General features: G+C 41.9%; 31 protein-coding genes, 1 pseudogene and 1 riboswitch. Of the genes and pseudogenes, 14 read left to right on the top strand and 18 right to left on the bottom strand.

Features of this window, described 5'->3' with window-relative positions; genetic code table 11:
- Positions 1-265: 265 nt before the first annotated feature.
- The 4 genes from BACFIN_RS15710 to BACFIN_RS15725 all read right to left on the bottom strand — a co-directional run bounded on the left by BACFIN_RS15710 (position 266) and on the right by BACFIN_RS15725 (position 5,112).
- A complete protein-coding gene (locus BACFIN_RS15710) occupies positions 266-1,105 on the bottom strand; it encodes a histidinol-phosphatase (protein WP_032839202.1) in 840 nt (279 codons plus the stop codon).
- Positions 1,106-1,173: 68 nt separating this feature from the next.
- On the bottom strand, positions 1,174-3,042 hold the full coding sequence (locus BACFIN_RS15715; protein WP_007749712.1) for an ABC-F family ATP-binding cassette domain-containing protein: 1,869 nt from the start codon (positions 3,040-3,042) through the stop codon (positions 1,174-1,176).
- Positions 3,043-3,074: 32 nt separating this feature from the next.
- Positions 3,075-3,881, bottom strand: coding sequence for a DUF3805 domain-containing protein (locus tag BACFIN_RS15720; RefSeq protein ID WP_007749711.1), 807 nt, complete (start codon positions 3,879-3,881; stop codon positions 3,075-3,077).
- Positions 3,882-3,918: 37 nt separating this feature from the next.
- The gene (locus BACFIN_RS15725; protein WP_007749709.1) at positions 3,919-5,112 is read right to left on the bottom strand and encodes a hypothetical protein; all 1,194 of its coding nucleotides are present in this window, start codon (positions 5,110-5,112) and stop codon (positions 3,919-3,921) included.
- Positions 5,113-5,349: 237 nt separating this feature from the next.
- Here BACFIN_RS15725 and BACFIN_RS15730 point away from each other — a divergent pair, with 237 nt between their 5' ends.
- From BACFIN_RS15730 to BACFIN_RS15750, 5 genes are all read left to right on the top strand, one after another.
- The gene (locus BACFIN_RS15730) at positions 5,350-6,036 is read left to right on the top strand and encodes a response regulator transcription factor (RefSeq protein ID WP_007749698.1); all 687 of its coding nucleotides are present in this window, start codon (positions 5,350-5,352) and stop codon (positions 6,034-6,036) included.
- Positions 6,037-6,048: 12 nt separating this feature from the next.
- Entirely contained in the window at positions 6,049-7,830 is a 1,782-nt protein-coding gene (locus BACFIN_RS15735) for an ATP-binding protein (protein ID WP_007749695.1), read from the top strand.
- 86 nt (positions 7,831-7,916) lie between these two features.
- Positions 7,917-8,120: riboswitch (cobalamin riboswitch) on the top strand.
- A 170-nt stretch (positions 8,121-8,290) separates the two neighbouring features.
- Entirely contained in the window at positions 8,291-10,330 is a 2,040-nt protein-coding gene (locus tag BACFIN_RS15740) for a TonB-dependent receptor plug domain-containing protein (protein ID WP_007749687.1), read from the top strand.
- A 2-nt stretch (positions 10,331-10,332) separates the two neighbouring features.
- Positions 10,333-12,351 (top strand): YncE family protein, encoded by a 2,019-nt coding sequence (locus BACFIN_RS15745; protein ID WP_007749684.1) that lies wholly within the window; start codon positions 10,333-10,335, stop codon positions 12,349-12,351.
- Positions 12,352-12,385: 34 nt separating this feature from the next.
- Positions 12,386-13,696: a DUF5074 domain-containing protein gene (locus BACFIN_RS15750; RefSeq protein WP_007749683.1), complete on the top strand. Its 1,311-nt coding sequence runs from the start codon at positions 12,386-12,388 to the stop codon at positions 13,694-13,696.
- Positions 13,697-13,907: 211 nt separating this feature from the next.
- Here the strand turns inward: BACFIN_RS15750 and BACFIN_RS15755 are convergent, their stop codons facing one another.
- From BACFIN_RS15755 to mutY, 4 genes are all read right to left on the bottom strand, one after another.
- On the bottom strand, positions 13,908-14,540 hold the full coding sequence (locus BACFIN_RS15755) for a 4'-phosphopantetheinyl transferase family protein (RefSeq protein ID WP_007749682.1): 633 nt from the start codon (positions 14,538-14,540) through the stop codon (positions 13,908-13,910).
- A gap of 1 nt (position 14,541) precedes the next feature.
- Complete coding sequence (locus BACFIN_RS15760) at positions 14,542-15,894, bottom strand: gliding motility-associated protein GldE (RefSeq protein WP_007749681.1); 1,353 nt, start codon at positions 15,892-15,894, stop codon at positions 14,542-14,544.
- Positions 15,895-15,971: 77 nt separating this feature from the next.
- Entirely contained in the window at positions 15,972-16,439 is a 468-nt protein-coding gene (locus BACFIN_RS15765; protein ID WP_007749679.1) for a single-stranded DNA-binding protein, read from the bottom strand.
- An 87-nt stretch (positions 16,440-16,526) separates the two neighbouring features.
- Complete coding sequence (gene mutY, locus BACFIN_RS15770; protein ID WP_032839199.1) at positions 16,527-17,588, bottom strand: A/G-specific adenine glycosylase; 1,062 nt, start codon at positions 17,586-17,588, stop codon at positions 16,527-16,529.
- A 173-nt stretch (positions 17,589-17,761) separates the two neighbouring features.
- Here mutY and BACFIN_RS15775 point away from each other — a divergent pair, with 173 nt between their 5' ends.
- Positions 17,762-18,037, top strand: a complete 276-nt coding sequence (locus BACFIN_RS15775; RefSeq protein WP_004300646.1) for an HU family DNA-binding protein — start codon at positions 17,762-17,764, stop codon at positions 18,035-18,037.
- A 283-nt stretch (positions 18,038-18,320) separates the two neighbouring features.
- Positions 18,321-19,895, top strand: coding sequence for an Rne/Rng family ribonuclease (locus BACFIN_RS15780; RefSeq protein ID WP_007749668.1), 1,575 nt, complete (start codon positions 18,321-18,323; stop codon positions 19,893-19,895).
- Between the two features lie 49 nt (positions 19,896-19,944).
- Here BACFIN_RS15780 and BACFIN_RS15785 read toward each other — a convergent pair whose 3' ends face one another.
- The 10 genes and pseudogenes from BACFIN_RS15785 to BACFIN_RS15825 all read right to left on the bottom strand — a co-directional run bounded on the left by BACFIN_RS15785 (position 19,945) and on the right by BACFIN_RS15825 (position 32,479).
- Entirely contained in the window at positions 19,945-20,661 is a 717-nt protein-coding gene (locus BACFIN_RS15785; RefSeq protein WP_007749665.1) for an HAD family hydrolase, read from the bottom strand.
- Positions 20,658-21,647 carry a lysylphosphatidylglycerol synthase transmembrane domain-containing protein gene (locus BACFIN_RS15790; RefSeq protein ID WP_007749663.1) on the bottom strand — a complete coding sequence of 330 codons (990 nt, stop codon included), beginning with the start codon at positions 21,645-21,647 and terminating at the stop codon, positions 20,658-20,660. Before BACFIN_RS15790 ends, BACFIN_RS15785 begins: the two co-directional genes overlap by 4 nt.
- 5 nt (positions 21,648-21,652) lie before the next feature.
- Positions 21,653-22,558, bottom strand: a complete 906-nt coding sequence (locus tag BACFIN_RS15795) for a CDP-alcohol phosphatidyltransferase family protein (RefSeq protein ID WP_007749661.1) — start codon at positions 22,556-22,558, stop codon at positions 21,653-21,655.
- Positions 22,555-23,427 (bottom strand): hypothetical protein, encoded by an 873-nt coding sequence (locus BACFIN_RS15800; RefSeq protein ID WP_007749659.1) that lies wholly within the window; start codon positions 23,425-23,427, stop codon positions 22,555-22,557. Before BACFIN_RS15800 ends, BACFIN_RS15795 begins: the two co-directional genes overlap by 4 nt.
- Entirely contained in the window at positions 23,424-24,143 is a 720-nt protein-coding gene (locus BACFIN_RS15805) for a nucleotidyltransferase family protein (RefSeq protein ID WP_007749641.1), read from the bottom strand. Before BACFIN_RS15805 ends, BACFIN_RS15800 begins: the two co-directional genes overlap by 4 nt.
- 18 nt (positions 24,144-24,161) lie before the next feature.
- Positions 24,162-25,451 carry an inositol-3-phosphate synthase gene (locus BACFIN_RS15810; RefSeq protein WP_007749638.1) on the bottom strand — a complete coding sequence of 430 codons (1,290 nt, stop codon included), beginning with the start codon at positions 25,449-25,451 and terminating at the stop codon, positions 24,162-24,164.
- 108 nt (positions 25,452-25,559) lie between these two features.
- Positions 25,560-28,112 (bottom strand): DUF5686 and carboxypeptidase-like regulatory domain-containing protein, encoded by a 2,553-nt coding sequence (locus BACFIN_RS15815; protein WP_007749636.1) that lies wholly within the window; start codon positions 28,110-28,112, stop codon positions 25,560-25,562.
- A 117-nt stretch (positions 28,113-28,229) separates the two neighbouring features.
- Entirely contained in the window at positions 28,230-30,839 is a 2,610-nt protein-coding gene (locus BACFIN_RS15820; RefSeq protein ID WP_022275557.1) for a sensor histidine kinase, read from the bottom strand.
- Between the two features lie 128 nt (positions 30,840-30,967).
- Positions 30,968-31,551 (bottom strand): annotated as a pseudogene (locus tag BACFIN_RS20515) (FAD-dependent oxidoreductase); the annotation flags it as partial.
- 22 nt (positions 31,552-31,573) lie between these two features.
- Positions 31,574-32,479, bottom strand: a complete 906-nt coding sequence (locus BACFIN_RS15825; protein WP_007749632.1) for a glucosaminidase domain-containing protein — start codon at positions 32,477-32,479, stop codon at positions 31,574-31,576.
- A 111-nt stretch (positions 32,480-32,590) separates the two neighbouring features.
- Here BACFIN_RS15825 and cdd point away from each other — a divergent pair, with 111 nt between their 5' ends.
- The 7 genes from cdd (at position 32,591) to BACFIN_RS15860 (ending at position 40,765) form a co-directional block, all read left to right on the top strand.
- Positions 32,591-33,073 carry a cytidine deaminase gene (cdd, locus tag BACFIN_RS15830; RefSeq protein WP_032839286.1) on the top strand — a complete coding sequence of 161 codons (483 nt, stop codon included), beginning with the start codon at positions 32,591-32,593 and terminating at the stop codon, positions 33,071-33,073.
- Positions 33,074-33,075: 2 nt separating this feature from the next.
- Positions 33,076-33,915, top strand: coding sequence for an AraC family transcriptional regulator (locus tag BACFIN_RS15835; RefSeq protein WP_007749608.1), 840 nt, complete (start codon positions 33,076-33,078; stop codon positions 33,913-33,915).
- A gap of 87 nt (positions 33,916-34,002) precedes the next feature.
- Positions 34,003-34,584, top strand: a complete 582-nt coding sequence (locus BACFIN_RS15840) for a DUF417 family protein (RefSeq protein WP_007749602.1) — start codon at positions 34,003-34,005, stop codon at positions 34,582-34,584.
- 98 nt (positions 34,585-34,682) lie between these two features.
- Positions 34,683-36,056: an FAD-dependent oxidoreductase gene (locus tag BACFIN_RS15845; RefSeq protein WP_007749600.1), complete on the top strand. Its 1,374-nt coding sequence runs from the start codon at positions 34,683-34,685 to the stop codon at positions 36,054-36,056.
- Between the two features lie 379 nt (positions 36,057-36,435).
- A complete protein-coding gene (locus tag BACFIN_RS15850) occupies positions 36,436-38,136 on the top strand; it encodes an ABC-F family ATP-binding cassette domain-containing protein (protein WP_007749598.1) in 1,701 nt (566 codons plus the stop codon).
- Between the two features lie 552 nt (positions 38,137-38,688).
- Positions 38,689-39,483 (top strand): NAD(+) diphosphatase, encoded by a 795-nt coding sequence (nudC, locus tag BACFIN_RS15855; RefSeq protein WP_262479222.1) that lies wholly within the window; start codon positions 38,689-38,691, stop codon positions 39,481-39,483.
- Between the two features lie 106 nt (positions 39,484-39,589).
- On the top strand, positions 39,590-40,765 hold the full coding sequence (locus tag BACFIN_RS15860; RefSeq protein WP_007749594.1) for a DUF418 domain-containing protein: 1,176 nt from the start codon (positions 39,590-39,592) through the stop codon (positions 40,763-40,765).
- Positions 40,766-41,093 lie beyond the last annotated feature (328 nt).

Below are 41,093 nucleotides of genomic sequence, written 5' to 3'. Positions count from 1 at the left end.
ATAATCTGACTAAAATAACAGGAAAAACAGGAGAGGTTTTAACTTCCCCTAAAAAAGACATGTACATAATGCATGGGTGGGAAGGAAAAAACAAGAATATGTAAACAATATTCTACAAAAAAGATAGAAGACTGGGAGAGTTGAACGAAAAAAATCAAGAGAAAAGCTCACGTAAAGCAAAGCTTTTCTCTTGATTTTTTAGAAAGAGGAACATTTACTGAATATCCCTACTTGAAACGGCTGTCCTGTTTTTGTTATATGTTATTTACAGAATTTCCTTGTCTTCCCACTTTCCGCCGTGCCACTCCACTACCGACGTGAAACCTGCCTTTTTCAAAGCAGCCAATGCTTCGGCACGTCCATTATTAATCCGTTCCGGATAATGCGCATCACTGTTCACCTGCACCCGAATACCCAATTCCTTTAGGAAAGAGAAATAACGTTCATTCGGATAGAACGTACCCAGTTCGTGATAAGACTTGGTATTGATTTCCACAATATAACCGCGCTCGGCAATCGCCGCAAAGTAATCACGAACCAACGTATCATACCATGCTTCATCCAGCAAACCCGGACGATAGCAGGAAGCGTTATAGTGCATTTTATCGGCATGACCTACGATGTCGAAACCACCCAACTCCACCATACGGAGCAGATTCTTATAATATAGGCGGACAACGAAATCAAGATCACCACCAAAATGCGCATCAACCAATTCACGAAAATGATCTGCCGGAGTATCAATATCTACCACCTTTCCTTCCGGAGAGTACAGCATGTGGACGGAACCGATGCAATAGTCAAGAGGCAATTCTTGGAAACGCGACAACGAAGGATTACTTTCCTCATTCAGATAGTCTATTTCAAGGCCGACAGCCAATTCTATCTCATCAGCATACTTTGCTTTAAGCCGGGAAAATTCGGAAAGATAATCATCCATCCGATCCCACTCCATCGTCCATGCAGTAGAGAATGGAAGCGGAGCATGAGAGGAAATGCCGTATGAAGAAAAACCTTCACTAATGGCAAAACGAATGAAATCTTCCATATTGGCTCGTCCGTCGCAATACAGACAATGGCTATGATAATTAGTCAAGTTTGTCATCTCTTCGGTTTATTCAAGGGTTATTCAAGTTATACCGGTTATTCATTTTTTCTTACTATCGACATTGCTTAGCTTTCTATCTCACTGAGTTCCAGCCAACGCATTGTTTTCTCGTCGATCAGATCATTCACTTCGGGCAAACGTTTCGATTTCTCCGTCAGTTCGTCAACAGAAAGGGTACCACTACAAAGAAGCTCCTCAATCTGCGCCTTTTCGGATTCCAGTTCGGCTATATCTTTCTCTAATTGTTCAAATTCGCGCTTCTCCTTGAAACTCATCTTACGCTTGTCGTTCAGACGGACACGGGCAGTCTTTTCCTCTTGCGGCTTTTCGGCTTCTTTCTCCTTTTGCGCTTTTACTTCTTTCCAATCACGGTAATCACTATAATTGCCGGGAAAATCGCGAATATCTCCCTGTCCGTTGAAAACCATCAAGTGGTCTACGACCTTATCCATAAAATAACGGTCGTGGGAAACCACAATCACACAACCTTTGAAGTTCTGAAGATACTCTTCAAGCACATTCAGCGTAATAATATCAAGATCGTTGGTCGGTTCATCCAGCACAAGGAAATTAGGATTGCGCATCAAGACAGTGCACAAATACAGGCGGCGGCGTTCGCCTCCACTCAGTTTATAGACATAGCTGTGCTGGGTCTCGGGAGTGAACAGGAAATGTTGCAGAAATTGCGAAGCGGTCAACTTTTTCCCATTTCCCAGCTCTATGACTTCGGCAATATCCTGTATCACGTCAATCACTTTCATTTGCTCGTCAAACTGGAGTCCGTCCTGCGAGTAATAACCGAAACGAACCGTTTCACCAATATCCACCGTACCGCTATCAGGCTGTACCTGTCCCATCAATATTTTGATGAAAGTCGATTTGCCAGTTCCGTTGTTTCCCACAATCCCCATCTTCTCATAACGGGAAAAGATATAGGAGAAATCATCCAGAATCTTTAAATCCCCGAAACTCTTGAACAAATGGTCGGCTTCGAATATCTTACTTCCTATATACGATGCTTTCACTTCCAGCTTTACGTTATCGTTGCGGAGCCGTTGTTTCGCCACTTTCTCCAATTCGTAGAAAGCCTCCTCACGGTAACGGGCTTTGTGTCCGCGCGCTTGCGGCATTCGGCGCATCCAGTCGAGTTCCGTACGGTAAAGGTTGTTGGCTCGTTCTATTTCCACACTTTTAGCGTCTATCCGTTCCTGTCGCTTTTCGAGGTAATAGCTATAATTTCCTTTATATTGATACACTTGCCGATTGTCTATTTCGATAATTTCCGAACAGACACGGTCGAGGAAATAACGGTCGTGAGTCACCATCAGCAGACTGAGATTGGTACGGCGAAGATAATCTTCGAGCCATTCGGTCATATCCAGATCCAAATGGTTGGTAGGCTCGTCAAGAATCAACAGCTCCGGTTCGGTAATCAGTGCATTTGCCAAAGCTACACGCTTCAATTGCCCACCGGAAAGCTGCTTCACCTTTTGGTCAAAGTTACGAATCTTAAGTTGCGAAAGGATTTGCTTCGCTTTCTGCTCATACTCCCACGCTTTCTCATGGTCCATACGAACCAAAAGATCCTCCAGTCCCGGATGTCCTTCCGTTTCCATACAACGCTCGTATTCTTTTATCAGTTCAACGGTACTGTTGCCATGATGGAAACAGGCTTCCAGCACGGTTAATTCTTCGGGATACTGCGGGTCCTGCTCCAGATAATCCACCCGAAGGTCGCGTCTGAAAACAATGCTTCCACTATCATAGCCCTCTTTTCCGGCGATGATATTCAGCAGCGTAGTCTTTCCGCTGCCGTTCTTTGCTATTAATCCGACACGCTGCCCCTCAGCAATGCCAAAAGATATATTTTCAAAAAGGACCAAGTCACCGAAGGACTTGGTCAGGTTATCTATCTGTAAATAAGGTACTGTCACGTAAGTAAGTGATTAGGAGTTAGCGATTAAGGTTAGTCGGCAGTGAGCGCAGACTTATAAGTTTCTATGACGTTGCAAGATTCTCCGGCCTTTATTCTGCTCCATGTCAGTTTCATCGGGTCGATAATGCCGTTCTTATATTGAAGAACCGGCGCTTCCCGGTTGCCGTCAATCAATGTCTTCCATTCCATACCGTCCACTTCATTGGCAAGGATCGTGCAGATCGTAATACCGATAGCCAGCCACTCGTCTTTTTTCTTCGGACCGATCTTACCGTTGTCAATCATCTGCTGGAGTTTTTCGAGGTCATCTTCCGTTCCTTGAAAATCTTTCTTCAATTCCTGCTTCACGGTAGATACCGTCCATTCATATCCTTCATTAATCTGATAGATTTCGGAAAGGCGGACGGGAATCAACTCGGCCGGATACTTCTGTCCTTCCTTACGTATCTCCAACGTAGCAATGACTTCTTCGGCTTCTTGCACCGTGCCACCTTTAGGTACGGTAAACGAGCATTCGAAAGCAATATCGTCAATGCCTGTAATCCATACATGGGATGTATAGTAAGTTCCTTCTTCCTGGAACATCTCTTTGCTATACGCACACTCCAACGCCCCGACCTTCACCAACGAAGCCGAATCGTTCTCTTTCAGTTCCTGCCGGATGGCTTCTTTGCCATAACCAGCTTTACCTTTGAATGCGGATATACGAAAATTACCCGACCACACATCGGGATTATAGAAGAGAAAAGAGCCTTCGCCATCCTCAAACTCGTTCCAGTCCGAAGGATAGTTCATCGAAAACCATGCTCCGGGAGAGATAAATTTCTTGCCTTGCATTCTTTTTCTACATTTGATTACTTGGCAAAAATACGAATTATTTTCCTATCGGCTGTATTTTCCGGCGTACTTCTTTGGAGATTTCTAAAAACATATAGTTCAACTTTCCGGAATGAATACCTTCTTCGTTCTCCTTATACTTTTTATTGGCATATTGCTTTGATTTCTCGAAAGTCAGCAATGACATCTCGTTCTGTGATTTGCCTACCATCGTAGAATCCAGTTGTTCATCGGGAAAGAAATCATCCAGATCGACATCACCGATCATCGTCGTTTCCAGGAAGTTCATATCGGTATGCGAATTGTCGGTATAATAGCCTACAAACATATGTCCCGGCGTACGTACCAGGATAGGATCGATATTGATGGCACGAAGCAAGGAGGCAAACAGCACGCTACCATCCACACAGTTAATCTGTGAAGATTCCAGCGCATCATCGAACGTACGGACACGCTGAGAGAACACGACATTGCTCGAAAGACTGGTATTGGAAACCGAACTGTAACGGAAATTCCGCTTCTGCAATATATTCCAAAGCGCATACACCTGCTTGTCTACGGCTTCTTTAGCCTTGCTTTGATAACCGAGAAAGCGATTCACAATGCGGGTATTCAACGCCTCACGAAGCAACTGATCGATCATTGGATTCTCTTCGTTGACGTAGGCGGCAAAGAAAATACCGGTATCATGAAACTTGGTCCCGTTCGCCACATAGCCCAACAGACATTCATTGACACTGCGCACGGAAAATGTACGCACCCGCTGTCCCAATTCTTTTCCGTTCATCTCCACTGTCACGGCAACGCTCACGGGTTCCGCCTGAAGGTTGTTCTTCAATGCTTCATAATTCCAGATTATATCCGGATAAATCGTATATTCCGTTCGTGGTTTGTTCAGAATAAACTCTGAGACGGAGCGGGAGAAGAAAGGAGTTTCAGCCACCTCAATCCTTACCCGGCTATATGCCGCCCGCGACTTTACCCGAATGGCAATGCAGGATTTCGGATTTCCCAAACTGGTGGAATCCGACGGGATAATGACTTGCGCATCGGTTGTGGCTACGGAAAGAATAGCCGAAGGAAAGATATTTCCTCCTAAATCATCAACAATCTCAAAACCGGGATTGAACGTGGTATATTTAAAGACGGACACTCCGCCAAGCAAAAGCAGCAACACAATAACCGCGCCAATCACTTCGCGTCTATGTCGTTTCAAGTCAACTTTTATCATCGTTTGTAGTATCTATTAATCAAACATCTCTATCTTTTCTCGCTAACAAAGATAACAAATAGCAAACGTTTTTTCCTCTTATAGCCCGCAAAAACTTCGATATTTTATTCTATCCGCAGGATTGGGAGGAATGTAACAAGATTGTAATATCTGTTTCATCTGACCGTAACAAAGTATCCTCATCTTTGCATCAAATAAAATAAAAACGTAACTTTGTCATATTAATACATATAGCTTATGAATGAAACCCGTATTCTAGTTGTCGACGATGAAGAAGACCTCTGCGAGATTCTGAAATTCAATCTTGAAAATGAAGGTTACGAGGTGGATACCGCAAACTCCGCCGAAGAGGCTTTGAAGCTGGATATTTGTAGTTATCAGCTAATTCTTCTCGATGTGATGATGGGGGAAATCTCCGGATTCAAAATGGCGAACATGCTGAAAAAGGACAAGAAAACAGCAAAAGTACCTATCATCTTTATCACAGCCAAAGATACTGAGAACGACACCGTGACCGGCTTCAATCTAGGCGCGGATGATTATATCTCAAAGCCATTTTCGCTGCGGGAAGTCATTGCCCGTGTAAAAGCTGTATTGAGACGCACGGCTGCAGCGGAAACAGAAAGAGTTCCCGAACGGCTTACTTACCAGACGCTCGTCATTGATATCACGAAAAAGAAGGTAAGTATCGACGAAGAAGAAGTGCCGTTGACTAAAAAAGAATTTGAAATATTGCTTCTGTTGGTACAGAATAAAGGACGGGTATTTTCACGTGAAGATATTCTGGCCCGTATCTGGAGCGACGAGGTATATGTACTCGACCGTACTATTGACGTAAATATCACCCGTCTGCGCAAGAAGATAGGAATATACGGCAAGTGCATCGTCACTCGTCTCGGATATGGATACTGTTTTGAAGCGTAATAACTACTCCCTATGAATCTGCCTGTAACTCAAAAACATTTCCTCTCTTTCAGCCGAAAGCTTTTTCTCTCGGTCATTTCACTGTTTCTGGTATTTGCCGTTTGCTTTATCGCGTATCAGTATCAACGTGAGCGGGAATATAAGGTGGAATTGCTGAACACAAAATTACAGGATTACAACAGCCGGCTCTATGAACAGTTGAGCAGGCAATCGCCGGACAGTTCAATTATCACCGGTTATATCAACAACCATATTCTGGAAGATTTACGTGTAACTCTTATTGATATAGACGGAAATGTGCTTTACGACAGTTATTCGAACCACAACGGGCAGATGGAGAACCATTTAGACCGTCCGGAAGTACAAAAGGCGCTGAAACAGGGAAATGGATATGACGTACGGCGTACTTCCGAGACGACCGGTGTCCCCTATTTTTATTCGGCTACACGTTACAAAGATTATATTGTCCGTTCGGCTCTACCTTATAATGTCAGCCTCATCAACAATCTGAAAGCCGACCCGCACTATTTATGGTTTACGGTCATTGTGACTCTGTTGCTGATGATTATTTTCTATAAGTTCACGAATAAATTGGGAACTTCCATCAACCAGCTTCGCGAGTTCGCCATGCGTGCCGACCGGAACGAGCCTATCGAAATGGCTATGCAATCAGCTTTCCCACATAACGAACTGGGGGAAATATCACAACATATCATACAAATATACAAGCGGCTGCACGAGACCAAAGAGGCACTTTACATCGAACGTGAGAAATTGATCACCCATCTCCAGATCTCACATGAAGGACTGGGAGTATTTACAAAAGACAAAAAGGAGATTCTGGTCAACAACCTCTTTACCCAATACAGTAATCTGATTTCAGACTCCAACCTGGAAACTACGGAAGAAGTCTTTGCTATCAGCGAACTGAAAGAGATCATCCACTTCATCAACAAGAACCAAAGACAGCGTTCGGGAGGAAAAGATGAAAAGAGAATGTCTATCACAATCAATAAAAACGGACGAACCTTTATCGTGGAATGTATCATCTTTCAAGATGCCAGCTTTGAGATTTCGATCAATGATGTCACTCAGGAAGAAGAACAGATAAACTTGAAACGGCAATTGACACAGAACATAGCCCACGAATTGAAAACTCCTGTCAGCAGTATTCAAGGGTATCTGGAGACGATTGTCAGCAACGAGAATATCCCACGTGAGAAAATAAATGTTTTTCTGGAACGTTGCTATGCCCAAAGTAACCGACTGAGCCGGTTGCTGCGGGATATATCCGTACTAACCCGCATGGACGAAGCTGCCAACATGATTGATATGGAACGGGTGGATATCAGCTTATTGGTGGGCAATATTATCAATGAGGTTGCGCTGGAACTGGATGAGAAGCATATCACGGTTGTCAATTCCTTAAAGAAGAGCATACAAATCAAAGGAAATTATTCGCTGATTTATTCCATATTCCGCAATCTGATGGATAATGCCATTGCATACGCCGGAACAAATATCCAAATCAATATAAACTGTTTCCGCGAAGATGAAGGTTTCTACTATTTCAGCTTTGCCGATACCGGTGTGGGTGTGTCACCCGAACATCTGAACCGACTCTTTGAACGCTTCTACCGGGTAGACAAAGGACGGTCACGGAAATTAGGCGGGACAGGATTGGGATTGGCCATTGTAAAGAATGCGGTTATCATTCACGGGGGAAGTATCTCTGCGAAAAATAATCAGGGAGGCGGACTGGAATTTGTATTTACATTGGCAAAAGAGAGATAAACCACTTAAAAAGCCATTACCGCACAAGCTGTTGAAAAATATCTGTTATTACATCCATAACTCCTTGCAAAAAACAAATAAACTACCTATCTTTGTCGCGCATTGGTTCGCAGACCTCACACGGGGAAAGCGATTAAAAGGGAATCAGGTGTAAATCCTGAACAGTCCCGCTGCTGTAAGTTCTATATTATGTTGCAAGCAACCTACTTTTAGCCACTGGAAGAAGAATTTCCGGGAAGGCGCTCGCAACAGGAACAAGTCAGAAGACCTGCCATGCAACCAATTTCATTGCTTTCGAGGAAAAAGCGTTGAATCTAATGAACCGGACAATTCCGTCTATCATTTCATTCATCATTCTGATTCAGAGAAAGTATGTTATAATAAACTCTGCCAAAAGTTTATTTATGCGTGTCCGGTCGAAGGGATTTCGCCCGGACACTTTTAAACCTAAAAAGAGGAAATGGAAAAGAGGACTTTAGCAATCTTTGCAGTAAGCTGCAACCTGTTTTTATCGACTTCACTTTTTGCACAACAGCAAAGGGTGGATACCGCACGTACCTATTACATCCCCGAAATAACCGTTTCCGATATTCATCAGACCCGTGAGGTTCGCTCTACCGCTCCATTACAGATATTTTCTAAAGACGCTTTAAAGAATCTGAATGCCCTGCAGGTTTCCGATGCCGTGAAACATTTTGCAGGAGTAACTGTGAAAGATTACGGGGGGATCGGCGGACTGAAAACGATATCCATACGAAGTCTGGGTGCGCAACATACTGCTGTAGGTTACGATGGAATCACACTGACTGACTGTCAAACGGGACAAATCGACCTTGGACGTTTCTCTCTCGATAATGTCGACCAACTGTCGTTGAGTAACGGTCAAAGCGACAACATCTTCCAGCCTGCCCGTTTCTTTGCTTCAGCAGGGATACTGAATATACAAACACTCACTCCCCGATTTGAGGACGGAAAGCACACGAATATAAGTGCGTCTTTCAAGACCGGTTCATGGGGATTGGTCAATCCCAGTCTGTTATTGGAACAACGGATCAGTCGGAAATGGACTGTATCTGCCAACGGCGAATGGATGTCATCGGACGGGCATTATCCATATACTTTATATTACGGAAATGAAGAAGGGGATCTGAGTTCACGGGAAAAGCGAAAGAACACGGATGTACAGACATTTCGTGCAGAAGCCGGGCTTTACGGAAACTTCTCCGACAAAGAACAATGGAGGCTAAAAGCCTATTATTTCCAATCTTCCCGCGGATTGCCCAATGCCACAACTTTCTATTATACTCATTCTTCACAACGTCTTTGGGACAAGAACACATTTATTCAAAGTCAATACAAGAAAGAATTTAACCGGCAATGGGTGTTCCAGACTTCTGCCAAGTGGAATTGGAGCTATCAACGTTATTTAGATCCCGACTACAAAGGTTCTACCGGAGAAATAGAGAACAGTTATTACCAGCAGGAGTATTACCTTTCGGGGTCCATGCTTTACAGGTTATTGAATAATTTGTCTTTTTCGCTTTCTTCTGACGGAAGTATCAACACGATGAATGCCAATCTAAATGACTTTGCCCATCCTACGCGCTATTCGTGGCTGACAGCTTTTGCGGGAAAATATGTAAACAATTGGCTTACTCTCTCTGCATCCGCTTTGGCAACTGTCATCTACGAGCAGGCCGATAAAGGGGGAAGTGCAGGTAATCACCGTAAACTTTCTCCGTATGTAAGTGCTTCATTCAAACCTTTCGACAAGGAAGAATTCCGCATCAGAATTTTCTATAAAGATATCTTTCGCCTGCCAAGCTTCAACGATTTATACTACGGCGAAACAGGAAACAATAAGCTGAAGCCGGAGAATGCACGGCAGTATAATATCGGTCTGACATACAGTAAGGATGTATGCCCGTTCCTGCCTTATCTCTCGGCAACTGTTGATGCGTATTACAACAAGATAACGGATAAAATCATTGCCTATCCTACCAAGAACCTTGCTGTCTGGAGTATGAGAAATCTCGGCAGTGTAGAAATCAAAGGCATTGATGTCACAGGTAACGTGTCCCTCCAGCCTTGTGAAAAGCTCCGTATCAATCTTTCGGGGAATTATACATACCAACAGGCTTTGGATGTAACCAACCCCGACCCTGCTTCCGAAGAAGGGAGAACTTACAAACATCAGATAGCTTATACCCCCCGTGTTTCCGGTTCGGGACAGGTAGGTATCGAAACGTCTTGGGTTAATTTATCTTACTCATTCCTGTTCTCAGGAAAACGATATACACAAGGAGAAAATATCACAGAGAATAGAATGGAGAGTTATAGTGACCATAGTATCTCTGTGGGGAGGGAGTTAACTATACGGAAGATTAATACTTCTATTCATATAGAAGTATTAAATATAGCCAATAACAATTATGAGATTATCAAGAACTTTCCAATGCCCGGACGTTCTGTTAGAGCAACGTTCAGTATCAAATATTAACTATGAAACAAATAACTATAAATAGAAAATATATATTGCAGACATGGTTATGGATGCTCTTACTGTTATTCATTGCCTGTGATGATATGGAGGACAAGCCATCTATCCCCAACATTGATGGCAGTAATATCTCCGAAACCGGAACTGCAGAGCTATATATATTAAGCGAAGGATTGTTTAACTTGAATAACAGTTCTTTGGCCCGTTATTCGTTCAAAAAGGGAAAGCTTACTAAAAATTACTTCAAGGACCTAAACAAACGAGGGTTGGGTGATACAGCCAATGATATGGCATTATATGGTGGCAAATTATACATTGTAGTCAATGTATCCAGTACCATTGAAGTAATAGACTTCCAAACAGGAGTTTCTATCAAACAAATCCCTATGCTGGCAGAAAACGGCAGTTCACGACAGCCACGCCATATCACGTTTCATAAAGACAAGGCATACGTATGTTCATACGATGGTACCGTTGCACGGATCGACACTACTTCCTTAGAAATAGATGCCTTGACAAGAGCCGGAAGAAACCCGGAAAATATCTGTATACAAAATGACAAACTATATGTATCCAATTCCGGTGGTTTGGATTATTCTGCAGGCTTAGGTGTAGACAATACAGTTTCCGTGATCGACATCACTTCCTTTACAGAAATAAAGAAAGTAACAGTCGGTCCCAATCCCGGATGTATTGTACCAGGACCAGACGAAACAGTTTATGTAGCTACTCATGGAAATAACATAGCAGATGGTGACTTCCACTTTGTAAAGATAGACTGCAGAACAGATGAAGTAGCACATATTTATGACGAAAAAGTCATGAATTTTGCAATCAGTGGCAATATCGCTTATTTATATAATTACAACTACAATACAGAGTCATCTTCTATCAAGGTTTTCAATCTAAAGACCGGACAGACTATACGCGACAACTTTATCACAGACGGAACTCGGATCAACACCCCTTACGGTATTAATATCAATCCATACAGTGACAATATCTACATAACGGAAGCATATAGTTACACCATAACCGGTGACATACTTTGCTTCAATCTAAACGGACAGTTGCAATTCAGAATCAACCGTGTCGGACTGAACCCTAATACCGTTGTGTTCAGCAACAAAGTATCATCAGGAGACAGCAGTGAAGAGAACTCGGATCCGAATGCCCCCTCTGCATTTGCCAATAGAGTATTGGAATACAGGCCGGCCCCCTGCCAGTTTATGAATACATCCACAACTGCTTATAAAGAAAACTATACATCTGAAGATGTGAGAAAATATGCAGAAGAGCTACTCAAAGATCCAGACCTATGTCTTCTTAGTCTTGGAGCATACGGAGGTTATATCACGGTAGGATTTGATCATACAGTACCTAACGTTCCCGGAGAATATGATTTCAAAATATATGGCAACGCGTACTATGACACATTCGGGACATTAACTGGAAAGCTTGGTGGAAGCTCAGAGCCAGGCATTGTATTAGTTTCGAAAGATGTTAATGGTAACCAATTACCTGATGATGAATGGTATGAGCTTGCCGGCAGCGAATATACGTCTTCCGCAACTATAAAAAATTATACTATTACTTATCACCGTCCCACATCAATATTGGATAAAGTTAAATGGACAGATAATCAAGGAAACGAGGGATATGTAAACAGAAATGATTTCTATACTACCAATTCATATTATCCATTATGGATAGAAGAGAACGAGATGACATTTCATGGTAGCCGTTTGAAAAATAACGCTGTGAATGAACCTCGTGAAGATATGCCAGAACATTGGGTAGGATACTGCTATCCATACGGATATGCAGACAATCACCCTAATAACACGGAAAAAAGTAAATTTCAAATAGACTGGGCAGTAGACAAAAATGGACATCCCGTTCAATTAGATGGCATTGATTTCGTTAGAATTTACACAGCTGTCAATCAAAATACAGGGTGGATGGGAGAAATTTCAACCGAAATACAAGCTATTGAAGATTTACATTTTGGGAAACAATAAACAATTATGTATAAATTATTTAATTAAAAGAAGAATGAAAAAGATGAAATTCTTAGTTAGCCAACTATATATGTTGGCATTGCTGGTATTGCCATTCATTTCATCATCATGTAGTGACGATGATGATCCAAAAGTTGAAATCACTCTAGGTATTGAAGATGGTGCAACAGTTAACGTAGGCCAAATTATTCAATTAGAAGCCCAAATAAATAATACTAATACTCAAGGCGAGATTGAGTATAATTGGGAAGTAAACGGTGAAAGTGTATCAAATGAGAGTAATTATACATTCATGGCTAACGAGAAGGGAACTTACACAATAACCCTTAATATTATCAATAATAATGATAACTTCCAAAAATCCATCAGTATCAATGCCCAAATGTATCCAAGTAGTTTTTATGTAGTAAATGAAGGAAAATATGGGACTCCCGGTAGTGTCAACAGATATCAAAAAGGAGAATGGAATTACAAAATCATTAGTGAATTAGGTAATACATCAACAGTAGGAGTAGTTAATGGAAACTATATATACATCGTATCCAAGGATTCACCCTTCCTTGTAAAAGCAGAACTTTCCAATTACTCTATTGTTGACAAAATAGAAGATGGTCTTGGTGATAACGGGCAGGGTAACAATTTTTGTATCATTAATGACCAAACCGGTATATTAACGACTACAAATGGGGCATTCAAAGTGAACCTAAATCCACTGACATTAGGAGAGAAGCTAAATGATATGGACAACGTTAAAAATGATAAAGAAGATATTTACAAAACAGAAAATTATCTCTTTATTCGTAGTCAAGAAACAGTCAAAGTATATAATATAAACGATCTTTCCTTTAACAAGCAAATTGGAACTGAAATCAAAACAGGATTCGCTCTAACTAAAGATGGTATGCTTTGGGCAGCAAATAGTAATAAACTGGTAAAAATTAATCCAAACAGTTTAGAGAGTGAAGAAATTCAATTACCCAACAACTTAAAAATCTTTATTGATACTACTTATAAACCAAGTGGATTATGTGCTTCCATTACAGAAAACGCCCTATATTTTGCTCATGCACCTAATTTCAATGGCACAGATATCTATAAATTTGATATTACTACTCAAAACGTAAATAAATTCTTCACTGCTCCAACAAATTACTCCGGATATGGTGCAGGCATACAGGTAAATCCCCAAAATGGTGACGTATACCTCATTTATACAGAAGACGGATGGGGAGCACATTATTTAAATACCTATATTTACGTAGTCGATGGAGTGACCGGAACCCAAAAAGCTATTATTGATTACACCGGTGAATATTGGTTCCCGTCAACCATAACTTTCCAATAACAAGAGTGTGATTTATAGATAAAAAGACAAATAGTCGCAAAAATAATAAAAAAGCGTTAGGCTACTTTTTGGGAAGTCTGACGCTTCTTTTTATTCTCTACCATATGTTCTTGTGGGTACAAATCGAGAATATAACAACAGAAGAATGAATTACACAAATCAGTAAATGTCCGTCAAAAGCATTAGTGAACATTTCTTATTCAGCCTGCACTCAGTTCTCCGTCCACGTCAACACAAAATCCGGCTCAATACGATAACCAACCGTATAGAGTTTCTGTTGCTGCGTTGCGAATTCCTGAACCTGAAATGTTCCCTCCACTTGAGGAATAAAATGCGCCAGACGAAGTTTACGGAAATCTGCATCGGCGTTCTCCATGCGCTTGAAGATTGTTTCTTTAGCAGACCAATACAACAACAGCCCCCAAGTCAAATCTTCCTGATAAGATTCTACCTGTTCATCAGGGCGGATATAACGGTCGGATACCCGATGAACCCGTTGCCCGTATTGTTCAATATCAATGCCAACAGAATTCAAAGAACTAAGTGCTACCGCCACATATCCTTTCGTATGAGAAATACTGATATAAAAGGAATGATCGGAAAGAAACGGTTTTCCTTCGGAAGAGTAAACAATCTCTTTGTCTTCCTGTAACATCGAATACAACAAAACACGAACAGACAACCATTCCATCTTCCGACGTTCAGAAGTAAAACGCGGTAATTCCTTTTCAGAAGATATTTTCCGTGTATTGGGCAACAAAGACAATAATACGTCCAAAGGCTCTTCCATCTTCCAGACAGCCCATTGTATGCCGTCTTCCCTATGTTGCAGGTATAACGCCATCTTATTCTTTTCCTTCCGATACTTCAGGTTCTTTTGGCAAAATCGTAAACTTCACTTTCAAGATACGGCGACTGTCCATCTCCAGTACTTCGAATTCATAATTATGATAAGTCACCTTCTCGTGTAAGGCTGGAAATTCCCCCTTTATCTCAAGCAACATACCAGCCAAAGTATCCGCATCCCCTATCACCTTCTCAAACTCATCTTCGTCTACTTTTACAATCTTATAAAAATCGGTCAATTGTGTCTTTGCTTCAAAAATCCAAGTATGGTCGTTCAATACAACGTATGTACGTTCTTCATCGTCATATTCATCATGAATCTCACCCACAATTTCTTCAATAATATCTTCCATCGTCACCAATCCGGACGTTCCTCCGAATTCATCAACCACAATGGCTATATGAATCTTATTCGCCTGAAAATCACGCAACAAGTCATCGATCATCTTCGTCTCCGGCACAAAATAGGCCAGACGAATTAACGATTGCCAACGAAAGTTATCTCCTTTGTTCACATGAGGCAAAAGATCCTTGATATACAACACTCCCTTGATATTATCCCGCGAACCGGAATAGATAGGAATACGCGAATAAGCGTTCTCAATGATACATTGCATCACCTCCTTGAAAGGTGTACGGATATCCAAATCGACCATATCCAGACGTGATGTCATCACCTCCTTCACTGTTTCTCCGCCAAAACGGATAATTCCTTCCAAGATATTATTTTCCTCAGACAGTTCCGCTTTATCTGTCAGTTCTAATGCGTGCGACAACTCGTCAACAGAGATATTATGACTCTTTTTGGCGAAATGCTTATTAAGAAAAGCTGTTGAACGTACCAAGACAGTAGCCACCGGACGAAATATCTTCTCCAGATAATAAATTCCCGGTGCGGAGAAACGGCAAAAAGCCAAAGTTTTCTGTGCAGAATAGATCTTCGGCATTATTTCACCGAACAACAATAACAGAAAAGTAAGTATTACAGTCAGTATAAGAAACTCTGCCAATGGAGAATGGAAGATAAACACATTCATGAAAAAGAAATTGCAGAGCATGATAATAGTCACGTTCACAAAGTTATTAGTGATCAGTATCGTCGCCAGAAGGCGTTCGGAATCACCAAGAAGTGCACTTATTTTTTCATCGGAAGGATGATTGCGTTCGTCAATATCATTCCGGTCCGAAGGAGAAAGCGAGAAAAAAGCTATTTCAGAAGCCGAAGCAAAACCGGAAGCAAGCAGGAGCACACCAGCCAATACTATGGCGATAATAGCAGAGATAGAAGGAGTAAGTACGGTAATACCGTCGAAAATGCCAGCTAACTGGCTTAAATAACCATCTGAGTCCAAAGATTCTATATTTTAGTTAAACAAAAGATAATGTGCCTATAAGTTTGCGAAAGCCAGTCGGCACACTACCATATTATCTAGAACGGCAAATCATCCGCCGAATTATCTTGTATTGATTGAGCCTGCGATTGCTGTGACTGTTGCGGCTGCTGTACCGAAGCGGCAACGGGTTGCTGCATGGAAGCTGTAGCACCCGCACCGGGGTTAGTTCCTTTCGGAGTCAGCATTTCCATATTATCTACATAAATCTCTGTAGTATAACGTGTAGCACCTGCCTGATCTGTGTACGAACGGGTTCTAATCTTTCCTTCCAGATACAACTTGTCACCTTTGTGTACGTATTTGTCTACAATCTCAGCCAAACGGTTGGATGCAACGATATTATGCCACTCTGTCCTGTCGGGAATCTGAGTCCCATTTGCTAACGTATAACCGCGTTCTGTTGTTGCCAACGGAAAAGTAGCTACAGCCGAGCCTGCATCGAAGTATTTTACACGTGGATCCTGACCCACGTTTCCCAACAATATCACTTTATTTACTGACATATACGTATCAAGTTTATGATTCTTAAATCCAAATCTGCTGCCAAAATTAAACAGAATAACAATAGAATGCAAGAATTGTTATAACTTTTATTTCAGATCGATATACTTCTCAATGAAAGCGTGCACCAAGCGGGAAACAGCGTATCGCTCCAATTCCTCAGCTTTTATTTTTTGGAATTTACCGAAAGAAGCAGTTCCTTCGGGCAATATCACTTCATAAAAATTAGCATAAATCACCCGATGCGACAATATATGTTTTACCTCTCTGCATACCGGACGCACCACAGGTTGCTCTCCGGGGGCAAACAACGTCTGAAATTCCGGCAAAGCCAAAAACTCTTCTTCCGGCAAAGAGGATGAAGTCTCTATTAAAGGCAGTTCAAACAAATTCTTCCAAATATCATTATCCGTCCGTTTATTAATAAAGGTATGCGCGCCCGCACGTACATAAATATAATTGAAGTAACGATTCGTTGACTTCGTCTTATGTTGCTTCACCGGAAGCACGGTAACCAGCCCTTTCGATAAAGCCGAACAGCCGACAGATAACGGACAAAACAGACAGTCGGGTGACTGCGGTGTACATTGAATCGCCCCGAAATCCATAATTCCCTGATTATACAGGGCAGGCTGTTTCTTGTCCAACATCTCGTTCGCCAATTCTGTAAACAGTTTCTTCCCTGCTGTCGAGTCAATCGGTGTTTCAATACCAAAATAGCGCGAAAGTACACGATACACATTCCCGTCCACCACCGCATAAGGCATATTATATGCAAACGAACAGATGGCAGCCGCCGTATATTCCCCTACTCCTTTCAAAGCCAGTACCTCCGGATACGTTTTCGGAAAAACACCATTCATGCTTTTTGCCGCCGCATGAAGATTGCGGGCACGGGAATAATATCCCAACCCCTGCCAATACTTCATCACCTCGTCCTCCTCCGCATCCGCCAATGTAGATACATCGGGAAAGCGTCCGATAAAACGAAGGAAATAATCATATCCTTGAACTACACGCGTCTGTTGAAGAATGACTTCCGAAATCCATATCAAATAAGGATCAGAAGAATCACGCCACGGCAAATCACGTTTATTTTCTTTATACCATTCTATAATCGTTTCCGTAAACATATTAGCATATTGGCACATCAGTATATCTTTTTTCCGACAAAAGTAACTCTTTTGGTTCTAAGAAACCTCTATGCAACCATTTTTTTTAGAAAAATGTGTAGAATATATTTTTTTAGGAGCTTAAAAAGCTATATATTTGCAGTCCAAAAAATTAGCAATAACATAGTAATAATATTTTTTTTTAAGGAAAAATGACTAAAGCAGATATTGTAAACGAGATTACAAAGAAAACTGGGATTGATAAGCAGACAGTTCTTACTACAGTAGAAGCCTTCATGGATGCCGTAAAAGATTCTTTGTCTAACGATGAAAATGTGTATTTACGTGGATTTGGTAGTTTCGTAGTGAAAAAAAGAGCACAGAAAACTGCTCGTAATATTTCAAAGAATACTACTATCATTATCCCTGAGCACAACATTCCGGCTTTCAAACCGGCTAAGACATTTACAATTTCAGTAAAGAAATAATAAACAAGAGTATTAACCCATAAAATGTGAAGCTATGCCAAGCGGAAAAAAGAAAAAAAGACATAAAATGTCTACGCACAAGCGTAAAAAAAGATTAAGAAAGAACAGACATAAAAGCAAAAAATAATTTTTAGGTCTGGATCACACAGAAATAAAGAACAAACTTGCGAAGCTAATGTCTTTCAAGTTTGTTCTTTGTTTAAGTAGTTAACTCAAAATGAACAATTTGTTAAAATAGTTGTTCGTACAAATGAGATTCAATCAATAATAAGGAAACAAAACAGTGACAAGTGAACTAGTAGTTGACGTACAGCCTAAAGAGGTTTCCATCGCTCTTCTCGAAGATAAGAGCTTGGTGGAACTTCAAAGCGAAGGAAGAAATATTTCCTTTTCTGTGGGCAATATGTATTTAGGACGTATCAAGAAATTGATGCCCGGACTGAATGCATGCTTTGTGGACGTTGGTTACGAGAAAGACGCTTTCCTCCATTATTTAGATTTGGGTCCTCAATTTAACTCACTCGAAAAGTTTGTAAAGCAGACTTTAAGCGACAAAAAGAAGCTGAACTCCATCAGCAAGGCAACCCTGCTTCCCGACCTCGACAAGGATGGGACTGTATCCAACACACTCAAGGTGGGACAAGAAGTAGTGGTGCAAATCGTAAAGGAACCGATCTCCACTAAGGGACCGCGACTGACATCCGAAATTTCGTTTGCAGGGCGCTATCTCGTACTCATCCCTTTCAATGACAAGGTTTCCGTATCACAAAAAATTAAATCGAGCGAAGAACGCGCCCGTCTGAAACAACTGCTGATGAGTATCAAGCCGAAAAACTTCGGTGTCATTGTCCGTACCGTAGCAGAAGGAAAACGCGTAGCCGAACTCGACGGAGAGCTTAGAGTCCTGATCAAACATTGGGAAGATGCAATGGTGAAAGTACAGAAAGCCACCAAGTATCCGACGTTGATTTATGAAGAAACCAGCCGCGCCGTAGGTTTGTTGCGCGACCTCTTCAACCCTTCTTTTGAGAACATCCACGTCAACGACGAGGCCGTGTACAATGAAATTAAAGATTACGTAACATTAATTGCGCCCGACCGGGCCAATATCGTAAAACTGTACAAAGGCCAACTTCCCATTTACGACAATTTTGGTATCACCAAACAGATTAAATCATCGTTTGGTAAAACAATCTCTTACAAGAGTGGTGCCTATCTGATTATTGAGCACACTGAGGCGCTTCACGTAGTAGACGTGAATAGCGGCAACCGCACCAAGAATGCCAACGGGCAGGAAGGTAACGCACTCGAAGTAAATCTTGGAGCCGCCGATGAGCTGGCACGCCAATTGAGATTAAGAGATATGGGTGGTATCATTGTCGTCGACTTCATTGACATGAATGAAGCCGAAAACCGTCAGAAGCTTTATGAACGTATGTGTGCCAATATGCAAAAAGACAGGGCACGGCATAATATTCTGCCGCTCAGCAAATTCGGGCTGATGCAGATTACACGCCAACGTGTGCGTCCGGCAATGGACGTCAACACGACCGAAACTTGTCCTACTTGCTTCGGCAAGGGCACTATCAAATCGTCCATTCTCTTTACGGACACTTTGGAGAGTAAAATTGACTACCTGGTCAACAAACTGAAGGTTAAGAAATTCTCGTTACATGTCCATCCGTATGTTGCCGCCTATATCAATCAGGGACTCGTTTCTCTGAAACGGAAATGGCAGATGAAATACGGATTCGGTATTAAGGTTATTCCAAGTCAGAAACTCGCTTTCCTACAATATGTATTCTACGATACACATGGAGAGGAAATCGATATGAAGGAAGAAATCGAAATCAAATAGACAGAGAAACGGCGCCTCGTTGCAACGAGACGCCGTTTTATTATTGAAACTATATAGAAAGCAATGCCGGAAGCTCCGATAAACGGGTAATAAAAGGTATACCGACTTCTCCTGTTCTGCCTTCCGGACAACCTTGAACAACCTGACAACCAAGAGACAATCCCGGTTGAATGTCATTTTTCATCGAGTCACCGACAACCAGCACTTCTTCATAGGCAAATCCGGCACGGTCAATTGCCCGTTTCCACAAGGAAGGATCAGGCTTACGTACACCTTCAAGCGTCGAATCTGTGATAGAGTGAAAATAAGATACAATTCCCAAATCCGTTACAATCTTCTTAAGATTTCCATAATAATTGGAAACAAGCAACAGGGTGTATGAGCGATGTAACTCATCAAGTACAGTACGGGATGCGACCACATAATCCGATGAATAATCCGTCACAAGGCGGGCTGCTTTTAAAGGCAACCCCTCCCTATTCTCCGGTGTATCCGGCAAAACGCCACGTTCTATCAGACTTTTAAACTGTAAGTCGGTCTTAAATGCCTGCGTCTCAAGCAGGGAATGTTCGGGCTTTACTAGTTGCAATTGCTCCATCATCCGCTCCGCATACACATACGAATCTCGAAAATTTTCTTTTGTCAAAGGAAGATTCAACTTCATCGTATAAAGATGAATGTAAATATCCATCCAATGCAAAAAAGGCGAGTCAAGCGTTCCGCCAAAATCAAAAGCAACCGCTTTTATCTTATCTTTATCTATCATTTTTTATTTCCTATCTTCATTAATGCAAGACCTATCACAATCCAGAATAATTCGCGAACACGGGTGATCAGTGCTGTATATACACCATAGGCTCCCGACAGGGACAAACCACCTACCGCCAAAGCAAATCCGCCTTCACGGCCTCCTAACTGCATAGGCAAGAAAAACAATAAATTGGCCAGTAAGGAAGAGAATGCCAAAATCAAAACGCAACTCACAAAACTGACATTAGTAGTAAGCACATTCAATATAAGCCATACTTCCATACAACTAACAACACGTGCGAGATATTCCAAAAACAACGCACTATAAAATGTACTTTTCTTTTGACGATGTAACAAGGCAATCTGGCTATCTATATTTTCCAGTTTCGCCTTATGAGTCTCCGAGAAACGGATAACCCATTTCTTCAGAAACGGTATTTTACTTCCCAAATGGACACAAGCCACTGCCATCCCATGACGGTATCCCTTCACAAACAGGATACTCAACAGCAAACAGAAAACCGTTACCAATCCCAGCACAATCCCCATTTCCCAACTGACAGGATAGAACACCGCATAAATTACGACAGCGCTCAACCATAAACAGAAATGCGAGAAAATGTGCATCATTACATAAAGGATGACCGACGAAGTAGCACGTTCCACTCCTACGTAGGGAGTAAGTTCCATGATACGATAAGGCTCCCCTCCCATCAGTCCCACCGGAGTAACATAGTTGATAGCAAATCCGGAGACCGTAAATTTATACAACTTAGAGAAAGTCAATGAAGATACTTTTCCCCCGCTACGCACAATAATATACCACGAAAGAGCATTAATGGCATAGATAACCAGCCACAGCAACAACACCAACGGCAGATAAATCCCCGCACGCTTCAGATTGTTCAACAACTCCTCATAAGATACATCAAAAGTGAAAAGCATGATAACAACAGCTACAATGCCAAACACAAGGAAAATGTTTCTAAAACGACTCTTCATAAATATTATAAGTTTTGGTACATTTGTCTGCACAACCGCTCGTGCTGACATATCATATATATCAGTAATCCGTTAAGTACGGTCAGTTCAAAGACAAAATAAATCCAAGGCAGATTGACCAATAACGAAATAAACAACACGATAACACGTGTATTGAATGAAAGAATATTGGTGTATTTCATTAATGGAAGACTACCTTCACGAAAACGGTTTCTAACCTCTTGCGGATATACTTCGCCATATTTCGCACGTAACGCTGCAAAAAAACGCTGGAAAGCCGGAGAGAATTGTTCCTGCGAATGCGTATAACCCGTATAAAACCAAAGGAATGTTTTCCGCACCAAGTCTTTCTTCCATGACAACGAAAGATACAACTCGCGTTGTTGCACGGAATTATCCAACTCACTGCCGTATTTCCCTTTCAAGAAGAAAAGATGCACATTCCGGTAATAATCCGCCATAGCCGCCTGCTTACTATGCGAAAATCCTGCTACCGCAGCCAATAGCCAAATCCAATACCCCCATTCCGGTGTCAGTCGTAAACAGATAGCTACATAAATAGAAATAAACCAAAAATCACCGGATACTCCATCCAGAATACGACCAATTTCAGACTTTTGCCCAGTCATACGTGCTAACTGTCCGTCAGCACTGTCATACATATTCGCCCAAACGAGCAAACACATACCTATTATATTTATCAGCAGGTCATTATAATAAAACAATATACCGGCAACTATCCCCAAAAAGATAGAAGCTATGGTGATAGCGTTAGGAGTAACTCCCAAACGACGAAACAGAAGAGCCCAACGATAACCGATAGGACGGTAGAACAACAAGTCGATCCATTCTTCCGTATCAGTAGACTTCAAGGTTGCCTCCAGCCCTTTTGCACTTACTTCATTATTCATAATCCTACGTTCTCTACTTTTCTTATGATAATTCCACCAATCGCCTTCGCCGCTTCCTGACGACAAGGAGCAAAACTAGGCCAATCGTTAAAATCAATGATACGAATCGTTCCATCCGGTGCTACGATACAGTCGCCACCATATACCGTCACATCCAGCACTTTCGCCGCATCACTGCAAAGTTGATGCAACCCCTCTTCCGAGAAAGGAATGCCAGACGGAGCACCATTAATCTCTTCAAGGCCAAATTTGCTATGATTACCCTCCTGCGGATAAAACCAATAGAAGAAATCAGTACCGGCTACTCCATAGAATTTAACCAAATCACCTTTCAAATGCTCATTAATCACCACACGTTCGATACCACGCAAAGCATATTCTGCAATGACCTCCTGCAATTCGGCAGAAGTACGTACAAACGTTACATCTTCACGATGAATGGCATGAAAGTCCGCACGTTTCAACCAACAAGGCTCAAATACAGGTTTTATCAATGCTTCGGGGACACCATCATTCGTATCCCATATCAAACTTCGAGGGTGAGAAATCTGATTTTCAAGCAGCAGAGTAGTCATTCGCTCACGTGTGCAATTCTCGATACCATGTCCGGAATTGACCGCAAAGCAATCCTCTTTTTCTTCCAACTTCTGCAACTTCCGCACAGAAGCCTTACTACGCATCATGGTAAATATATACTTCTCGCCTTTCAACGAATTAGTCAGGAATTCCTGTTCCGTATACATATTCACCTGATGACCATTTTCTTTCAAATACTGGGCAACAGCCGAAAAGATGGCGGCATCATTGCCGACATGATTGGGTGAAAAAAGAGAATATCGCTGTATTCCCGCAAAAATCAAGGATCTCATTTAATCAGTTGTTCATCTAAAAAAAGTTCGGCTTTCTTCACATCCGCCGCATGGTCTATGTCTATTACTTTTGAGAATGGGTAAGCCCGCAACTGCAAACCGGCATCAACCAGATATTGCTGGAAACCGCGCATACGGGAAACTCCTGCCTCCATCGCTAAAGGCAACTGTGCCAAAGCACGCTGATTCATACAATAAATTCCTCCCGATATATAACGCAAGCCGTCATAAGCCTCACTGGCATATCCCGTAATCCGCAAATTATCCGCTGTCTTGACATAAAGAGGACGTTCGTCGTCAATATAATCCGTAACAGCCATCAAAGCATCAGCAGATTCATCAGCACGAAAAGTACGAATATAATCAGCAAACTCTGCTTCACGAAAGATCGGGTCTACCGTTGTCAGACAGAATTTTCCTTCGCCTTGCAGATAAGGCATGAGTTCATAAAAACTATGGAAAGAATCGGGAGTGGATTTTACAATCACATTCAGAGGTATGGGTAGTTGTCGCTGTTGTTGTTCCAAAAAACAACGAACTTCGGACATTTCTTCATTAATAATGATGCAGATAGACTCTGCATCATTATCAAGGAAAATGCGAAATAATCGGCTTAATAGAGGAGTCCCCCCCACTTGTACAAGCGGTTTAGGAACCTTCACCCCTTCAGAGACAAGGCGAGAACCTTGCCCTGCGGCTATTAACGCATATTTCATTCTATTATATCTTCCTATTTAAGCCAAATAATCAGGTTCTTTTTCACCAATCATGTTACGCAATGTCTGTTTTACCATTCTCCATTGAGTGAACAAGTCGTGTTCCGGTTGGTGTTCAAAATCATGCATCGGGCTCTTGCAGAAGAATGACAACCAAGTCTGGATGCCACACATACCTGCACGCATTGCCAAATCGCTGAACAATACAAGGTCGAGCGCGATAGGAGCAGCAAGGATAGAGTCACGGCAAAGGAAATTTACCTTGATTTCCATCGGATAGCCCATCCATCCGAAGATGTCGATATTGTCCCATGCTTCTTTGTTGTCTTTGCGAGGAGGATAGTAGTTGATACGTACCTTATGATAAACATCTCCGTAAAGATCGGGGAATTTTTCAGGTTCGAAGATAGTATCGATTACAGACAGCTTGCTGACTTCTTTTGTTTTGAAGTTTTCCGGCTGATCAAGCACTTCACCATCACGATTACCCAATATATTGGTAGAGAACCAACCGCTCACACCCAACATACGAGTCTTGAACATCGGAGCCAATACAGTCTTCATCAAAGTCTGACCACTCTTGAAGTCTTTTCCTGAGATAGGCACATTCATCTTTTTAGAGAATTCCCACATAGCCGGAGTATCTACGCACAAGTTAGGAGCACCCATAATAAACGGAGCACCTTCTGCAATAGCAGCATAAGCGTAACACATACTCGGAGAAATAACTTCCGTATTATTCTCCTTCATTGCTTTTTCCAAAGCAGCGAGTGACTGATGTTCGTCAGACAACGGAACGTAGATTTCTGTGCTGGCAGCCCAAAGAACAACGATGCGGTCGCAGTTGTTAGCAGCCTTAAAGTCACGGATATCCTGACGGAGTTGTTCTACCATGTCCCAACGGGTAGCAGCATTCTTGATATAAGTACCATTCAGACGTTTAGCAAAATTGTGATCGAAAGCTGCCGACATTGGCTTGATGGCTTCCAATTCGTCTTTTACTCCGTTCAGGTCTTTTTCTTTCAAGACTTCTGCATACATAGCAGCCTCGTATGCGTTATCCGGGAAAATATCCCAACCTCCGAAAACAATGTCATTCAAATCTGTCAAAGGTACAACATCTTTGATAAGTTTTTCCTCATTGTTTTCCATGCGCATAGTAGCCAACTGTGAAATAGATCCTATCGGTTTTGCCAGTCCCTTGCGAGAGGCTAGTGTACCCGTAATCATTGTGGTAGCAACTGCTCCACCCACTCCAACTACCAACACGCCGAGACGTCCGGTAGCGGGCTTAATTTCTTGTTTCATTTCTATTCTATTAAAATTAAACTAAAATTGTTGCAAAAATAAGATTAATTAATTATTAAAACGAGCTTTATTTGTCATATAAACATGGCAATTAGCAGGATTTAACTTTTAGAAGGTCATGTGGAGACTTATCCTCAATCCTGATTTGTCAATTCCGGGTGCATCACGGTATGTAAGCCTCCACACATAGTCCAAGCGTAATACCTTGAGAATATTTTCAATACCTATCCCCGCCTCCACGTATGGTGTTTTCCCCATTGACTGTGTGTTCGCTATCGGAAAAGCGAACAAGCCATCACTCAAGGCCGGATTGTTCTTATCACTTAAATGCCCATACAACCCGCGACATGAGACAACCTCCCTCCATTTTAGCTTCTTTAACAATGGAATACGATTGAATAACCAACCGTTGAGGAAATAGGTAACATCCCATGAGAAATATTCGTCATTCATAAATTCCATCGCATTCATCAATGAATAAGATTCAGGCTGAATGGTATAAGAAAGGTTGGCATTGGGCATGATTAACAAGGGGAAAGGAACTTTGTTCCACACTTTACCCGCTTTCAGAATAATATCCGTATAGCCGAAAGCAGAAAACCAGAACCGCTTCTGGATACCGGCCTCAGTATGGTTATATGTATAATCGCTACCTAAAATACCCTTACCGGCAATAGTATGCGATAAGGTAAAGACAGGTGCATCCAACGAAACGGGGAAACGGTTCCATTGAGTTTGGAAAAACTTCTCATTAGGGGCATAACGCAACTTCAACTCAGCCGCACTGGTAGAAAAACCCTTGACCGGAGTATAAACGTCGCCTTCTTTTCGCAGAAAAGGAATCAGATACGAAGACTCATCCGTCCGCCTGCGGGCTGTCAATTGGAAAGAAAAGCCCGAATAGAATTCATTGGTATAGGTCATTTCCGCCTGTTTGAAATAACCGATACGGTCATCCTTTTCACGTTTCAAAGCTAGAAACACATTATCTTTACTCGTATACAGGTAGTTTTGTCCATATTGGTTGACATCAGACTCGTAATGTAACTTCAAAGAGTGAATAGGAAATTCGTTAGCATATTCTTTTTTCTTTTTGAACGAATATTCCAGTTCCGCCAATCCTTTCACACGTTCATCCTTAAAACCGTACGCAATGTACCCTTTTGCAAACAGATGAGGATTAAGCCAGGCAGTTGTCATCCCTCCGGCACGAATACGGGGACCTTCGAGTGTATTACCGCTAATAGTGGCGTTCATCGGGCCAATATAGAAAAGAGGCGCTTCCTTAGAGGTCGGGATATATCCGGTAAAGAGGATAGAAAGCACCTTCTCTGTCCAATAATAGACCGGATAACTGCGCAACTGTGCCATCAAGTGATCTACCGAATTTTCTTGTTGCGAGATAGCGGCTTCCGGGCGATTCTCCGCCCAAAAAGATTCGGAACGCGCCAAAGCCTCCGTTTCTTCAATGATACGTTCCGGCTTGGTGAAAGCCTTGTCGGCTTCTGCAGTCGGTGCAAATGTATAATTGCTATAATCCGCCACACGACGGGCAAAGATCCCATCCTGCCCTTCGGTCAACTTAAATTCAACCGTAATGCTTTCATGATCGAGTAGGCGCGTACCGTCTTCGGCACGTTTGAATTCCTGTTCGAGCAACATATAGTCTACAAAATTCAGGTTTATCTTTTTGGGAAAGTTGAACACGGCACGTTTGACAAAATAAGTAGAGTCGAGCACTACATACAGATGTCCGTTGAATCCGAAAGACTCGGAGTTAAATGGGGTGAAAGCCAGATCCACACAAGGTTCACCGGCTATCTGCAATGTATCCATCAGATAATACTTATAGAATCCCGTACCAATTCGGGACAGTGGACTGACAAACTTATTGGTAAACAGGGAAATGTTATTTTCGTAAATATCCACATCCTTGAAAACTTCGTTGATAGCAGCCTGCATCCCTTGTTTGGAAAGGAACTCATCAACACCCGCCTGTTTGCGTCCTTTCACCCATTGTTTCTCGGAGCGGGGAGATTTCCGATAATAGTCCGTAGCAAGCAACTCTCGGGCTGATACGGTAAGAATAGGTTTACCGGTGACGGCAGAAGTATCTATATACTCGGTAAGAAAATCAAATTTACGATATAACCATTTCTTCTGCTTCTCTTCATCAAAATTATTCAGCGCGAAAGTAGTCTTCTCATAACGTTCGCGTTGCCAAAAATCTTTTTCATTTGGAGAATAATTATCACGACCCTCAATCATCCGACGAACAAACTCCACTGCCGGATTATCTTTTTTCCGGTAACGTTCTCGTTTGGGTTTTACCACGACTTCAGAAAGGTCATAAGCAGTAGGTGCAAGCGCTACTTTGTAGGATAAATTACGGGCTGGATAAATCCTCCGACTATTTTCGTTATAGCCGATGACCGATATCACAAGAATTGCTTCGGAACGGTTGGTCTTGAAATAAAAGCGTCCATCACTGCCGGTCGTAGTTCCCTCAGTCGTGTCTTTCAAACGTACAGATGCATAAGGTAGAGGTTCTTTTGTCAGAGAATCAGTCACCACTCCTTGCACTACATACTGTGCGCTTAGAGGAATACTGATTAACAATAAAAGAAAGAGCGTCAGTGTACCTTTTACGATTAGTCTCATACCTTAAAATCCTATTGAATTGAGCGGGACAAAGGTACAGGTATTTAAGGACAAAAAAAGGTCTGTTTGACGGAAGAAGTGTTCTTATTTGACACAATCAAAGAAGAACAGTCCGATTTATTCGCAATAATCGGGAAGGCGCACAGTGAAACGGGTTCCCTTACCCACTTCGGAAGTTACAGAGATAGTTCCTTTTAAACGCTCGACAATTGTTTGACAGATACTCAATCCCAATCCTGCCCCTTGTGTGAAATTATCAACTTTATAGAACCGTTCAAAGATGTGCCGGATACCTTCTTCCGAAATGCCGACTCCGGTATCTTCTACAAAGATACGGGTATATCCGGGCTCTTCCTCTTCTTCATAACCGAAAGTGATAGAACCGCTGAATGTAAACTTAGCCGCATTATTAATCAGATTATTCACTACCTGTTGCAGGCGTACGTTATCTGTCTGAAGGTACTTTTTATCCCCTTCGGGCATACGTAGCAGCAGTTCCACTCCCGGAGGCATATTCAACCGTTGCGAATCGTGAACAGTCTTCAACAGCAGAGGTAAGTTATGTTCCGCAAAGATAAATTCCATCGTACCTGACTCTATACGGGACAAGTCAAGAATATCATTAATCAATGCCAACAGCAAACCACAATTTTTATTAATAGTCGCAATAAACTGAGCAACTTCTTCTGTTGTAAACCCACTTGTATCACTCAGTAAATCAGAGAAACCAACAATAGCATTCAATGGAGTACGAATCTCATGGCTCATATTGGCAAGGAAGGCTGATTTCAGTTTATCGGTCTGAAGAGCTTTATCACGCGCTTCCCTCATTTCCTGTTCGGCCGTCTTATATCGCTGAATACTTTGACAGACACCTAATATATTATACAGCGAGTCTTGCGTCAATCCTGTGATAACGGAAGAACGGTATTCCCACCACTCGTATTCACCATCGGCGTTACGTTGACGGAAGTTCAGGCGCGTATTCGTATCTTCTCCGGTCAGCGCCCTGTCAAATAACAGTTTCACTTCCTTCAAATCGTCCGGATGAACCGTCCGCTCCATATCCTCACGTGAAATTATCGTAACCGATTCTTCATATCCCAGACGTGTCAAAAAGCCTTGAGGAAAGATGAAACAATTTGTTTCCACATCGAATTGCCACGGATAAATGGAACTTTCATCCATCGCCATATCAAAAAAACGTTTTTGCATTTCTTCATCCGAAATATTCCGGGCGGAAAACGCCATACCGGTAATCATACCCCTTGAACGGATAGGTACAATTTCTCCAGACACCGGGAAATACTTATCGCTATGCACCTCTTTCATAAAAGAACCCTGAGGTATCTGCACGCTCTCCCCTGTGCTGGCCACTTGTTTCAACATCTTATGAAGAATATCCTGCCCCTCATTATATATATTGAAAATACTGCCTGCCATCATCCCTTCATAAACACGTCCTCCCGCCTCGCTAGGCAAATGGAGCATTTTCAGCAGAGAACTATTCGTAAAATGAATATGCAAATCAGTATCATACGTTATCACCCCATCGCGGATAGAATGGAAAATATTATCAAACTCATTACGCTGTTCTACCAACTTATTCTGCACCAATAAACGGGTTTGTGCTTGAATCCGCCGTTTAGATTCGCGCCGGTTAACCCTCATCAGCCATACGACGGAAACAACCAACAACGCCAAAATAGACGGATAAAGAAGAATAAATAGGAATTTATACTTCTCCCAATAAGGTTCATTGACAATTATTCCACTTGAGGCTACCTTATCAGGATCAACGTAGAAGAAATCCAATTGCTTATAATCATATATAAATCCCTGCTTGCTTTCCGTTACTCCTATTTCTTGTGGAGATGTCCCCTTCAATACTTGAGAAGCCTTTTGCCCAGCCAATAATGCCGAAGTATAAGCATCACTGTCATAGGCACAGAATACACCATTAGTCAGCCCCACATTCTGGCTTGCAAACACAGGAGCTTTAGAATTCTTCCCGACAAATGAGAGGAAAGGAGACCATTTAGGAGCTATGACAAGACGCCCGTGACTGTTACGCGGATAACAAATAGCTGCAATAATATGACTGGTCGTATGATTCTGGGTATTATAGATTTTCATATCATAATCCGGATGATCTTTCTGAAAGATGTCCCACTCCTCTTGAAAGTCATTAAGCCCCCTTGCACTCAGAAAACTATTGTCTATCACACAAAGCACTTCTTTCCGTAAAGGAAATATTTTCTGAGCCTGACGGAGAATCACATCAAAGTCAGGATTGGCAATAAACCCGCAAACATTAGGATGGGCAGCAATCAATTTTTCATCAGGATATTTAATATCGAAAAACACTACCGGAATCTGCAAGGGCAACGAATCGCCACAGGCAAAAAGCGTGTAAAAGGCCTCATCACTTGCCGTAACAATCAAATCGGTCTTCCTTTCACGGGCACGTTCACAAAAGCGGCGCATGATTACCTTCTCCGACCGGAATGTCCAAAAATCGGCATCCAGATATTCTGTTGTAATATTCACCTTTATCCCACTCTCTCTGAATCCTTTTGCCAATCCTTGGTTTAGGCTGCTATGCCAAGGAGTCTGCGCTGTATAAGATTGTAGAAAAAGTATATTGAATGTACGTTCCGTAGCTGCCGCCTGAATAAGAACAGCCCAAAAGAGAACTACAAACAAACAGCAATATCGTCGATTCATAAGCAAAAGCCAGCGTTGTTTTCAATATTATGCGTACAAAGATAAGTTATTATATTGAAAACAATGCAAATAGCCCTATATTTTTATTCCTTCCACAAAGCTGTATCCGGTTATGTATGATGGAAAGGCTACTGATCTTCCGACAGCAAATCCTGCCCTAATGAGTAGTTGCCTCCACCTTTTCCCGGTCACGAATTTCTTTTGCTTTTCGCACATAGACAATCATACGCATAGATTGATCATAAGTGAAATAATTCCATATCCAGTTAAGAAGCACGACCACCTTGTTACGCACTCCAAGAATGGAACGCAGATGAACTACCAATCACATAACCCAAGCCAACCAGCCTTGCATCTGCACTTTACTAAATTCCGCAACAGCACGATTACGTCCTACTGTCGCCATAGAGCCCCAAATACGTCCGCCACGACCTATCAACGATGGGTTCATGTTACCGATAGTTACTCCGGTAACACCACTTACCCAAATAAAAGTACGTGTAGCGATTTCTATTCCATCTTCGAGTATAACTTTATGGTCGCGATAGTCTATCACTCGTTTATTCAGCAAAATATTCACTTCCATCTCACGAAGAAATTTTTCTGCGTGCAATGACGAATCCTCCGACATCCCGGCAAGTAATCTCGGTCCCGCTTCTATCAAATATATGTGCATCAGGCTGCTAGGCATATCCGGATAGTCATTCGGCAATTCTTTTTTATCAAACAGTAACCTACCGCAGACGCAAACGGTCTCCTACTTCGGGGACATATTCGCCATCCTTACGATTCATCTTATACAGATTCTTAAGGCGGATACCGTATTTTTGAGAGATGCCGTGCATGGAATCTCCATCTTTTACAATATATACGGTATAAGGTTTGGAAGCCTTTTTCTTCTTGCTCTTCAGATAGATAATATCTCCTTCTACTAACGTATAATCACGTTGCAGATCATTGTATTTCACAAGCTTCTTCCAACTAATATCAAACTCCTTACCTAAATCTTTAAAGGTATCGCCGTTACGGGCAACGATATAGGCAATATCATTGGCAATATATACCTGATGAGGATTCATCAGCCAAGGATTTTTGCGTAACTTACGTTCCGAATAAACACCTTTGCGGTCATATTTGTAGAGATCGTAATCTTCGATAATCGTAATCAAACGGTTAGCATAGGAAGGGTCAGTTGCGTATCCCGCTTTCTTCAATCCGCGCGCCCATCCTTTATAATCGGTAATATCAAGTTTGAAAAGGAAGGCATAACGGGCTCCTCTTCGAAGAAAATCGGAATGGTCTTCGTAAGAATCACGCGGACGCTTATAAGCACGAAAACATTCATTGCGCGCATCGTCATCATGACGGACGCTGCGCCCCCGCCAACTGCTGCCACATTTGATACCAAAATGGTTATTGCTCTTTCGCGCCAACTGACTATATCCTGCACCACTTTCCAGCAATCCCTGCGCCAACGTGATACTAGCGGGAATCTTATGAAGTTTCATTTGTTCAACAGCCAGCTCGCTATACTTGTTTATATATTCTACATAGCGGGCATTCCGCCTCTGCGCTTGCATCCCTATGGCAAAGAAGAAAACTACGGCTAAAAAGACAAGTCTATACAGTTTGTTCTCCATTTTAATTCAGATATGTATTATAAGGACACAAAAATCCGAAAAATAATTGGGAATATCAATCTCTTTCCTAACTTTGTAACATTAATTGTAGAAACCAATACCGTAACGCGTATGAAAGACCTCATAATTACCGCAGTGATTAAAGTATATCAATATGATGAGCTGAATGAGGCCGACCAGGCACTCGTTAAAACCGCCAAAGATGCAACAGCACGCAGCTATTCCCCTTATTCGCATTTTTCGGTAGGCGCTGCCGTACTTCTCGGCAACGGAATTGTCGTAACAGGAACAAATCAAGAGAATGCCGCCTACCCGTCGGGACTTTGCGCGGAACGTACCACGCTGTTCTATGCCAATTCCCAATATCCCGACCAACCGGTCGTTACCCTTGCCATTGCAGCAAGAACGGAAAAAGATTTTATAGACCGACCGATTCCTCCGTGCGGTGCCTGCCGACAAGTGATTCTGGAAACGGAGAAACGCTATGGGCAACCAATACGTATCTTGCTCTACGGCAAAGAATGTATTTACGAAATAAAGAATATAGGTGATTTGCTACCGCTATCATTTGATGCATCAGCTATGGAGGAATAAGTATGTTACAACAATATCACACAAAACTAAAAGGCACTCTTGCACTCACGGATTCTTATCTGACAGAGAAAGCGTTACAAAGAGAAAAAGGACTCTATAAGTTTATATGGGTGCGCAACGGAAGTATCACGGTAGAAATTGACCACCAGGAAATGGTATTGGTCAAGGATGAGGTAATCTCACTTACCCATCTGCAACACCTCGAATTCAAATCAATCGACGGTGAATACCTGACCCTCCTATTCAACAGCAACTTCTATTGTATTTATGGAAATGATCATGAAGTATCATGCAGCGGTTTCCTATTCAACGGTTCGTCCCATCTGATCCGCTTCATGCTGAATGAGCAAGAACGCAAGGAATTGGATACCATCACCGAAGCGTTGGAAAACGAGTTCACCGTAACTGACAGTTTGCAGGAAGAAATGTTGCGTATCCTGCTGAAACGGTTCATCATTCAATGTACGCGCATTGCACGCAACCGTATGAATATCACCCGCGAAAAAGAATCCGGCTTTGAAATCGTACGCCAATACTACAATCTAGTTGACGAGCATTTCCGTACGAAGAAACAGGTTCAGGATTATGCCGATATGTTACACAAATCCCCCAAAACACTATCGAATATCTTTTCCACATGCAAACTCCCCTCTCCGCTCCGAGTGATTCACGAGAGAGTAGAAGCGGAAGCCAAACGCCTTCTGCTTTACAGCAACAAAAGCGCAAAGGAGATTGCTGATATTCTAGGTTTTGAGGATCAGGCTTCTTTCAGCCGTTTCTTTAAAAATATAAGCGGACAGAGTGCAGTACAATTTAGAAATACACAAGAAAGGAAAAATTGATAAGGGATACGGAAGTATTGCCATTGGGAAAATATTGGAAAAGTACGATCTTTGCGGTGTAAGTTAAACCAATAAAGCCCCAACAAGATGAAAGAGAAATTTATCACTCTACTAACCTTCACATCCGGTCTGAAGAATTTCGGTATCAAATTTATCCGCGTAGCTATCTTAGTAGTATTCGTATGGATTGGCGGATTGAAGTATTTTCACTATGAGGCCGACGGGATTGTCCCGTTTGTTGCCAACAGTCCTTTCATGAGTTTCTTCTATGCTAAAGACGCACCCGAATACAAAGAATACAAAAATCCGGAAGGCGCTTTCGTACCGGAGAATCGTACATGGCACGAAGCAAACAATACATATACTTTCTCCTATGGATTGGGAGTGCTCATCATGAGTATCGGCATTCTAGTATTTCTAGGAATCTTTTTCCCGAAAGTAGGACTGATAGGCGACACATTAGCCATTATCATGACACTCGGCACACTATCCTTTCTCGTCACGACTCCCGAAGTATGGGTTCCTAATCTGGGTAGTGGAGAATTCGGCTTTCCATTACTCTCCGGTGCAGGGCGGCTGGTGATTAAAGACATTGTGATCCTGGCCAGTGCTGTAGTATTATTATCCGACTCGTCACAACGCGTACTCAAAATAATTAAAAAAGACTAATCTGACTCCGTAAGGAGTTCCGACTTCTTGAGATAACGAAACAAATAGGCTTTACCCTGTGTTATATAGCCTAATACAAATCGTTAATCAAAGAAGTTATGAAACAGTATGATGCAATTATTATAGGATTCGGCAAGGCAGGAAAAGTCCTGGCTGCCGAACTTTCCAATCGAGGATGGCAAGTTGCCATCGTAGAACGCTCCAACATGATGTACGGAGGTTCTTGTCCTAACATAGCCTGCATCCCGACAAAGGCATTGATACATGAAGCAGAGATGTCTTCACTGCTATACCATGGGGATTTTCTGAAGCAGACTAATATGTATAAGCAGACTATTGCCCGTAAGAACAGGCTAACCTCTTTTCTTCGGGAAACTAATTACGAGAATCTAAGCAAGCGCCCGAATGTGACTATTTATACAGGGACAGCTTCCTTTGTATCACCTAACACTATAAAAGTAGTACTTCCCAACGGAGATATTGAACTGCAAGGAAAGGAAATTTTCATCAATACCGGTTCCACTCCGATCATTCCGGCAATCGACGGGATTCAACAAAGTAAGTATGTGTATACCAGCTCCACACTTTTGGATATGAATGTCCTGCCAAAACATTTAATTATTGTCGGCGGCGGATATATCGGTTTGGAGTTCGCTTCGATGTTTGCCGGATTTGGCAGTAAAGTGACGATTCTTGAAGGAGGCAACCGTTTTATGCCTCGCAACGATCAAGATATCGCTAACAATGTCAAAGATGTAATGGAGAAAAAAGGCATTGAGATTCATTTGAATACACGCGCACAGTCTATTCATGATACGAGTGACGGAGTGACACTGACTTATTCGGATGTATCTGACCGCACTCCTTACTTTGTAGACGGAGACGCAATTCTTATCGCAACAGGGCGGAAACCGATGATCGAAGGATTGAATTTACAAGCAGCAGGTGTAAAAGTAGATGCACACGGAGCAATTGTTGTAAACGATCAATTGCGCACCACCATTCCTCACGTATGGGCAATGGGAGACGTAAAAGGCGGACCACAATTTACTTATTTTTCACTAGATGATTTTCGGATTATACGCGATCAACTCTTCGGAGATAAGAAACGTGATATCGGAGATAGGGATCCTGTTCAATATGCCGTATTTATTGATCCGCCTTTGGCGCATATCGGCATTACTGAAGAAGAAGCACTGAAAAGAGGTTATTCGTTCAAAGTATCCCGACTTCCGGCAACTTCCGTTGTCCGTTCACGTACATTGCAACAGACGGACGGTATGCTGAAAGCAATCATCAACAATCATAATGGGAAAATTATGGGATGTACCTTATTTTGCGCTGACGCTTCAGAAATCATCAATATCGTAGCTATGGCGATAAAAACAGGGCAAACCTCTACATTCTTGCGCGATTTTATCTTCACGCATCCCAGTATGAGTGAGGGATTAAATCAACTGTTTGATGTATAAGAATAAGAAAGAATATAACTCACTTCTAAAACAGAGCCTCTGAATAGGGTAAACAGAGGCTCTATTTGGAGTAATCGGAGGCTCTGAATGAGGTAAACGGAGCCTCTAAATAAATGAAATTCATTCTTTTTCAGTCTTAATAGAGTGAAATCTAATAGAAAGTGTTATCTTTGCCACCAAGTTAAACTATATACCTACCGCAATGAGAATTACTAAGTAAGACAACACTTCTAAGTAAACATCACTTTTCTTATATGCTTTTTCTATTTTGTTAAGCATCACGAAATCCGTGTTGTTTAGCCAGTATTGTGTTTGTCGTTCCCCCCTATCCTGTGATTTTCCCTCACTCTATTTTCAACCTCAAACCCAATAGATCATTATGTCTATAAGTATTCAGCAAATCAGCTATATCCATCCGGATAAAGAAGTATTATTCAGTGATCTCAATTTCGCCATCAGTAAGGGGCAGAAACTAGGATTAGTCGGTAACAATGGTTGTGGCAAGTCTACTTTGCTACAAATTATTGCCGGACAGTTATCACCCTCTTCCGGTGTCATTGTCCGCCCGGACGACCTATATTATATCCCGCAACATTTCGGGCAATATGATTCACTGACCATCGCACAGGCTCTTCAAATAGAGCGCAAACAGCAAGCTCTGCACGCTATCCTGGCAGGAGATGTCTCAAACGAGAATTTCACCATTCTAAATGATGACTGGAATATCGAAGAACGTTCCATTGCCGCTCTCGATTTATGGGGATTAGGACAGTTTACGCTATCCTACCCGATGAATCTGCTTAGTGGCGGCGAAAAGACCCGCGTATTCCTGGCAGGTATGGACATTCATCATCCATCTGTCATACTTATGGATGAACCGACCAATCATCTCGATTCTTCCGGCAGACAACGTTTATATGACTGGGTAGAAAAATATCGTTCCACCCTGTTGGTGGTAAGTCATGACCGTACCCTGCTCAATCTTCTCCCCGAGATTTGCGAATTGGAGAAGCATCAAATCAATTATTATGGCGGAAATTACGAATTCTACAAAGAACAAAAAACGCTGATGCAGGAAGCATTGCAACAACGTATTGAAGAAAAAGAAAAGGCACTACGTATTGCCCGTAAAGTGGCTCGCGAAACGGCCGAACGCAGGGACAAACAGAATGTACGCGGCGAAAAGAGTAATATAAAAAAAGGAGTTCCACGCATTGTATTGAACGCACTCCAAGGGAAATCCGAGAAGAGCACTAGTAAACTGACTGGCGTTCATCAGGAGAAAGCCGAGAAGTTAACAAATGAACGCAACCAGCTTCGAGGTTCGCTCTCTCCGACTGCGGCATTAAAAACCGACTTCAACAGTTCCTCGCTTCATACCGGGAAAATATTAGTGACAGCAAAAGAGATTAACTTCAGTTATCATTCCAATTCGGTTAACAATGATATTCTGACGAATAATGAAATAAATTCGTCTGACACAGGTTATCTTCCCAATCCGAATAGCAATGATATTCAGGAAAATAGTATCTCAAAACAACAGCTTTGGCAAGCTCCTGTCAGCATTCAGCTAAAGAGCGGAGACCGCCTCCGTATAGAAGGAGCCAACGGTAGCGGGAAAACAACTCTATTGAAATTAATCACCGGCCAACTTCAACCACAGGAAGGAACTCTGACGCGGACGGACTTTAGCTATGTCTATTTGAATCAAGAGTATTCGATCATTGACGACCGGAACAGTATTCTTGAACAGGCTTACGCTTTCAACAGCCGGAATCTGCCGGAGCATGAAATAAAGATTATTCTAAACCGTTACTTGTTTCCTGCATCCGAATGGGACAAATCCTGCCGGAAACTTAGTGGTGGTGAGAAAATGCGTCTCGCTTTCTGCTGTCTGATGATTAGTAACAATACCCCTGATATGTTTATCCTGGATGAACCTACCAACAATTTGGACATACAAAGTATTGAAATTATCACTGCTACTATCAAAAATTATGCAGGTACTGTGATAGCAATCTCACACGACAATTATTTTATTCAGGAAATTGGTGTCGAACAATGCATTTTATTGAGTTAGTCTATTGATATTTTATCCAGGGCAACCGCACCAAAATTTAATTCATATCCGCACAGTTTTGAATAAAATAATGAAGTATTCTGGAAACGTTGTGGTAAATCTGAAAAAGATGATTGAGTTTTTAAGATTCCCCGTTATCTTTTTATTATAAGATATGGGTCTAGGGTGAGGGGTGGTGAGGGTAGATTTATAACCTTTTATTATTTTATTTTCTATACTATCTCCTTTTTTATCCTCAAAAAAAATACGAAAGTTATAAATCTACCCTCACCACCCCTCACCCTGGACCCATTCATTAGCGCACCGTTTAACTCGTTTCTATGCAGTTTTGATTCTTTTCACCACAGAGGACACGGAGGATACAGAGGTTATAATTATCTCTGAATTAGAACTTTGAAACCTCTGCGTCCTCCGTGTCCTCTGTGGTGAAACAGTCCATTTATGCACGGTTATGAATCAAATTTTGGTGCGGTTGCCCTGTATTTTATCTGATAAGTCTAAATATCAATCTAGTTTTTTTATAACTTCGCAGCGCGAAGATCAAGAATTAGAATTAAAATGAATCAGACAGCACAATCATGGTGGTTTATCTTTTACAAAGACCAACTGCTTCTTGAGAAAAAAGAGGATGGCATATATGCCATCCCGTGTGGAGAAAGCTCTCCTACTGTTATTAAAGAAAAAACAACCGTACACAATATCACTACACTGGAAGGGAAAAACTGCAAGGCTTTCTCCCTCTCCTCTCCCATTGAAGAATCGGAGCAATGGATCATGATAGGGCTTCGTGCCTCCTATGAATATCTTCCTTTGTCTCATTATCAGACAGCAGGAAAAGCACATGAGATTCTGCATTGGGATAGAAACAGCCGCTTTTGTTCCGCCTGCGGCACGCCTATGGAACAGAAAGAATCTATCATGAAGCGTTGTCCGAAATGTGGCCGGGAAGTATATCCTTCCATTTCCACAGCGATTCTTGTATTAGTGAGAAAAAAAGATTCACTACTTTTAGTGCACGCCCGCAATTTTAAAGGAACATTCAACAGTCTCGTTGCCGGATTTCTGGAAACCGGAGAAACGCTAGAAGAATGTGTAGCACGTGAAGTGAAAGAAGAAACCGGACTGGATGTAAAGAATATCACTTATTTCGGTAATCAGCCCTGGCCTTATCCCAGCGGACTAATGGTCGGCTTTATTGCTGATTATGCCGGAGGGGAAATCAACCTCCAAGATGAAGAATTGAGTTCGGGAGACTTTTATACAAGAGACAATTTACCCGAACTTCCCAGAAAACTTAGTCTTGCCCGAAAGATGATTGATTGGTGGATAGAGCATCCAAATGAATAAATCAAACATGGAAAATATCATCAAAGGAATCCGTCAGTATGTTCCCGAAGCCTGCTTAGAGATGGGTAAAATGAACATTTACTAAAAACAATCATAAATTAGCCCCATGGAATTATCAACAAAAACACCCCGAATTGAAGTAGTAGATGCTCTTAGAGGATTTGCTGTAATGGCCATCCTTCTGGTTCATAACCTGGAGCATTTCATTTTCCCTGTATATCCGGAAAGTTCTCCTGAATGGCTCACCATTTTGGATGCCGGAGTATTTAATGCGACATTTTCACTGCTTGCCGGAAAGTCTTATGCCATATTCGCTCTGCTTTTCGGATTCACTTTCTATATCCAGTCGCACAACCAGCAGTTGAAAGGAAAAGATTTTGGTTACCGCTTTTTATGGAGAATGATATTGCTGGCAGGATTCGCCACTTTGAATGCTGCTTTCTTCCCGGCAGGAGATGTCCTGCTTCTGTTTGTTGTAGTCAGTCTTGTACTATTTATCGTACGTAAATGGAGTGACAAAGCGATTCTAATCACCGCCATCTTGTTTTCACTGCAACCGATTGAATGGTTTCATTATATAATGAGCCTTTTCAATCCTGCTTATACCCTACCCGATTTGAATGTCGGAGCCATGTATGCTGAAGTAGCGGAATACACCAAAGCCGGAAACTTTTGGGATTTTCTGATAGGTAATGTTACTTTAGGACAGAAAGCAAGCCTGTTTTGGGCTATCGGTGCCGGACGTTTCTTGCAGACTGCCGGACTTTTCCTGTTTGGCTTATATATCGGACGCAAAGAATTGTTCGTAACTACCGAATCTCATTTGAAGTTCTGGATGAAAGCACTTATTATTGCAGCTATCAGTTTCGCGCCACTGTATTCTCTGAAAGAACAGATCATGCAAAGTGACAGCAGTTTAATTCAGCAAACGGTAGGTACTGCCTTTGATATGTGGCAGAAATTCGCATTTACGATTGTACTTGTTGCTTCTTTCGTGTTGCTTTATCAGAAGGATCAGTTCAAGAAAACTGTATCTAATCTGCGATTCTACGGAAAAATGAGCTTGACCAATTATATTTCTCAATCTATTTTGGGAGCCATTATCTATTTCCCATTCGGATTCTATCTTGCTCCTTACTGTGGATATACTCTTAGCCTGATTATCGGTATTATTCTTTTCCTGGCGCAAGTTCGGTTCTGCAAATGGTGGCTGTCTAAACATAAACAAGGACCATTGGAAACAATATGGCATAAATGGACTTGGATAGGCACGAAGAAATAGAAATAGCACTGACTGAAAAATAGACTAAGAAAGCAGGCCACGAAATACACATAACTACAAACGAACAACTTACGAATATGAAACTGAACGTATCACTCTAAAGCATCAACAAAACATGTGTATCCGCAGCCTGCGGGTTGAAATTGAGATGATGTCAATACAACAAGATTCTCGCAAGAAGGATTAGCAAGTGGACTTAAAGAATGCAAAGGAAATGAAAGAACTGTGCCAAATTGGGGAAAAAGCCCGAAAATAGGCAGAATCAGGGCTATGTATAGAGAAAAAGAAGCGCCTCCATAATCTTCGAAAAGACCATGGAGGCGCTATT

Source organism: Bacteroides finegoldii DSM 17565, assembly GCF_000156195.1.
Lineage (GTDB): Bacteria > Bacteroidota > Bacteroidia > Bacteroidales > Bacteroidaceae > Bacteroides > Bacteroides finegoldii.
The sequence above is the reverse complement of the archived record's forward strand: the minus strand, read 5'-3'. Positions and strand labels throughout refer to the sequence as shown.

What these genes read in the sequence shown, in the direction of transcription:
- BACFIN_RS15710 (WP_032839202.1), bottom strand. Translation starts at nt 1,105, where the DNA reads ATGACAAACTTGACTAATTATCATAGCCATTGTCTGTATTGCGACGGA.
- BACFIN_RS15720 (WP_007749711.1), bottom strand. Translation starts at nt 3,881, where the DNA reads ATGCAAGGCAAGAAATTTATCTCTCCCGGAGCATGGTTTTCGATGAAC.
- BACFIN_RS15725 (WP_007749709.1), bottom strand. Translation starts at nt 5,112, where the DNA reads ATGATAAAAGTTGACTTGAAACGACATAGACGCGAAGTGATTGGCGCG.
- BACFIN_RS15730 (WP_007749698.1), top strand. Translation starts at nt 5,350, where the DNA reads ATGAATGAAACCCGTATTCTAGTTGTCGACGATGAAGAAGACCTCTGC.
- BACFIN_RS15735 (WP_007749695.1), top strand. Translation starts at nt 6,049, where the DNA reads ATGAATCTGCCTGTAACTCAAAAACATTTCCTCTCTTTCAGCCGAAAG.
- BACFIN_RS15740 (WP_007749687.1), top strand. Translation starts at nt 8,291, where the DNA reads ATGGAAAAGAGGACTTTAGCAATCTTTGCAGTAAGCTGCAACCTGTTT.
- BACFIN_RS15745 (WP_007749684.1), top strand. Translation starts at nt 10,333, where the DNA reads ATGAAACAAATAACTATAAATAGAAAATATATATTGCAGACATGGTTA.
- BACFIN_RS15750 (WP_007749683.1), top strand. Translation starts at nt 12,386, where the DNA reads ATGAAAAAGATGAAATTCTTAGTTAGCCAACTATATATGTTGGCATTG.
- BACFIN_RS15755 (WP_007749682.1), bottom strand. Translation starts at nt 14,540, where the DNA reads ATGGCGTTATACCTGCAACATAGGGAAGACGGCATACAATGGGCTGTC.
- BACFIN_RS15765 (WP_007749679.1), bottom strand. Translation starts at nt 16,439, where the DNA reads ATGTCAGTAAATAAAGTGATATTGTTGGGAAACGTGGGTCAGGATCCA.
- mutY (WP_032839199.1), bottom strand. Translation starts at nt 17,588, where the DNA reads ATGTGCCAATATGCTAATATGTTTACGGAAACGATTATAGAATGGTAT.
- BACFIN_RS15775 (WP_004300646.1), top strand. Translation starts at nt 17,762, where the DNA reads ATGACTAAAGCAGATATTGTAAACGAGATTACAAAGAAAACTGGGATT.
- BACFIN_RS15785 (WP_007749665.1), bottom strand. Translation starts at nt 20,661, where the DNA reads ATGATAGATAAAGATAAGATAAAAGCGGTTGCTTTTGATTTTGGCGGA.
- BACFIN_RS15790 (WP_007749663.1), bottom strand. Translation starts at nt 21,647, where the DNA reads ATGAAGAGTCGTTTTAGAAACATTTTCCTTGTGTTTGGCATTGTAGCT.
- BACFIN_RS15795 (WP_007749661.1), bottom strand. Translation starts at nt 22,558, where the DNA reads ATGAATAATGAAGTAAGTGCAAAAGGGCTGGAGGCAACCTTGAAGTCT.
- BACFIN_RS15800 (WP_007749659.1), bottom strand. Translation starts at nt 23,427, where the DNA reads ATGAGATCCTTGATTTTTGCGGGAATACAGCGATATTCTCTTTTTTCA.
- BACFIN_RS15805 (WP_007749641.1), bottom strand. Translation starts at nt 24,143, where the DNA reads ATGAAATATGCGTTAATAGCCGCAGGGCAAGGTTCTCGCCTTGTCTCT.
- BACFIN_RS15810 (WP_007749638.1), bottom strand. Translation starts at nt 25,451, where the DNA reads ATGAAACAAGAAATTAAGCCCGCTACCGGACGTCTCGGCGTGTTGGTA.
- BACFIN_RS15815 (WP_007749636.1), bottom strand. Translation starts at nt 28,112, where the DNA reads ATGAGACTAATCGTAAAAGGTACACTGACGCTCTTTCTTTTATTGTTA.
- BACFIN_RS15820 (WP_022275557.1), bottom strand. Translation starts at nt 30,839, where the DNA reads ATGAATCGACGATATTGCTGTTTGTTTGTAGTTCTCTTTTGGGCTGTT.
- BACFIN_RS15825 (WP_007749632.1), bottom strand. Translation starts at nt 32,479, where the DNA reads ATGGAGAACAAACTGTATAGACTTGTCTTTTTAGCCGTAGTTTTCTTC.
- cdd (WP_032839286.1), top strand. Translation starts at nt 32,591, where the DNA reads ATGAAAGACCTCATAATTACCGCAGTGATTAAAGTATATCAATATGAT.
- BACFIN_RS15835 (WP_007749608.1), top strand. Translation starts at nt 33,076, where the DNA reads ATGTTACAACAATATCACACAAAACTAAAAGGCACTCTTGCACTCACG.
- BACFIN_RS15840 (WP_007749602.1), top strand. Translation starts at nt 34,003, where the DNA reads ATGAAAGAGAAATTTATCACTCTACTAACCTTCACATCCGGTCTGAAG.
- BACFIN_RS15845 (WP_007749600.1), top strand. Translation starts at nt 34,683, where the DNA reads ATGAAACAGTATGATGCAATTATTATAGGATTCGGCAAGGCAGGAAAA.
- BACFIN_RS15850 (WP_007749598.1), top strand. Translation starts at nt 36,436, where the DNA reads ATGTCTATAAGTATTCAGCAAATCAGCTATATCCATCCGGATAAAGAA.
- BACFIN_RS15860 (WP_007749594.1), top strand. Translation starts at nt 39,590, where the DNA reads ATGGAATTATCAACAAAAACACCCCGAATTGAAGTAGTAGATGCTCTT.